Origin of the sequence: Nocardiopsis chromatogenes YIM 90109, assembly GCF_000341185.1 — a bacterium.
Classification (GTDB): Bacteria; Actinomycetota; Actinomycetes; order Streptosporangiales; family Streptosporangiaceae; genus Nocardiopsis_A; species Nocardiopsis_A chromatogenes.
On the sequence record NZ_ANBH01000290.1, the window covers coordinates 1 to 40,828 of the forward strand.

At 70.7% G+C, this 40,828-nt stretch carries 39 protein-coding genes, 2 tRNA genes and 1 pseudogene; 11 read left to right on the forward strand and 31 right to left on the reverse strand.

Annotation, left to right across the window (positions count from 1 at the left end):
• From D476_RS0126060 to D476_RS0126075, 4 genes and pseudogenes are all read right to left on the reverse strand, one after another.
• A pseudogene (locus D476_RS0126060) lies at positions 1-606 on the reverse strand (hypothetical protein); the annotation flags it as partial.
• A gap of 262 nt (positions 607-868) precedes the next feature.
• On the reverse strand, positions 869-1,744 hold the full coding sequence (locus D476_RS0126065; protein ID WP_017626850.1) for a chaplin family protein: 876 nt from the start codon (positions 1,742-1,744) through the stop codon (positions 869-871).
• A 136-nt stretch (positions 1,745-1,880) separates the two neighbouring features.
• Positions 1,881-2,975, reverse strand: a complete 1,095-nt coding sequence (locus D476_RS0126070) for a hypothetical protein (RefSeq protein ID WP_017626851.1) — start codon at positions 2,973-2,975, stop codon at positions 1,881-1,883.
• Positions 2,976-3,160: 185 nt separating this feature from the next.
• Complete coding sequence (locus D476_RS0126075) at positions 3,161-4,489, reverse strand: M20/M25/M40 family metallo-hydrolase (RefSeq protein ID WP_017626852.1); 1,329 nt, start codon at positions 4,487-4,489, stop codon at positions 3,161-3,163.
• A 130-nt stretch (positions 4,490-4,619) separates the two neighbouring features.
• Here D476_RS0126075 and D476_RS0126080 point away from each other — a divergent pair.
• Positions 4,620-4,704: transfer RNA gene (locus D476_RS0126080), tRNA-Leu, on the forward strand.
• Here D476_RS0126080 and D476_RS40180 read toward each other — a convergent pair.
• The 3 genes from D476_RS40180 to D476_RS0126105 all read right to left on the reverse strand — a co-directional run bounded on the left by D476_RS40180 (position 4,660) and on the right by D476_RS0126105 (position 8,067).
• Positions 4,660-6,528: a recombinase family protein gene (locus tag D476_RS40180; RefSeq protein ID WP_394296945.1), complete on the reverse strand. Its 1,869-nt coding sequence runs from the start codon at positions 6,526-6,528 to the stop codon at positions 4,660-4,662. The two genes, D476_RS0126080 and D476_RS40180, sit on opposite strands and share 45 nt — an antisense overlap.
• A 196-nt stretch (positions 6,529-6,724) precedes the next feature.
• Positions 6,725-7,222, reverse strand: coding sequence for an XF1762 family protein (locus D476_RS0126100; RefSeq protein ID WP_017626853.1), 498 nt, complete (start codon positions 7,220-7,222; stop codon positions 6,725-6,727).
• Entirely contained in the window at positions 7,219-8,067 is an 849-nt protein-coding gene (locus D476_RS0126105; RefSeq protein WP_152529435.1) for a hypothetical protein, read from the reverse strand. Before D476_RS0126105 ends, D476_RS0126100 begins: the two co-directional genes overlap by 4 nt.
• Positions 8,068-8,332: 265 nt before the next feature.
• Here D476_RS0126105 and D476_RS38295 point away from each other — a divergent pair, with 265 nt between their 5' ends.
• A complete protein-coding gene (locus D476_RS38295) occupies positions 8,333-9,055 on the forward strand; it encodes a hypothetical protein (protein WP_017626855.1) in 723 nt (240 codons plus the stop codon).
• Between the two features lie 194 nt (positions 9,056-9,249).
• On the opposite strand, the gene D476_RS0126115 is transcribed toward D476_RS38295, so the two are convergent.
• Complete coding sequence (locus D476_RS0126115) at positions 9,250-10,419, reverse strand: hypothetical protein (RefSeq protein ID WP_017626856.1); 1,170 nt, start codon at positions 10,417-10,419, stop codon at positions 9,250-9,252.
• Between the two features lie 1,069 nt (positions 10,420-11,488).
• Here D476_RS0126115 and D476_RS0126120 point away from each other — a divergent pair.
• The 7 genes from D476_RS0126120 to D476_RS0126150 all read left to right on the forward strand — a co-directional run bounded on the left by D476_RS0126120 (position 11,489) and on the right by D476_RS0126150 (position 20,541).
• Positions 11,489-11,839 (forward strand): pilin, encoded by a 351-nt coding sequence (locus D476_RS0126120; protein WP_017626857.1) that lies wholly within the window; start codon positions 11,489-11,491, stop codon positions 11,837-11,839.
• A gap of 215 nt (positions 11,840-12,054) precedes the next feature.
• Positions 12,055-13,557 carry a hypothetical protein gene (locus D476_RS0126125; RefSeq protein WP_152529436.1) on the forward strand — a complete coding sequence of 501 codons (1,503 nt, stop codon included), beginning with the start codon at positions 12,055-12,057 and terminating at the stop codon, positions 13,555-13,557.
• Entirely contained in the window at positions 13,558-14,484 is a 927-nt protein-coding gene (locus D476_RS0126130) for a PrgI family protein (RefSeq protein ID WP_017626858.1), read from the forward strand.
• A complete protein-coding gene (locus D476_RS0126135; protein ID WP_017626859.1) occupies positions 14,484-16,265 on the forward strand; it encodes a VirB4 family type IV secretion system protein in 1,782 nt (593 codons plus the stop codon). Before D476_RS0126130 ends, D476_RS0126135 begins: the two co-directional genes overlap by 1 nt.
• A complete protein-coding gene (locus D476_RS0126140) occupies positions 16,265-18,580 on the forward strand; it encodes a type IV secretory system conjugative DNA transfer family protein (protein WP_017626860.1) in 2,316 nt (771 codons plus the stop codon). Before D476_RS0126135 ends, D476_RS0126140 begins: the two co-directional genes overlap by 1 nt.
• A 13-nt stretch (positions 18,581-18,593) precedes the next feature.
• Positions 18,594-19,475, forward strand: coding sequence for a replication-relaxation family protein (locus D476_RS0126145; protein ID WP_017626861.1), 882 nt, complete (start codon positions 18,594-18,596; stop codon positions 19,473-19,475).
• Positions 19,468-20,541: a C40 family peptidase gene (locus D476_RS0126150; RefSeq protein WP_026123866.1), complete on the forward strand. Its 1,074-nt coding sequence runs from the start codon at positions 19,468-19,470 to the stop codon at positions 20,539-20,541. Before D476_RS0126145 ends, D476_RS0126150 begins: the two co-directional genes overlap by 8 nt.
• 665 nt (positions 20,542-21,206) lie before the next feature.
• On the opposite strand, the gene D476_RS36745 is transcribed toward D476_RS0126150, so the two are convergent.
• Both D476_RS36745 and D476_RS0126160 read right to left on the reverse strand, forming a co-directional pair.
• Complete coding sequence (locus tag D476_RS36745) at positions 21,207-21,989, reverse strand: DUF1963 domain-containing protein (RefSeq protein ID WP_083939652.1); 783 nt, start codon at positions 21,987-21,989, stop codon at positions 21,207-21,209.
• Positions 21,990-22,184: 195 nt separating this feature from the next.
• The gene (locus D476_RS0126160) at positions 22,185-22,418 is read right to left on the reverse strand and encodes a hypothetical protein (protein ID WP_152529437.1); all 234 of its coding nucleotides are present in this window, start codon (positions 22,416-22,418) and stop codon (positions 22,185-22,187) included.
• A 372-nt stretch (positions 22,419-22,790) separates the two neighbouring features.
• Here D476_RS0126160 and D476_RS37675 point away from each other — a divergent pair, with 372 nt between their 5' ends.
• A complete protein-coding gene (locus D476_RS37675; protein ID WP_152529438.1) occupies positions 22,791-23,087 on the forward strand; it encodes a hypothetical protein in 297 nt (98 codons plus the stop codon).
• 252 nt (positions 23,088-23,339) lie between these two features.
• Here the strand turns inward: D476_RS37675 and D476_RS34630 are convergent, their stop codons facing one another.
• From D476_RS34630 to D476_RS36750, 19 genes are all read right to left on the reverse strand, one after another.
• The gene (locus D476_RS34630) at positions 23,340-24,221 is read right to left on the reverse strand and encodes an N-6 DNA methylase (protein WP_017626865.1); all 882 of its coding nucleotides are present in this window, start codon (positions 24,219-24,221) and stop codon (positions 23,340-23,342) included.
• A gap of 82 nt (positions 24,222-24,303) precedes the next feature.
• Positions 24,304-25,497, reverse strand: a complete 1,194-nt coding sequence (locus tag D476_RS0126175; protein ID WP_083939648.1) for a DNA polymerase III subunit beta — start codon at positions 25,495-25,497, stop codon at positions 24,304-24,306.
• 18 nt (positions 25,498-25,515) lie between these two features.
• A complete protein-coding gene (locus tag D476_RS34635; protein ID WP_017626867.1) occupies positions 25,516-26,028 on the reverse strand; it encodes a hypothetical protein in 513 nt (170 codons plus the stop codon).
• Between the two features lie 47 nt (positions 26,029-26,075).
• A complete protein-coding gene (locus tag D476_RS0126185; protein ID WP_017626868.1) occupies positions 26,076-26,408 on the reverse strand; it encodes a hypothetical protein in 333 nt (110 codons plus the stop codon).
• A 229-nt stretch (positions 26,409-26,637) separates the two neighbouring features.
• Positions 26,638-27,051, reverse strand: a complete 414-nt coding sequence (locus tag D476_RS0126195) for a hypothetical protein (RefSeq protein ID WP_017626870.1) — start codon at positions 27,049-27,051, stop codon at positions 26,638-26,640.
• 275 nt (positions 27,052-27,326) lie between these two features.
• Positions 27,327-27,692, reverse strand: coding sequence for a hypothetical protein (locus tag D476_RS0126200; protein WP_017626871.1), 366 nt, complete (start codon positions 27,690-27,692; stop codon positions 27,327-27,329).
• Positions 27,693-27,726: 34 nt separating this feature from the next.
• Positions 27,727-27,966: a hypothetical protein gene (locus tag D476_RS0126205; protein WP_152529439.1), complete on the reverse strand. Its 240-nt coding sequence runs from the start codon at positions 27,964-27,966 to the stop codon at positions 27,727-27,729.
• A gap of 657 nt (positions 27,967-28,623) precedes the next feature.
• A complete protein-coding gene (locus tag D476_RS0126210; RefSeq protein ID WP_020380500.1) occupies positions 28,624-31,122 on the reverse strand; it encodes an OmpA family protein in 2,499 nt (832 codons plus the stop codon).
• Between the two features lie 14 nt (positions 31,123-31,136).
• Positions 31,137-31,535, reverse strand: coding sequence for a pilus assembly protein TadG-related protein (locus tag D476_RS0126215; protein ID WP_026123867.1), 399 nt, complete (start codon positions 31,533-31,535; stop codon positions 31,137-31,139).
• Complete coding sequence (locus tag D476_RS0126220; protein WP_017626874.1) at positions 31,532-31,963, reverse strand: TadE/TadG family type IV pilus assembly protein; 432 nt, start codon at positions 31,961-31,963, stop codon at positions 31,532-31,534. The genes D476_RS0126215 and D476_RS0126220 overlap by 4 nt, the downstream gene beginning before the upstream one ends.
• Entirely contained in the window at positions 31,960-32,343 is a 384-nt protein-coding gene (locus D476_RS0126225; protein ID WP_017626875.1) for a TadE/TadG family type IV pilus assembly protein, read from the reverse strand. The genes D476_RS0126220 and D476_RS0126225 overlap by 4 nt, the downstream gene beginning before the upstream one ends.
• Positions 32,340-32,516, reverse strand: a complete 177-nt coding sequence (locus D476_RS38300; RefSeq protein WP_017626876.1) for a hypothetical protein — start codon at positions 32,514-32,516, stop codon at positions 32,340-32,342. The genes D476_RS0126225 and D476_RS38300 overlap by 4 nt, the downstream gene beginning before the upstream one ends.
• 13 nt (positions 32,517-32,529) lie before the next feature.
• Positions 32,530-33,420, reverse strand: coding sequence for a type II secretion system F family protein (locus D476_RS34640; RefSeq protein WP_017626877.1), 891 nt, complete (start codon positions 33,418-33,420; stop codon positions 32,530-32,532).
• Positions 33,417-34,298 carry a type II secretion system F family protein gene (locus D476_RS0126240; RefSeq protein ID WP_017626878.1) on the reverse strand — a complete coding sequence of 294 codons (882 nt, stop codon included), beginning with the start codon at positions 34,296-34,298 and terminating at the stop codon, positions 33,417-33,419. Before D476_RS0126240 ends, D476_RS34640 begins: the two co-directional genes overlap by 4 nt.
• Positions 34,286-35,596 carry a CpaF family protein gene (locus tag D476_RS0126245; RefSeq protein WP_017626879.1) on the reverse strand — a complete coding sequence of 437 codons (1,311 nt, stop codon included), beginning with the start codon at positions 35,594-35,596 and terminating at the stop codon, positions 34,286-34,288. Before D476_RS0126245 ends, D476_RS0126240 begins: the two co-directional genes overlap by 13 nt.
• The gene (locus tag D476_RS0126250; RefSeq protein ID WP_017626880.1) at positions 35,593-36,327 is read right to left on the reverse strand and encodes a hypothetical protein; all 735 of its coding nucleotides are present in this window, start codon (positions 36,325-36,327) and stop codon (positions 35,593-35,595) included. Before D476_RS0126250 ends, D476_RS0126245 begins: the two co-directional genes overlap by 4 nt.
• Positions 36,324-36,965: a hypothetical protein gene (locus tag D476_RS0126255; protein WP_026123869.1), complete on the reverse strand. Its 642-nt coding sequence runs from the start codon at positions 36,963-36,965 to the stop codon at positions 36,324-36,326. Before D476_RS0126255 ends, D476_RS0126250 begins: the two co-directional genes overlap by 4 nt.
• A gap of 38 nt (positions 36,966-37,003) precedes the next feature.
• Positions 37,004-37,543 carry a hypothetical protein gene (locus tag D476_RS35780; protein ID WP_239648828.1) on the reverse strand — a complete coding sequence of 180 codons (540 nt, stop codon included), beginning with the start codon at positions 37,541-37,543 and terminating at the stop codon, positions 37,004-37,006.
• A gap of 302 nt (positions 37,544-37,845) precedes the next feature.
• A complete protein-coding gene (locus D476_RS36750) occupies positions 37,846-38,217 on the reverse strand; it encodes a hypothetical protein (protein WP_239648829.1) in 372 nt (123 codons plus the stop codon).
• Between the two features lie 596 nt (positions 38,218-38,813).
• Between D476_RS36750 and D476_RS35785 the strand changes: the two genes are divergently transcribed.
• A complete protein-coding gene (locus tag D476_RS35785; RefSeq protein WP_051061849.1) occupies positions 38,814-39,713 on the forward strand; it encodes a 1-aminocyclopropane-1-carboxylate deaminase/D-cysteine desulfhydrase in 900 nt (299 codons plus the stop codon).
• On the opposite strand, the gene D476_RS0126270 is transcribed toward D476_RS35785, so the two are convergent.
• Positions 39,695-39,768 (reverse strand) — tRNA-Ile (locus tag D476_RS0126270). The two genes, D476_RS35785 and D476_RS0126270, sit on opposite strands and share 19 nt — an antisense overlap.
• Before the next feature lie 27 nt (positions 39,769-39,795).
• Positions 39,796-40,701: a helix-turn-helix transcriptional regulator gene (locus D476_RS35790; protein WP_051061846.1), complete on the reverse strand. Its 906-nt coding sequence runs from the start codon at positions 40,699-40,701 to the stop codon at positions 39,796-39,798.
• Between the last annotated feature and the right edge of the window lie 127 nt (positions 40,702-40,828).

Here is a 40,828-nt window from a genome sequence, read left to right on the forward strand (position 1 = left end):
CTCGTCCTGGCCCGCACGGTCGTGCACCACGAACGCGCCGGTGTCCTTCGAGGCGGCGTTGGCCGCGCTCAGCCCGGCCGCGATGGCGTTGCCGGAGAAGTTCACGGGCACGTCGCCGTGGCCCACGATCTGGTTGCCGCCGCCGGCGGAGCCGTTGCCCGAGGTGACGGGCGCGCTCTGGCCGCTGCGGCCCCCCTCCAGCACCCAGGCGCCGGAGTCCTCGGAGGTCGCGGCGGCGGTGCTCAGCACCCCGGCGACCGCGTTGCCCGAGGCGTTGACCGGGACGTCCAGGTCGAGCACGCCCTGGTTGCCGCCCAGCACCGAGCCGTTGCCCGAGGTGACCGGGCCGTCGTCGCCGCGGTGGTCGATGACCCGGGCGCCGGTGTTCTTCGAGGTGGCGTTGGCGGTGCTGCCGCCCAGCGCGATCGCGTTGCCGGAGACGTTCACGGGAACGTCGGCGTTGCCCACGATCTGGTTGCCGCCGCCGATGGAGCCGTTGCCCGAGGTGACGGGCGCGGAGTCGGCGAAGGAGACACCGGCGCCCAGCGCGACGAACCCGGCGGTGAGCAGAGCCGTCTTGGCGGAGGTGCGAACCCACTTGCGCATGTGGGATTTCCTTTCAGAGTACAGCGTGGAATGAGATGGAACCGTGCGTGACCGCTCGCGCCCCGGCGCCCGTGGATCGGGCACCGGCACGTCCTGGGCCGGACGGGGGCGCGCTCCGGTCACACCCTGATGCGTGGGTGGTGCACGCCCTGTGTCAGCTCCGCTCTGGCCGAGCGGCGGCTGACGTGAACCCCGCGGGCGGGCCGTGCCCGCGGGACTCGCGTCAGCCCCCGGTCCGCGAAGGACCGGGAAGCCTGGTCCTTCACGCCCTCCTGCGGCGGCGCCCGGCGACCAGCGCCGCCAGGCCCGCCCCGAGGGCCACCGCCCCGGCGACGGCGACCGCCGCCACACCGGGGCCGGTGACCGGGAGGCCGCCCGCGGCCTCCTCGGCCGCCGCGGGCGGGGCCGCGGCGGAGGGGGACGCGGAGGGCGCGGCCGCCTCGGGGGCGGCCGCCTCCCGGTCCCGGCGGTCCTCGGGGGCCGCCTGCCCGCCCTCGCGCTCCTGGTCCTCCTCGGGCGCGTAGCCCTCGGGGGACTCCTCCGGCGCGTAGCCGTCGGGGCTCTCCTCCGGGAACGGCTCGTCGTAGCCGTCCCCGCCGTCCCCGCCGTCCTCGCCGTCGGACCCGTCGCAGGCCGCGGTGGCGCTCCCCCCGACCGCCACCGCGTTGCCACAGGCGTTGACCGGGGTGTCGGCGTCGGCGCCCGCCTGATTGCCGCCGAGCACCGACCCGTCGCCGGAGGTGGTGGAGGAGCCCGAGCCTCCGGAGGTCCCCGCACCGGAGTCCGAGCAGGTCGCCCCGGCGGTCCCGAGGACGGCCACCGCGTTGCCGCAGACGTTGACCGGGGCGTCGGCGTCGGCGCCCGCCTGATTGCCGCCGAGCACCGACCCGTCGCCGGAGGTGGTGGAGGAGCCCGAGCCTCCGGAGGTCCCCGCACCGGAGTCCGAGCAGGTCGCCCCGGCGGTCCCGAGGACGGCCACCGCGTTGCCGCAGACGTTGACCGGGGCGTCGGCGTCGGCGCCCGCCTGATTGCCGCCGAGCACCGACCCGTCGCCGGAGGTGGTGGAGGCGGCGGCCGGGGCGGCCGCTGCGGCGATGACGCCTGCGGCCGCGAGGGCGGCGAGTGTGGTCCTGGACATGGGTCGGATCCTTTTCCGTGGAGCGGACGTGTCGCGAGAGGTCACCGGAGCGGGGCACGGCGACGGGGCGGGGGCGCGGGGCGGCCGCGGCGCGCACGCCGGGGCCGGGCGGCGCCCGCCGCCGGGAAAGGGTGTACTAGTCGGGCGAGTACGACGGGTCGTCCGCGGCGTCGCGGACGACCAGGGTCGGGTCGCCGGGAAGAATCGCGCGCTGGGCGGCGGGGCGCAGGGCGCCGCCGCGCTGCTGCAGCCAGAATCCGGCCGCGGGCGCGGGGAAGGGAGAGGAGGACACACCGGTCGCGGCCGAGTCGGAACCGCTCCAGGCACCCTCGGTGTCGGGGGCGTGGCCGTGCTCGGCGGCGCGCTCGCCCTCGGTTCCGGTGACGGCGGTACCGCCGGTGGCCGCGGGGCGCTCGGCGCCCGCACGGTCGGCCAAGGCGGCCGCGGCGCGCTCCCGGGCGCCGCGTGCGTGCGCACCGGCGCGGTCGCGCTCGCGCGCGCCGTCCTCGCTGCGGGGCCGCTCGGGCGCGGTGTCCGGGCCGTTGCCGACGATCCGCCCGAGCCCGTCGCGGACCCGGTCGGTGGCGTCGGCGGCGTCGGCCCCGAGCCCCTTGGAGACGGCCGAGGCGAGCTCCCCTTCTGCGAGGGAGGTGCGCAGCGGCTCGCCGAGCGGTTCCCCGGCGATCTCGCGGACGCCTTCACGGACGCCCTCGCGGCCGGAGCGGACGGTGCCGGCGACCACGCGGTCCCCGACGGAGCCCTCCGCAGAGCCGACCGTGGCCCCGACCTCGGAACCGACGGACCGCACGGCCGCGTCGGCGCGCCGCACGGTGGAGCCGACGGCGTCTCCGCCGACACCGGCGGCGCCGTCGACCGTGGAGCCGACGGTGCCGTTCACCGCGTCCGAGACACCGCGGCCGCCGTCGTCGGCGGCCCTTCGCGCCTCCGCGGGCCGACCGGCCTGCTCCCCCGACGGCGCCGTGTTCGGCTCCGCCTCCTCCTGGTGCGCCTGCCGGGCCGTCCGCGCCTCCTCGACCGCCCCGTCCGCGGCCCCGCTCACGACGGGGACCTCGGCCAGGGCGTCGTCGGCGGCGTGCGCCGCGGAGGCGCCGACCAGCCAGCCGCCGGCCACGAGGCCGGTGACCACCGCGAGGCGGCGCAGGGCGCGGACGCCCGGCAGGCACACGGCGCCGACGGGGCGGACCCGCCTGCCGATGCCGACCTGCACCATGGAAAGCCACCTCGGGTGAATGAAGACGCACGGGTGCGCCGACCGGAGAACCCGGCCGACGGCGGGAACGTGTCCCGCAGACTGAGAGTCACGCTAGCACCACGATGCGCTATCGGCGCAGGGAAAACAGCGAAACGGGCCGGAAAAATTCTCCGGCCCGCCTCGACGCCCTCACCTGCCCCGGGTCAACTCATGTCGATGAACCGGTCCAGCACCCGCGCGCCGAACCGCAGGGCGTCCACGGGGACGCGCTCGTCGACGCCGTGGAACATGCCGGAGAAGTTCAGCTCCGGGGGCAGGCGCAGGGGGGCGAAGCCGTAGTTGCGGATGCCGAGCCGCTGGAAGCTCTTGGCGTCGGTGCCGCCCGACAGGCAGTACGGCACGGCGCGGGACCCGGGGTCCTCCTCCTCCAGGGCGCGCGCCATGGCCGAGACGAGGCCGCCCTCGAAGTCGGTCTCCACCGAGGGGAGGTGGTGGATGAACTCGCGCTCGACGTTGGGGCCGAGCAGCCGGTCCACCTCGGCGAAGAACTCCTCCTCCATCCCGGGCAGGAAGCGCCCGTCGACCTGGGCCCCGGCCGAGCCGGGGATGACGTTGGCCTTGTAGCCGCCCTCCAGGACGGTGGGGTTGAGCGTGTTGCGGAGGGTGGCGCCGATCATCCCGGCGATGGGGCCGAGGCGGGAGAGCACCGCCTCGGGGTCCTCCTCGTCGAAGGGGATGCCGAAGGCGTCGCACACCTCCTCCAGGAAGGTGCGCACGGTCTTGGTGAGCCGCACGGGGAACTCGTGGCGGCCGAGCCGGGCGACGGCCTCGGCGAGCTCGGTCACCGCGTTGTCGTCGTTGACCATCGACCCGTGCCCGGCGGTGCCGCGCGCCTTGAGGCGCATCCAGGCGATGCCCTTCTCGGCGGTCTCGATGAGGTAGAGGCGCCGGTTGTCCTCCACGGTGAGGCTGAAGCCGCCGACCTCGCTGATGGCCTCGGAGCAGTCGGCGAACAGCTCGGGGTGGTTGGCCACCAGCCACTGGGCGCCGTAGGTGCCCCCGGCCTCCTCGTCGGCGAGGAACGCGAGCACGACGTCGCGCGGCGGGCGGCGCCCGGAGCGCACCCGCTCGCGGAAGACGGCCAGGGCCATGGCGTCCATGTCCTTCATGTCGACGGCGCCGCGGCCCCACACGCACCCGTCGGCGATCTCGCCGGAGAAGGGGTCGTGGGTCCAGTCGGCGGCGTCGGCGGGCACCACGTCCAGGTGCCCGTGCACGAGCAGGGGCGCCCGCGAGGCGTCCTCGCCGGGGATGCGCGCGATGACACTGGTCCGCCCGGGGGCCGACTCGAGCACCCGCGGCTCGATCCCCACCTCGTCCAGCTTCCCGGCGACGTACTCGGCGGCCTCCCGCTCCCCCGGACCCGACATGTCCCCGTAGTTGGAGGTATCGATGGCGATGAGCTCCCGGCAGAGGTCGACGACCTCCGCCTCGGCCCCGCTGAGGGCACCGCTGCCTTCGGTCTCGGGCATGGTGTGCACCAGCTCCTCTCGGCGACGTATGGATCCGACCTTCCCATGCTCCACCCCGGCGGAAAACGATGTACGACCGGCCTCAGACCTTTGCTATGGTTAAGCGTGTCCGCGCAACGACGCGGACCGGGTCCGGGTGGCGGAATAGGTAGACGCGCTAGCTTGAGGTGCTAGTGCCCGTTAAGGGCATGGGGGTTCAAGTCCCCCCTCGGACACGCCAGTTCGTACATGTTGTGCGGGTCGAGGCTTCCCTCGGCCCGCACAATGCGTTCTACGGGGTGGTAGGTCAGCCGAAGGTCCAGCCCCCTGTAGAGGGCGGCCTTCGCCTCACGGTCGGCTCGCCTGATCATCTGGGAGACATCTCCTATCGCTTCGAGGCAGGCCACGATCTCTTCCTCCTCCAGCTGCCGGGGCCCAGTGCTCTGCTCAGTGAGCCGGGCATGCGCCAGCGCCCGGTCGGCCTGGACCTCCTTGATCCACGCTGAGACCACTTCGGGGTCGGTGCCCGCTTCCAGAGCTTGGCGGTAGCGGGCCAGCTTCTCCTCGCACTCGGCGACCTTCTGTTCAGCCTCCCGCCGCACCGCTCCGTCCGTTCCGCTCTCCTGCTGGGACTCGGCGATCACCCGCACGGTGTCACCACGCCGGACGGGGTCGAACAGCTTGGCCAGCCACGTGTCCAGCGTCGGCAGGACATCGGCTTCACGCAGATACACGGTGCGCGGGTGCTCAACATGGTTGGAAGTGGCGTACTCGTTCGGGAAGGTGCACCGGTAGTAGGCCTGGTCGTTGTTCCAGCTGCCCTGCATCCGGCGCGCACAGAGCCCGCAGTGCAGCCGACTCCTCAGCGGGTAGACGCGTCCCGTGCTGCGCGGGCGGCGCACCACGGGACGACGGCCCTTGACCTCCAGCAGGCGCTGGGCCAGCTCGAAGTCCTCATCGGAGACCAGCGGCTCGTGTACGACCTGCTCGGAGAAGACCCACTGGTCGGGGTCGTTCCAGCGCAGCCTGGTGGTGTAGCCCAAGGTGACGTCGCGGATGTCGATGAGCTCCTCGGACTTGCGCTGCTTGTTCCACACCTGCCTCCCGGTGTAGCGGGGGTTCTTCAGAATCGCCCGGATCGCGCTCTTGGCCCATGCCAGGCCGTTGCGGTGGGGATTTCGCCGGCGGTCGTGGGCGGAAGGAGAGGGGACACCTTCGCGGGTCAGCGTCTCGGCGATGGCGAAGATCCCCATCCCCTCCAGGAAGGCGGCGAAGATGCGCTGCACGATGTGGCAGGGGGCCCGGGCGGGGNTGCCGTCGGCGGCCTTGGCGGGATTCGGGTGCGGCCCCGCGTCAGCCAGCGTGTACCCGTAGGGAGGCCGCCCTCCCAGCCAGCGGCCTTCCAGTTGCGCCTGTGCCGACATGGCCGCTTGGACGCGGATCTGGATGCGTGTTCGCTCGCCCTTACTCGTGCCCCCGAACACGCTCATGATCATGGTGTGGGCTTCGTTGCGCGGGTCGATCGGTCCGCCGACCTCGGGCACCCACAGGGGAACGTCGAAGTGCTTGAACAGCGGGAAGGTCTCGTTGAACTGGCTGTCGTAGAAGACGCGCTGCGGTTCTCCGACCACGACGGCGTCGAAGCCGCGCTCGGGGTTCTCGAGTTGCCTGAGCAGACGTGAGGCCTCGGGCCGTCGCCGCAGGGGCACGGAGCGGGACTTGTCCACGTCGAAGAACTCGGTGGTGATCCGCCCCCGGCGTCCGATGAGGGCTTCGCTCCGGGTCCGTTGCCAGGCTCGTGAGGCTTGAGGGTCTTGCAGGTCGTCCGTGGACACCCGGGCCCACAGGGCGAAGCGGAGTTCTTCATCCTCGGTCCTGCTCACCGGGCTGTTGCTCATTCGCTGCGTTGCCTCCTTCCGGCTGCTGCGCACGCTGCTCGGATGCGGCCTGCTGTGCGTACGCATCGCGAATGATCTGCAGGAGCGCTCGCGCGGCTGACGGGGTGAGCATTGGAGGGGAGTCCGGAAGGACGGCGCGCACAGGAGGCGCCTCTCCCCCATCGCGTTCGGTATGGCCGCGAGGGTACCCCCCACCACCCCTCAGATTCTCGCGTTTTAGCTGGTCAGAAGCCTGATCTCGCTCGTCGGACACAGCACCCTCACCTCCGGGCAAGCACCCGGCCGGGCGGCACCAACGGCATGCCGCGGCAACCCCGACCGCCCACGCGACGCCAGCTCGTCCCTACCACCCTCCGCTTCACGGTGCCTCCCACCGCACCCGCGCCGGCCCCAGGCGCCCCGGCTGCCGGGGCGGATGCCAGTCCCCGCGCGGCGGCAGCTCCGCCGCCCGCCGCCACCCCGCCGCGCGCAGCGAGGTGCCGGGCTCATCGGCGCGGGTGTAGGTGACCAAGCGCCGATACCCCAGCGCCTTTGCCGCCCGCCATACCGCGCCGAGCAGCCGGGAGCAAGCGTTCGGCGTGCCGTCGGAGACCAGGCGGGTGACCTCGAGCGTGCGCCCATCGTCGAGCCCGCGGGCCACCGGACGTCCCACGATCGCCACCGCTACCAGCACCCCGTCGGCATGCCAGAGCCCGAGGCTGAACTTGTGCCCGCGCGGCGGCCCCAGGTGTCGGTGCCAGACCTCGACGAACGCCTTGGCCTCTGCCAACGGGACCGGCACCAGCTCCAGGTCCTGATGCCGGCGCCGGTTGGCGAACACCGCGGCGGCCGGAAGGGCGAACCCGCCCCCGCTCACCGCTCCTCCTCGTCTTCACCGGGGCAGGCCCACGGCGAGCACCCCCGCTCCGCCGGGTCCGCCTCCTCTCCCAGATCCACTTCGCCGAGCGGGATACGTGCCGGATGCAGGTAGAAGGTGCCGTCCAGCGGCATGCCGCGCGTTGCCGCGGCTGGGTGGCCGTGCCGGATCGCGGCATCGAAGTCGACCGCGTCGGCGAACGCCTCCGGCTCCTCAGCTCTCAGGAGGGCCCAGGAGGCGTTGGAGCGGTACGGGCAGCCGATGCACGCCGACTTCGGCGTGTCCCCGAGCCCGTGCACCGCCAGGTACGCGCGGCAGTCCTGCCGGGTCCACCCGATGTCCAGGAGCGGGAAGACGTTGCGCAGGTAGGCCACGTCCGCGTCCTTGGCGCGGTGGAACTCATCGGTGGAGATGCCGATGGCCTGCTCGGCATAGACGCCCCGCGGCACACGTGCCGGGTGCGGGTAGCCCAGCAGGCGCCGTGCTTCGCGCTTGAGCGGGCGGACCTTGTACTCGGAGGTGCACTGGCGCCGAGCCATGCCGCGGCTCCCGTCGGGCTTGGTGATGAACAGCGGCATGGAGGCGAAGCGGTGCCGCTCGTCCAGAGCATCGTGCCGGATGTTGCCGACGGACACTCTTCGGATCGTGATCCCGGCAGCGGCGGCAACGCCTTCGAGGCGCTCCAGGTGCCGGTAGACGGCGGCCGGCTCCCAGCCGGTGTCGGCGAACAGGGCGTAGTCGAACCTGGGGATCGCCCCTTGGGCGGAGAGCAGGAGAAGGGCGCTGGACTGCACCCCGGCTCCCAGGGAGAGCAGGCGCAGCTTCGGCGGAGCAGAACGTTTCACGGCAACGGCGTCGGACCACAGCGAGCCTCACCAAGGACTCAGGCCCACCCGGCCCACCGCGCTCACCCACCCGGCGACGACGCGTTCGCGTACGCAGAGCGTGCGCATCCCTCTCGCCTCCACCTCTGCGTCCGGTGAGGCCCCGCATCCGCGCACGCCGGGCGAACGCGCCACATCAGCCCAGCTCACACTCGACATGAGTGCGTTATTGCTGCTCAAGAGGCCAGTGCTTCATGGGGCTCCCGACACCCCAGGGAGGCTCGCGATGCCGACGACCCCGTTCTCCACCCTCCAGAACGCCCTCGCACTCCTCCTCGAAGGCACCGGCCCGCCCGGAAGCGAGCTGGCCGAACTGATCGGCATGCCGCCCCACGACCTGTCCGCCGCCGCGGCAACCCAGCAGCTCTTGAAGGCCGACCGCCCGACCGCCGACAAGGTGTGGCGCGGCATCGTCACCCGCGCCCGTGAGGGCGATCCGGCGTGGACGGTCATCGCCGTCGGGCTCGCACTGCCGGGCCTTGCCGCCGCCCGCCGGAGGCTCTGCCGTGACCTGCCGGAGGAAGCGGCCGACGTCGAGGCCGAGATGCTCACCGCGTTCCTGGCCGAGCTGAAGACCATCCCTCCGGCAACGCAGGCCCTGTGCCCGAAGCTGATCTACGCCGCCCGCAAGGCCGGCCAGCGACACCGCGACCGCGTCCTGCGCAACCGGCATCGGACCACGGACTTCGAGGAGGAGAACGTCCTCGCTCCCCTGCCCTCATCGGACGGGCCGGTCACCCTGCTCGGCGCCCACGTCCGCAACGGCATCCTCACTCACGCCGAAGCAGACCTCATCGCCCGCACCCGCCTGGAAAACACCTCCCTCACGCGCGCCGCTGACGACATGGGCCTGACCTACATCACAGCGCGCCGTTGCCGCCAGCGAGCCCAGGCCCGAATCGTCGAAGCTCTCCACGACGAGAAGGCACCAGAATCCATCGACGCCTGAGCCTGGAGAGACGAAGCGACACACTCAGGTGTAGGCGGCGTAGCAGCCCACCTGGCTGAATCCCCCGGTCCGCAGCGAACTCTCCGGGATCTCGGAAGGACCCCCGCAATTCGCGTACCGAGATGACCCGGTGCGCAGGATGTAACCCCGATGGCGACCATCCGCTGGCTGCAATGGATGGTCGCCAACGAGCATCAGGACTGGCCCAGTTTGGCGATCAGCTCGTTACACCAGACCAGAGCCGAACCCAGCGCCGACAGTACGCCTGCGGCCTTCCCGCTGGTGTCACCAGTCAGGAGGTCATGGGCGTTGCTCAGCCAGCGCTTCACGCCGCGCACCTGGCCCTGCGGATCCGCGGATGCACTCTCCAGGCGGTCAGTCTGTTCCAGCAGCTCTTCGCGCTCGGACGCGTCCAGGGACAGCTGCGGAGCCAGCTCTCGGATCTGCGCACACAGCTGCGCGAGGTCCGGAGTCGCGGAGATCTCGGTAGACGCCGACTGGCTGACCGTTCCCGAGGTTCGCGTCGCCAGCTGCACCCCGTTGCTGTCGCGAATGGTGATCTGGTCGCCCACGTGCGTGCCCCCCTGCGCCTTACTCTTTTCCCACATTGTGATGGAGCCGTTGAACGCCTCCAAAACGGTGACTCCGACTGAGGTCGGCCGGGCGAAACAGACGGTGCCCTGATCGAGTTCGGTGGCAGTGATCAGGCCGCGGCGGGTCAGGTCGCTGCCAGCCGCGTCGGCTTCGTCTTCCGTGACCTTGACACCCGCCACCCAGCCCAATGCGGTGTTGACCAGGTCGGCGGGATCTACCCGTTCCCACCCTTCGGCGTCGGCGTGCCCAACGAGACCGAGCACCCGCTCGCCGACCACTACCCGTCGGCCGCGGCCAGAGCGCTGCGCACGCAGGACAACGGCGTACCGGCGTCCCCGCTCACTCAGTTCGGAGCCCACTTGCCCGCCGAAGTTCTTGGACGTGTCCGCGAGGAGGTGGTCGCGAGTGAGGGCCTGGGTCAGCTCCCTCATGTTGGCCTGGGCCCACGTACACAACGGTTCGTCGAGCAGGTGCAGGTGCGCTTCTACGAACTGCATGGTGGGGTCGACGCCCCGCTCATCCGGCCCGCGTTCCTCTAGCTCCAGCAGCAGGAGCACGGTCGCCTCCACTGCGGCCAGGCGCAAGGTGGCCCCCTCAGGCACCTCGTCGAACCCCACCCCGCTGTACACGCCGAGGTACTCCGTCGTCAGCACTGCCTCCCCCAAGGAGCCCTCGATCGGCACCTGAACCGGGTTCCGAGCGAATTCCTTCTCGATCGCCCGGCTCATCTGCCGGATCCCCCGTTTGTTGATTTTAAACCCTTTGGCCATTTTTCTCCTGATTTGCCATGCTTCGCACCCCCACGGCGAAGCACCACTAGGGATACTACATCTAGTGAAGACATGTCGGTCATGCGCAACCGCTAGACACTAAGGGGGTAGGTTGATCCTCTGATTCCCTCGAGAGAATCTTGATGTCGAGGAGAACAAGCAGGGGGGACACCACCTATAAAGGCCCTGACCCTCGAAGGTACCCAAAGACTGGCACTCCCTGTTTTTCCTGACGAAGGAGTGCCCATACCCGAAAACACCGACGCCGCGGTGCATCTTTTCGCGCTCATGCTGTCCTACCCCGACCTGCTGTTCACCTCATCGAGGAGCCCATACCTCTCGCCGCCAACGCTATGAGCAGGCGCGGAACCATCACACCAGTGTGCACAAGGAAGGGGTGCTGCTGGTGGCCCCGGTGGTGCCACTGCCCCCGCGAGGCCCCTCACCCAGGGCGACATCGCCCAGGAGCCGCGCCTTCTGAAAACCGCTGCCGAGGCCGACCTCGCGCAGCCGGAACGCCTGGCCGACTGGCCGGTGATGCCGTGCAGCACGCGGGCCGACGAACAGGCAGTGCTGGTCAAGACCTTGGCGGAGGCGCCGTTGGCGGCCAGGCGACCCGGATCATGCGCGCCGCCGCCAGGAGCGGCAGACCCGTATAAGGCGACCGGGCGCCAGGCGAGGCAAGCGCCCGGACCCGCCCTCGGGCAAGACGCCAGCAGAAGGTATCCAGCATGTCAGCTGGTCCTCTTCGCGCCCGCCGTCAGGCGCTCCGGCGCTCGCTGCTCGGCCTCGTTCAGGGCGTGTCCCATACGGTGCCACAATCCACCCGCTTCCTCGAACCGCCCCACCCCACTTATCTCGACCGGGGCGCACACAGTAGGCGCAGAAGCAGCCCCGCTCGCCTGAGCGGATCCTCCTCCCCCGTTCTGCATTGGAGGTGAGGGCTCCTACGGGTGCCCCACTCCCCAGGGCGGGGAAGCAGCGAGCCTCCGGAGAACCCACCGTGCACAGGAAGGAGTAGTCGGCTTCCCCGCCTCCCCTGCTGGCCCCGCACCAGTGAGGAGAGCCAATGCCGACCACGCCGGGCGCCAGAGCCGTCTTCGTCCTGCTCCTCGCCGTCGTCGTGTTCATGCTGATCGCCGCCGCCCCCGCTCTGGCCGGGACCGGTGACACTGACCCCGGGGTCAGCGACCTCAACGAGGTCATCACCAACATCCGGAACTGGCTCGTCGGGCTGCTCGTCGCGCTGGCGACGCTGTTCCTGACCATCGGCGGACTGCGCTACCTCCTGGCCGGCGGCGATCCCGGGGAGGTGTCCAAGGCCAAGGACACTCTGAAGTTCGCCGCCTTGGGCTACGGGGTCGCGATTCTGGCCCCGCTCCTGGTGGAGATCCTGCGCGGCTTCCTGGGGCTGTCATGACCGGGCGGCGGTCGGTTCTCGTGCTGCTGGTGCTGACGGTCGCTGTCGCGTTTTCGGTCATGCCGAGCCAGGGGACCTATTCGGCCGCCGTGGTTGTGGCCGCTGAGGTGCCCGAGCCCTCTCCCGGTGCCCCGCCCGAGCCTCCGCCTGAGCAGCAGGAGCCCGAGCCCAGCCCGGAGCCCTCTCCCGAACCGGGGCCCGAACCCTCACCGCCCGTGGAAGACCCCGACGCCCCTGCCGAAGAGCCCTGTGGCCCCTTCGACTACGGGTGCATGGCCGAGGAGGCCTTCTACGGCTGGGTCCTCTCGCTGGTCACCAGCCTCATCGGGATGAAGTTGGTGGACACGGCTGTCGGCATGCTCTCCACCCCCATCCCGGCCGGCGGGATCGAGGAGGGCTGGCAGGTCTCGCTGGCGGTCACCAACACCGCCTACGTGCTGGTGGTGACCATCGCCGGGGTCCTGGTCATGACCAATCCGACCGTCCAGGCCTCCGCCTCCCTCAAGGAGGTGCTGCCGCGGCTGGTGCTGGGCTTCGTCGGCGCGAACGCCTCGTGGTTCCTGTGCCGGATGATGGCCGAGTTCACCAACGCCGTGGTGGCCGCCCTCCTCGGGGATGCGGCGAGCCCGGAAGGAGTGGCCAACGCCTTCGCCCGGCTGGTGACCGACCCGGCCTCCGAGCTGCTCGTGGTGGTCCTGCTCTTCCTGGTCGCCGGGGCGCTCCAGTTGTTCTTCCTGCTGGCAGCGCTGATCCGCGTCATGCTGTGGATGCTGCTGTGCGCGGTGGCGCCGATCGCGCTGGCCTTCCATGCGCTTCCGCAGACCGAGGCCATGGCGCGGCTGTGGTGGCGGGCCGTGGCGGCGGTGCTGGTCATCCCCGTCGCCCAGGCGTTGGTTCTGCGCATCGCGGTGGCGGTGTTCCTGTCCCGGGAGCAGATGCTCGGCGCGGTCGACTTCAGGGAGGCCGCGGGGTCCGTGGTCGACGTCTTCTTGTTGATCTCGTGCCTGTACGTGTTGGTGCGCATCCCGTTCTGGGCGTTCAAGCGGGTGTTCAACTACCAGGCCAGCCCGGTGGTGCGGGTGGCGAGGTTCGCGGTGAGCATGCTGGTCTTGCGCAGCATCGGAAAGGCGGTCGCCGCGGGCAGGGCCGCGAAGACGGCGAAGACCGCGGCTCCGCAGGCGGCTCGGCACTCCACCGCGGCCGCGGCCGCCTCCCAGCAGAAACCGGCCACCGGCAAGCCGCGCTGGCACCAGCCCGAGCTCCCCCTCGACCTGCGCAAGCCGAAACCCGCGCAGTCGCCGCTGCCCAGGATCGACAGCGACATCGGCGCAGACCAGCAGCGCCGAAGCGGCAAACGCAGCCGCTGGTACCAGTCCCCTCTCCCCGATGACGGCCAGCAGACCGCGCGCAGAAGGTGGCGTCAGGATCCGGTCCCCGGGATGCCGCGAGCGCGGTGGCGCCAAGGCCCGATACCGGGCATGGCCCGCCCACGGCGCTCCAAGCAGGAGCCGCTGTTCGAGACCACTGCCGAGATGCGGCGTCCGCCCCGTCGGCCACCGCCTGCAGGGCCGTCCAGCTCGTCGTCGCAGACGTCTTCGCAGGCGCCTCCCCCGCCACGCGAGCCGCCCAAGCGCTACAGCCGCGACCCCCGCAAGCGTCCCGTCCGGTCCAGGCCGCGCCGGGGGCGCTCCCGCAGGCCGAGGAGGGAGGAGGAGTAGATGCGTGTGCGCATGCCCGCCGACATCGAACGCGAGGACCGTATCCTGGCCGGGCTCACCGCCCGCCAGCTTGTGATCATCGGGGTCCCTGCACTGGCGACGTGGGCGCTGCTCGCGCCGTTGCTGGACACGGCTCCGCTTCCCGTGCTGGTCGGCGTCGCCGTCCCTGTGTTGGGCGCCTCGACGGCCGCGGCGCTGGTCAAGCGGGACGGGTTGAGCCTGGACCGGCTCGCGCTGGTGGCCTGGCGATTCCGGCGCTCTGCGCGCAGGCGCTCCACCAGCCGCGGCGCCGAACAGGGCATGCCGAGCTGGGTCACCGCCCAGGGTCCGCCTCTGCCTGTTCCGTTGGACCTGCCGGTTTCGGCCGTCGGTGAGGACGGGGTGATCGATCTGGCCGAGCACGGCTGCGCCGTTCTCCTTTCGTGCTCGACGGTCAATTTTCACCTGCGCACCGAGCAGGAGCAGGCCGCCCTGGTGGCCGGGTTCGGGGCCTTCTTGAACTCGCTGGCCTGCCCGGTGCAGTTCCTCGTCAGGGCTGAGGCGGTGCGGCTGGACCCGCTTGTCGCGGCGCTCGATGCGGCGGTGCCCTCGCTCCCGCATCCGGCGCTCCAGCGCGCCGCGCGCGACCACGCCGACTTCATCGACTCCCTGGCCGAGGGGCGGGACTTGCTCTACCGGCAGGTCCTGCTCGTCCTTCGTGAGCCGGCCGGGAAGGGGCGGCACGGCGCGGCGACGGTTCGGCGGCGGGCCGAGGACGCGGTCCGCGCCTTGGCGGCCGCCGGCAGCTCGGCTGTGTTCCTCGACGGCGCCCGGGCCGCCGCTGTGCTGGCCGCGGCGGCGAACCCGACCGACCCGAACGCCGCCCCTCCGGAGGGCCAGGCATCCCCGGAGGCCGTCATCACCGGGCCCGGCTGGAGGGAGGACTGATGCGCAGGAGGCGCAAGGCCCGCGGGGAGGGCCTCGGGGTCCCGGATGCCGATGTCGACATCGAGCCGCGCCGGATCCGTCTCGGGGACGGGGTGGCGGCGTCGTTCGTGGTCACCGGGTACCCGCCCGAGGTGGGCTATGCCTGGTTGGAGCCGCTGCTGACCTACCCGGGCCGGCTGGAGGTCTCGCTGCATGTGGAGCCGGTGCCGCCCGCGGTCGCCTCCGCCCGGCTCAAGCGCCAGATGGCCAGGTTCGAGTCCTCGTCGCGGGCCGATGCCGAGCAGGGGCGCCTGGAGGACTTCGAGACCGAGGCCGCGGCCGAGGACGCCCGACAGATGGCGGCCGCTCTGGCGCGCGGGGAGGGCAAGCTGTTCCGCGTCGGGGTCTACATCACCGTCCACGCCGCCGCCGAGCAGCAGCTCGACGACGAGGTGGGACACATCCAGTCGCTGCTGGCCTCGCTCCTGCTCGACGCGCGGCCCGCGACGTTCCGCCAGCTCCAGGGATGGGTTTCCGCGCTGCCTCTGGGGGTGGACCTGCTTGATCAGCGCCGGAGTATGGACACCGCCGCCTTGTCGGCCTCCTTCCCCTTTGCCAGCCCCGACCTGGCCGTGGAGGCCTCGCCGACCGCGGTCCTTTACGGGCTGAACGCCGCCTCCTCCGGGGTGGTCGTGTGGGACCGGTGGGCCCTGGACTCCTACAACTCCGTGGTCCTGGCCCGCTCGGGGGCCGGGAAGAGTTACTTCTGCAAGCTGGACCTGCTGCGCAACCTGTATGCCGGGGTGAGCGCGGCCGTAGTGGACCCGGAGGACGAGTACTCCCGACTGGCCGAGGCCGTGGGCGGGACCGTCATCCGGCTCGGCGCCCCCGGGGTGCACCTCAACCCCCTCGATCTGGCGCTGGACGAGGCGGCCAAGCGCGACGCGCTGACCCGCCGGGCGCTGTTCTTGCACACGCTGCTCGCGGTGATGCTGGGCCGGCCCTTGGAGCCGCGACGCCGCGCCGCATTGGACCGGGCGCTGGTGGCCGCCTACGCCAAGGCCGGGATCACCACCGACCGGCGCACCTGGAACCGGCCCGCCCCGCTGCTCGGCGACCTCTCCGAGGTGCTGCGCTCCGAGGGCGGGGACGGCCGGCAGGTCGCCGATGAACTCGAGCCGTTCGTGACGGGCTCGCACCGGGAGCTGTTCGCCGCGCCGACCACCAGCCGCCCGGCCGGGCACCTGGTGTCCTGGTCGCTGCGCGAGCTGCCCGACGAACTCAAGGCGGTCGGAACGCTGCTGGCGCTGGACTCGATCTGGCGCACCGTCGCCGAGGCCCGCGCCGACCATCCGCGCATGGTGCTGGTCGATGAGGGCTGGCAGCTCTTGCAGGCCGACGAAGGCGCCCGCTTCCTGTTCCGCTTGGCCAAGGCCGCACGCAAGAGGTGGGTCGGGCTGACGGTGGCCACGCAGGACGCCGGAGATGTGCTCGGCAGCGAGCTGGGGCGGGCCGTGGTGGCCAACGCCGCCACCCAGATCCTCATGCGCCAGGCGCCGCAGGCCATCGACCAGGTGGCCTCCGCCTTCGGCCTGTCCGAGGGCGAGCAGCAGCACCTGCTCACCGCCTCCCCCGGCCAGGCGCTGCTGTGCAGCGGGGACCGCCGGGTCGCCTTCCAGGTGGTGGCGAGCGAGGCCGAGCACCGGTTGGTAACCACCGACCCCACCGAGCTGCTGGACGCCGCGCACGGCGACGGGGGCCTTGCCGTGGATCTGGCTGCGGAGGAGGACGACCTGCTGTGATGGACATCTTCGTCGACTTGGGCCGCCTGCCGACGCTGCTCGCCGAGATCCTGCTCGGCGTCCTCGCCGCCATCGGCTGGTGGCTGCTGGTGCTCGTCCCCGCCGTCCTGGTCGCGGTTCACGTGGGGCGCATCGTGGTGGCCGTCGTGCGGAACGCGGCCTGGCAGCGCAACGCCCGGCTCGTGGAGATCCTGCCGCCCCCGACCTCGGACCTGTCGGGGGCCGAGGCGCTGTGGACCCGGATGCTCGGGCTGCTGCGGCCCGCGTGGAAGCGCCTGCTGTTCGGCCAGCCGCACGTGGTCTGGGAGTACCTCACCGACTCCGACGGCTTACGCATCCGGCTGTGGGTGCCCGGGCCGATCCCACCCGGGCTCGTCGAGCGCGCCGTCGAGGCAGCCTGGCCCGGTGCGTCGGCCACCGCCCGCCCGGTCCCCGTCCCCGATCCCGAGCGCGCCTGTCACGGCGGCCTGGTGCGCCTCTCCCGCCCGGACCACTTCCCTCTGGCCACGCGGCACGAGGACGACCCGCTACGCGCGGTGATCGGCGCGGCCGGCTCACCGGCCCCTGGCGAACAGGTGCTCGTGCAGGTCGCGGTGCGCCCGGTCACCGGAGGCCGCCTGCGCCAGGCCAACACCGCCGCCTCCCGGCTCCGCCAGGCCCACGGCACCTCCGGGCTGCTCGATGCCGTCACCCCGGGCAGGTCCTCCCGCGCCTCGCTGATGGCGCTGCGTCCCGAGGTCTCGGGAGAGGTCCGCGCCATCCTCACCAAGGCGACCGCCCCGCGCCTGGAGACGCTGGTGCGCTACTTGGTCACCAGCCCCGGCACCGCCCCCGAGGAGGCCGAGCGGCGGCGCGGCCGAGCGCACGCGGTCGCCGGGGCCTTCGCCGTGTTCACCCACTACAACCACTACGTGCGGGTGCGGCTGCCCGTCGTCGCCGGGCGCATGGCCGCCGCGCGCTGGTTCCACCGCGGCGACCTGCTCTCGGCCCGCGAGCTAGCCGCCGTGGCCCACCTCCCGGTCGACGACATGGTGCCCGGCCTGGAGCGCGCCCCTGCCCGGCCTGCTTCCCCTCCGCCGGGCATTGCCGGGGACGCCGCCGACAGCCGTCTGATCGGACGGGCTGAAGGGGCGCGCTCCCGGCCGATCGGCCTTCGCGTGGCGGACGCGCGCCACCACATGCACGTCATCGGCGGCACCGGGACCGGCAAGACCACCGCCCTGCTGAACATGATCCTCGACGACATCGGCAAGGGCCGCGGGTGCGTGTTCATCGAGCCCAAGGGCGAGTCCGACCTTCTGCTCTCCCGGCTCCCTGAAGAGGCCACAGAGCGCGTGGTGCTGATCGACCCCGACGACAACGCCCCTCCCCCACCGCTGTCCGTGCTCTCCGGGCTGCGCGGGGAACGCGAGCGCTCCGCCGACATGGTCACTGGGATCTTCCGGAGGATCTTCGCCGACTCCTGGGGGCCGCGCACCGAGGACATCCTGCGTTCAGCCTGCCTGACCCTGGCCGGGACCCCGCACGCCGGGCTGGCCAACATCCCGCGGCTGCTGGAGAACGCGAGCTTCCGGCGCCGCGCCACCGTCCGCATCGCCGACCCCGTCCTCAAGGGGTTCTGGTCCTGGTACGAAGACCTGTCCGAACAGGCCCGCGCGCACGCCACCGCCCCTCTGGCCAACAAGCTGCGCAGCGTGCTGCTGCGCGGATTCGCCCGCGACCTGCTGGCTAGCGGCAAGAACAGCCTGGACCTGCGCCGTCTCCTGGACGACGGCGCCATCGTCATCGCCCGGCTCCCCAAAGGCGTCCTCGGCGCCGACACCTCCAGCCTGCTCGGGTCGCTGCTGCTCGCCCAGACCTGGAACGCCGTCCTGGCCCGGGCCCGCCAGAGCGAGCCCGAGCGCCGCGACATCGGCATCTACCTGGACGAGTGCCAGAACTTCCTGACCCTGCCCTATGGCATCGACGAGATGCTCGCCGAAGCGCGCGCCTACCGCGCCGGGCTCGTCCTGGCCCACCAGGACCTCTCCCAGCTCCCGCGCGACCTTCAAGAGGCGGTCTCGGCCAACGCCCGCTCCAAGCTCTTCTTCGACGTCAGCCCCGAGGACGCCCGCGTGCTTGCGCGCCATGTGCGCCCCAACCTCTCCGAGCACGACCTGTCGCACCTGGACGCCTTCCAGGCCGCCGCCCGCCTGGTCTCCCACGGGGCTCTGACCCCGAGCTTCACCCTGCGCACCCGACCGCTCCCGCCCCCGGTCAAGGGACGGGCCACGCAGGTGCGCAAGGCCGCGCGTCGCCACAGCCCCACCCCGTGAAGGAGGTACCGCCGTGCGCCTTCCCCCTCGCCCCGACCACCGCGACGTCGTCCGCCCCCGCACCACCCCCGAGGCGATCCACCGGCTCATCAACCGCCTGACCCCGCGCGACCTGCGCATCATGCGCCTGGTCCACCGCCACCGGGTGCTGACCACCGACCAGATCGCCCGCCTGGAGTTCGCGTCCTACTCCTCGGCCAAGACCCGGCTGCTCACGCTGTACCGGCTGCGCGCCCTGGAGCGCTTCCGCCCCTGGACCCCGGTGGGGAGCGCCCCGTGGCACTACCTCCTCGACGCCCCGGGCGCGGAAATCCTCGCCGCCGAGCACGGCACCACGACCCGCGAGTGGGGGTACCGGCGCGACCGCGTCCTGGCCGTGGCCTACCGAAGCTCGCTCGACCACACCATCGGCACCAACGACTTCTTCATCGACCTGACCGGCCGCGCCCGTGTCCGCCGCGCGCGCTTGGCGTGGCGGACCGCCCGCGAGTGCGAGCAGCAGTTCGGCGACGTCGTCCGACCAGATGCCGCCGGCCACTGGAGCGAAGGCGAGCACACCACGCTCTTCTTCCTCGAGTACGACCGCGGCACCGAACCGCTGCGCCGCCTGGCGGCCAAGCTCGACGCCTACCACGAGCTGTCCCGGCTGACCGGCCACCAAGGCACCGTGCTGTTCTGGCTTCCCTCGGCCAAGCGAGCCGAGAATCTTCACCGCTACGTCGGCGACCCCCCGGTCCCCGCGGCGACCGGGGTGCACGGCGCACACCCCGCCGACCGCGTCTGGACGCCCTTCGGGCAGACGTGGCAACGCACACTCGCCGAACTGGGAGCGCCAGTCCCGCACCAGCTATTCCTGCCCGGCTGGGACGAAGCCGGGGAGGAACCCGATGGGTAGCCCCGGCTGCTTGCTGGCGCTCCTGCTCGCCCCCGTGCTGCTGGTCGGCATCGCGATCTCCACGCTCACCGCAGCGCTCAACGGCGGTGCCTCTTCCGCCTCCGCCCCGCAGAGCGTCGAAGGGGTGCCGGACACGCTTCTGGACGCCTACGTGCGCGCCCCGGCCGCTCTGGAGCAGGAGTTCCCCAGATGCACCGGGATGCGCTGGCAAGTCCTCGCCGGCATCGGCAAGATCGAATCCGACCTGCTCGCCGGGCACGACATCTCCCCCGAAGGCGACGTCTCCCCGCCGATGATCGGCCCCCGCCTCGACGGCTCCGGCAACGGCGGCAACCTCACCCCGCACTACGACACCGACGGCGGCCGCTGGGACGGCGACACCGAATACGACCGGGCCGTCGGCCCGAACCAGCACCTGCCCAACGGATGGTCCACCTACGGCGCCGACGGCAACGGAGACGGCACCGCCGACCCGCACAACGCCTACGACAGCGCCCTGGCCAGCGCCCGCGAGCTGTGCATGAGCGGCGGCGAAGAGGTCAACTTCAACGACCACGATCAACTCTCCCGGGCCCTGTTCCGCTACAACAACGCCGACTGGTACGTGGACCAGGTGCTCACCGAGATCGACCGCTTCGACGCGATCCCCGCTGCCGCTACCGCGGACGCTCCGGCGGGCCAAGGCGGGCGGACCGCGGTCGAGTGGGCACTTCAGCAGCTCGGCAAGCCCTACGTCTACGGCGCCAACGGCCCCGACGCCTTCGACTGCTCAAGCCTGGTCCAAGGGGCATGGGCCGCCGCCGGGGTCGACATCCCGCGGGTGACCACCGACCAGTACCAAGCAGGCGAACGGGTCTCCCTCGACGCCCTCCAGCCCGGCGATCTCCTCTTCTACGACACCACCGACGCCGGCGCCCCGGGCCCGGCCCCGTCCCACGTGACGATGTACATCGGTGAGGGGCAGATGGTGAACGCGCCGTCCTCCGGCAAGACCGTCCGAACCGAGCCAGTACAGGGCGACTTCTACAGCCCGAGGTTCATAGGAGCGGTCCGCCCCGGCCCGTAGCCGCAAGGCTTCCTGCTCGCTAGGCTCGTAGATGGCCGGCGTGATCGCTTTGCTTGGTCGCTTGGCACTCCTCACGGCCAGAGAGCCGGCGGGTTCCCCGTCGGCTCTCCGTCATGGGGCCACAGTTGTACCCGCTCTACCTACCACTGGCGAGCCAGCATCACGAACCGCAGAACCAGCTGCGGAAAGGCAGTCAGCTATTGCAGCTAGCACGTATCACAGGTTTCACTTCCAGCCTGAACGAGCTGCGGATACCTTCGGCGGTGGCCGGTCAGGGGCGAGCCGGCCTGGGGCAGCCCTCTTCGCCGTCGTCGTCAATCCATCCGGTGGTCGCCTGTGCGATCGGGTTGCCGCAGGCGGCGGGCGCGCCCCCCTCGGCAACGCACTAGCCCCGGGGGACAGGCGTTGACCGTGTACCTGGGGCGCGCCCCAAGGGCGTCGGACTCGGGCTTCGGCCTTAGCCGACCGGGGCGGCCCGGCCCCATGTGAGGATCCGCCCTGGTACGGGCGCCGGGACGGCGGGATTCATCACGCGCCCGTCTCCGACACGGGGCCGTCCGCGCCGCCCTCTCAGGGACGATGTCCGGGCGAGATGGCCGGTGAGGACACCTGAGGGCGGTACGCCTTGCAGACAAGACCCCCTCCAGCGCGACCCCGCGCGCAGATCAGCACGAGGCGGTGTAGCAGGCCACACGGCTGAAGTCGCCCTCCCGCAACGCTGCGGCGTCGATATCGAAGGTGATCATCCCGTTGTCGGCCCAACGGTAGCCATCCTTGGAGTCAAGCTGGAGCAGCAGGACTCGGTGCTCGCCGGGGAAGGGGCCGCCCTGCATCGGCCAGGGCCACCCGAAAGCCCGGTGCCCGTCCTCATCGTCGTCCTCGGTGAAGTCTTCGGGGACGTTGAGGAACGGCCACTCGTTTGGGTCCGCGCCCGCGATCTCCGGTATTCGGGCGGTGACTTGCGCGAACGCCTCCCACAACTGCGGGTCCTCCTCCCGGTCCTCCTTAGGTCCGGAGTAGGCCCTGCCCGGGTCGGGCAGCGCGGGCACAGGCTCGGCGCGGACCAGGCGCGCAGGCGGCGCCAGAGCTGTCGGGGGAGGCGGGACCTCGGCAGCGGTCTCCGGGTCCGCGGGCACCACCTTCCAGTCGAACTCGGACTCGAAGACGAAGTCACCGGAGAAGGTGTCGTAGCGGTCGCCGTTGCCCGCGAAGAAGATATTGAGCACTCCGGCCCCCTGGGGCAGGACCACGTCGAGCCCAGGGGCCAGGGCGTCAATGTCCATCACCGCGAGCAGGGTCATCGGGCCGTCCTCGGATTCGGGCCAGTCGTCCTTCGGGCCGAGGAGTGCCGGTCCGCCCAGGCGGAACCGGCCGGTGGGCGCCTGCTCCGGACCTGCGGTGTGCAGGGTGAAACCATCGCGGACCAGCGCAGCGACCCGAGAGCCCATGCCGGGGCCGAGCTGGTCGAGACACAACTGAGTGAAACGTTCCCTGAAGTCGTTTTTTAGCACGGTGGGTAGTGGAGCACACACCAGCGACAAACCGCCACTGTTCCCCCCTTGCCCACGGTATGGCCTCACCGGCTCCGCGTCATGGCGCCGTGTCCAACCGGTTCTCATCACCGCCGGGAGACTACTGTCCGCCTACACCAGGACACCGATCGTGATACAGGCACCCAGGCAGGCGGCAGTGGGAACGGCGACGAGCAGGGCCAGCGCCAAGTGCCGGAAGCGGCGGGCGTCGCAGGAGTTATGCACGTTCTGTCGGTCGGCGTTCCACAGCTCCGGGAGGTGCCGTTCCCCGTCCTCATCCACGGTGAAGGCCCACCAGATGTCCTCCAGGGAGACGGGGTAGCGGTACGAAGGGCCTCCAGCCACCGAGCCGCACTTGGTCGTGTGCCCAGATCCGGGGACCATCTTCCTGTAGGGAGGGCTGATGAGCAGGGGGGCAGGACGGCGAGGTAGCCGACGACCGCTGATGCGCGCACCAGCATCGGCGTCTCCGTGGAGGCCGACCGCCACCGTTCGCCATGGGGCGGCACCGGACTCTCCTGGCCGGGGCCGCGGACCCCAAGGGCCAGGTCGACACATGGCCCTGCCACGGTTCGGCCTTCGCGCGGTACGGTCTGGGCTCATGCCCACCGAGTCCACCGAATCCCACGATCCCGAAGAGCTCCGCACCGAGTTCCGGCGCCGCCTGCGGCTGCGGACGCGGGCGCTCGTGCTGATGCTCCTGGCCGGTGCCCCCTGGTGATCCTTCTTCTGTGGTCACCGGGCCGAGACCTGGCATCGCAGTTCGAGGAGGACCCGCCCTGCGACTCGCCCGCGGTGTCGCTGTTCAGCGGTCATCCCTGGGACGACTGGCGCGATTGGCGCTCGGAGCCCGAGTGGTGCCCAGCGGCACGGGCCCAGACCACCGCCTGGGCCGCGTTCCTCGCCGTCCCTGCGCTCTGGGCAGCGCGCCGCTGGGCGCGGATCTACCGGCAGAACCCGCCCCCGACCTCTGCCGAGTACGTCCGGCTCCACGGCGGTCGACCTCCGGCCTGACGCCGGGCGCTCCCGTCGGCCCAGCCTCAGTTGGTGCGGGTGTCGGTCAGGTGCCGGGCGATCAGCCCGACCACGACATAACCCGTCTCCGGGGCCTCGGATTAGTGGATGCACGGGGAGACGCCCCCACGCGAGTCCAGCCGGACGGGTCGACCGCTCCGGACACCGACAGCATCCGCTCGGCGCGCCACCTACAGGGCTGGAGAGATCGCCCGGGCGGTGCTGGTCCTGCAGAATCGCGAATCACGATGATCAGAGCTCAGTGTTCCGATTGAGCAGGTCGTGAGCCGCCTGGAAGGCTTCGGCCACCTCTCCGTACTTCCGGAGGCGCTCCGCGATCGCCAAGGTCTCGTTGCGCTGGCCGATCGCCCGCTCCAGAGCCGTGTCCAGGTCTTCGGCAAGGGAGTCGGAAACGGTGAGCAGAACGTTGGGGCCGAGCTCCCACAGGACGCTGTTCACGGCCGCGCACGCCACGGCGAGCGGATCGATGTCGGTCGCCAGCCACACAGCCGAAGCCGGGTCCCTGCCGCGGTTGCGCATGGTCTGAGCGGCGGCACGCAGCATGCCGCCCGTGCCCGCGGTGGGTTCGTAGACCCACGGCGCCTTGTCCAGGTCCTCCATGAGCAGGCTCGCCGCAGCGTCCGCGACGGGCGCAGGAGTGTAGTACTGGCCCCGTGCCGCGGCGCTTTTGGTTCCCCGCATCGTGGTGAGCAGGACGCCGAACAGGTCCACCTCCCAGCGGGTCTCCCGGATCCCGGTGAGTTCGAGCTGGCCGGCCGCGATCGCCGCACGGCCGGCGGCCCGTGCGGCTTCGCGCACGGCGTCCGTGGCCTGGTGTTGGCCGTGCCAGACCTCCAGCAGCGGCCACGCGGGGGTGGTCAGGTCAGGGCGGGTGCAGACGAAGTCCTCCCACTGCTGTCGGATGAGTTCGGTGAACTGTTCGGTGTCCAGCGCCGTAATGCGGTCGGCCACCTCGGCGCGACGGTCAGGCGGCGGGGCGAGGAACGAGAGCGCGGCGACCACCGAGGCGGGAACTTCGAGTCGGCCGTGGCCGTGGGCACTGTGCCATGCACTCTCCACCGCGTCGGCGATCGCCTTCGCGCGGTGCTCAGGTGCGTGCCGTGAATCGGACATGATCCTGCTCCTTCCGAACAGGTGTCCTACAGAAGTGCGTAGAGCCCGGGGCCCTTGCCGCGGTCCCCGGGCTCTGGCGTGCTCAGTCCGTGCGAACCGGCATGAGCAGGTGTTGGTAGGCCAGGTGCTCACCGGGGGCGCCGTCTTCGTCGGTGAGCAGCACGGGCTTGACCGGTGAGGTGATGTGGAGGGCGACGTGCTCACCGTGGAAGCAGGACAGGGCGTCCCGGAGGAAGTCCGCGCGGAACTGCAGCTCGAAGGGGGTAGCGAGCTTGCCTGCCATCCGCACGACAACCGGCGGGGCGGTGACGCGCACGGCGTCGTCGAGGACGGGGGTCACCGCGCATGAGCTCGGTTCGATGCTCAAGGTGAGGTGGCGGTACCGCTCCTTTTTCGCCGCGCAGATCGCGGCGGCTCGTTCCACAGCGGCGTTCAGGCCCTTTCGAGGGACGACGACCCCCTGTGCTCCCGGAAGACGGAGAAGGCGGCGGTAGTTGGGCATGTCGAGCCCCGAGAGCCCGACCAAGGCGGTGACGTCCCCGCTGGTGATGGAAGCGATGTTCGCTTCCAGCCCGATGGTGACGGTGGGACCGGTCAGGTGCTTGATGAGGTGCTCCAGGAACGAGCCGGGAAGCAGCGCTTCGATGTTCGGCCCCTCCGTGTCGACCGCGGGGATGCGGGCGACGGCGAGACGGTACCGGTCGGTGGCCGCCAGCTCGACACCGTCAGGCGTTCCGGCGAGGTGGAATCCCACCGTGGCCGGTACTTCCGTGTCCGTGCCGCGGGCGCACTTCACGCGGCACAGCTCGGAGGCGAACCGCTCCCGGTCTACCGTGATCCGGCTCCCGCGGGGGATGTCCGGCAGCGGCGGGTATTCGTCGACGTCGTAGGTGGTCAGCGGCACGGTGCAGCCGTCGGCCCGCATGACCGCGGTCGACGATTCGACCGCGAGCGTGATCGGCGTTGCGTCGGGCACGCGCCCCTTTCCCTTGACCAGTGCCTTCAGCACACGAACGGCTTCGGAGTGGTCAACGACCATTCGGCCCGGAGCCTGCGCGACGCCGGGCAGTGCGACCGTCACGGCGCACTCGTACTGGCAGCCCGTCAGGTGCACGTCGCCGTGCGCGTCGGCTTCCACCAGAACACCGCCCATCAGCGGGATGCTCGGACGAGAGTGGACGCCGAGGCCGGCGGTGGACAGGGCGGCGGCCAGCTCACCACGGGTGGTGGCGGCCGCCGGCCCGCCCATGAGGGCGGGCGCAGCGGTCGGGTTCATCGGATCCCCCTTTTCTGGTCAGGTGTTGCTGTGGGCGAGGTGTCGGGGAAGCGGCGAAGCCGCGGAGCCGACGCGGTAGGTCCCCGGGCGGATCTCCTGCAAAGGGGCGTGCTCGAAGGGCTCCTTCGGGTACGGCATGTGCAGCAGGAGGCACCCGGCCAGCTCGGTATCGGCGTCTTCGGGGACGCGGGTCACGGTGAAGGTGAAGGCGCCGCGCGGGTCCCCGACGGAGATCGAGACGGTGACGGCGTCCTGCTCCTCTTCGAGCTGGATTGCGGCGGAGTTGCACCAGCTCAGCGGGAGCGGATGGGCCTGGTGACCGGTCGGGGGCGAATCGGCCGACGCGGGGCAGTCCTGTTCGCCGTCGTCATCGATCCATCCGGTCGTGGTCTGTGCGATCGGGTTACCGCAGGCGGTACAGGCGTGGGTGTTGCCGCTCTCGTGGTCGAACTCGACGGCGATGGACTCGACGTCGAAGACATCATCCTCTGTGCTGACCGCGGCTCCGTTGACGGTGAGAAGGGGGAACATCGATCCTCCCGGGCGGTCGCCTGGGGCGCCGTCGGCGCCCCGGGGCTTCAGTTGTCGGCGCAGTACCAGTTGGTCTGGCCTGCATGCAGGTGCCAGCCCTCAACGCAGGCGACGTCGAAGAGGGCGGCCTCAAGGCGGGCCGCAAGCGTGTCCATCGCCTCGACACCGTCCGCGGCTAGGCAGGTGGCCCGGATCTGTGCGCCGTCGCCGTCGGGGAAGGCGTCGACTGTCGCGCCGATGACCGGCATTACTGATCCGGGGGCGGTCAGTGGGGTGATGGCTTCGGCGAGTGTCCGGGTGAGCCATTCGGGTGTGGGGTGGGACGCGGGGTCGGTGGTCTCAGGGGCGCGAAGAAAGATCTCGATGCTGAGCACGGCCATCCGAGCTCCTTGGAGGAACCGGGGGCGGAGTCATGGGAGGGTTCCGCTTTCCCACGCACCGACGCCCCTCACGGGGAGGTGGCGGGGCCGGTCATCGTCGGAACCGGCCCCGTCGCCGGTCAGTCGGTGCGGCGGTAGAACTCGATCCAGGCGCGGGACTTGGCGTCCCACAGTTCGGCGCGGATCACGCCGGGGTGGCTCGCGGCGCATTCGGTGGCGAGTGCGCGCGTCATCTCGGGGCGGTCGGGTCCGCCGTGGACTCCCAGAAGCCCGGGATGTCGAAGTCGTCGTAGTGCCGGATGAGGGTCCGGCCGCGGCGCTGTGCCGCGGCGATGGCCTTGGACGTCTCGTGTTCGTCCGTGAGCGCCTCGCCAACGGCTTCTTCGTCGGCAGGGTCGCCATCGGCTGTGCGACAGGCCGCGATGAATTCGCGCATGCGCCGCGCGCCGGCGTCATCGGCCGCTTGGAACTGCGTAGGGCCACCGCGGCCACCGTTGGTGAAGGCTCCCAGCAGGGTCCGACCGTCGCGGACCGTTCCGGACCAGGCGATTCCGGTTCCGATGTCCGTGCTGGACACCTGCGTTACGCGCACTTGCTCGGTAGGGACGACCAGGCCGCTGTGCGGCAATCTGATCAGGGCCACGTCTCCTCCCTTGTCGCTTTCAGCGGTGATTGCGCAGTGGACGCACGTTCCTTCGCCGTCACAGTGGCATTCGGCTTCGCACGCGCGGCAGTCGTACAGGGTTCCGGGTTCGTGCGGGTAGTCCGCGTGGTTGAGCGTGGGATGCTGTCTGCACATCGGCATTCACCGCCTTGAATCGGTGTCCGATCAGGGGCCGCGATACTCGCGGCCCCTGAACCGATACCGGGAAGGCGGATTCGGGGTGCCGACCGTGGCGCGGTCGGCACCCCTTTTGCTTATCCCGCGCGATAGCAGGACAGGTCGTCCGTTTCGGTGCCGCCTTCACCGATCAGGCACAGCCCGAGCATGTCCGCGTTCTCCTCGCACCACGCGAACTGGTCTTGGCTGTAATCGGCGAAGTACTCATCTTCCGTGTCCCCGGGGCGCAGGGTGAGGAAGCCCAGCGCACGCGCGGCGACCTGGTCTTCCGAAACTCCCACAGGGGTCCGCAAGTCCTTCCCTTCGAAGATGAGGGAGTCACCGCAGTAGAGGCCGTAGGACCAGCACTCCCGGGCGACCACGCCGCAGGTTTCGAAGCCGGCGGGTTCGATTATCAGCGTGTGAGGGAGGATAGTGAAACCGTCGATGACGAATTCCGACATGGCACACCTCACCTAGGGTGCGAACTACTGGGGTTCAGCAGGGTTCGATTCGGATTCCGCCGCGCAGACCGAAGAGGATGCGACGCTCGATCAGGGACAGATCAGCATCGGGCGACCGGTAGAGGTCGATGTAGCTTCCTTCGGTGACCGCAGGCGTCAGAACGCGTTCCGGCCGACGGAAGACGTAGTCGAAGTGCTGGCGCTGCGAGTAGCCCATATAGGTCCGACTCCACAGCGCATCCTTCGCTGCTTGCAGTGAGGGGAAGCGTTCCATGTCCTCTTGGGACGACGGAGTGAATCCGGGTCCGCCGTACCACACCCCGTACCAGGCCATAGCATTCTCCGGGGGAGTGTTCTTTGCTTGGTCACCCTTATTAATACCCACACGGAAGATCAATTAACGAGACAGAAGAAAATATTCCGGCCGGCACATTGAAATCATGGCGACAGTTCGACATGCACTCTCGCACGTCAATCCATGATTCGAAGTGTAGAGCGAGGGTTACAATAGACCATAAGACAACACACCAAGAAAGCGCCTGTAAATAGAGGAAGGGAATACGGCATTCGAATTGATATCCGTCAATCCGATCGCACCAGGGGACGAATCCGACCAAACCCCGCACCATCCCGATAGAGTTTGCGGACCATGCTCCGCACCTGTCGGGCGACACACAGGCACCCCCCACACGCCACCTGACCAGCTATTTCTTGACAGCGACGCCTTGGCCGCCATACCGCCTCAGGGAGAGCCGCCCCCGCGGACGCCCCGTTCGACATCCCCGTGGACACCCATTAGCAAAGGCATTCGCCCAGCAATTACCCTTAAAAGGAAACCCTGACAGAACGACCCGGCAGGGCAACACGCACCGCACAAGCCAAGGAAAGGAGAAAGGGGGTTGCCCCTGCCGCGCCTCGCACTATCACTTTTCTAGGATAGTTGTGCGCGTAATTCAGGTGCGACCTCCGCTCCGATTTCTCGCATGGCCTGTTCGTAGGCGGCAAAGGCCGTAGCAGCTGCCCTGGTGTCCCCTTGTTCGAGTAGGCAGGTGACGAGCTTGCGGTGGGGTTGCTCGGTGAGCGGCGCGATCTGCACCGCCCGCCGCAGGAGCCGGACAGCTGTGTTCGGCTCGGAGTCGTCGACCGCTGCGAGGAGGGCCTCGATCAGCCGTTGCCGCAGCCGCTCGCGGTGGAGCTCTGCCCAGCGGAAGTCGGAGTCGGCAGCAAAGTCCTCATAGTCAACCGTCGCCTGGAGCAAGTCGTCTGCCGTCCCGTCCGACCCCATGGCCTTGTGCAGGTCCCACAGGTCCGTGCTCACCGCCTCGGGATCGAGGCGGTAGTGGTCGTCGTGCAGGACGACCGTGGCGGTGGCGCTTGCGGCGGCGGTCTGGCGCACGGCTCCGCGAAGCGCGCTGACGGCGTCGTGGAAGCGCCGGGTGGAGCGCGTCGCGATGTCGTCGGGCCACATGTCCTCTACCGCGCGGTCGAGACGGACACCGTCGGGGTGCAGCGCGAGGTAGGCGGCGACTTCGTAGGCGGAGCGCCGCCGCGGAACGGCCGCCTTGCCGCCTACGGTCATGCCGACTCGTCCAAGAACACGTAGGCGGACGGGGCGTTCAGGTGCTTCGGCTTCTGGCCCCTCGTCCTGTGTTCCTGCGGCCACCTGGCCGTCGTCAGAACCGTTCTCGCTGTCCGAGTCAATGGGGCGGTTTCGTTGCGCGTCGATGAGTGCGTCGATGACCTGTCCCCGTGTGGTGAGCGGCCAGGCCGTACCCGCCAGACCTCCGATGTCTCCATCGCCCTTGTGAACGTGGCCTGCGTGGTCGATTACCGCGACGCGCCCTGACCAGCGGCTGAGGACGAGGGCCGCCACTGGTGCTCCCCCGGCGTCCAGCAGGTCGTCGACCTGTTGGGCCTCCTCCCGGTCTGCAGCGGCGATGAGCACATTCACCTCGCCCTCGTCGTCGGCTTCACGGTTCGGCGGCTCGACGGGCTCTTGGTCGTCGTCTTCGTCCTCCCCCAGGTTGGTGAGCATCTCCGCATGCAGGTGGGCGATGGCCTCGCTCAAGGTCGTCGTGATGCGGATCCCTGGAGGTGCGCCGTCCCGGACGCGCTCCGCGGCGGCATCTCCCAGAAGCGTGACGAGGCAGTCCTCCGGGAGCACGACTCGCAGCCCTTCGCGCTGCAGGGCCATGGCCAGGACCGTTCGTACGGCACCGTGTGCTCCGACTCCTGTGATCCCCAAGGCGCCGCGGAGTCGTCGAAGGGCGAGGGCCTCCCCCTGCTGCTGTGGTGTGGGCGAATCGGCCTCGACCGGATGGGGTGGTGACCACAGGGAGGTCGACGCGTGGGCGGGATCCTGGGCTGCGCCTGCAAGAGCCTCATCCTCGCTCTCGTCCCAGTCGTCCTCATCGCCCTCCCCTGGGCCTCGGTCCCGGTCAGGGCGTGGGCGGCGGCCGAGGAGGTACCCGGTCGCGCCGGCGACGACGCCCGAGGCAGCGGCGGCCCCTGCTGCTGTCGCGGCCGAGGGGATCTCGACCACGACGACGGGGCGCTCGTCCGGTGCTTGTTCGGGAGGCGGCTCCGGCGCGGGTGATTCAGGGGTCCGTGCGGCCGGTGGAGGGCCGGAGGCGACGGTGTAGGTGATCTCGACCCGGCGCTGCCCGGAGTCGGTGGCGTCGTCCAGGAGCTCGTCCGCTCCGACGCCCTGGACCACGACCTCGGGAGCATCCGGCCCCAGCTCGGCGGTGAGGTGCTCGGCGACGGATTCGGCCCGCCGCTGGGAAAGCTGCTGGTTGTACTCGGGATCCCCGCTGGCATCGGTGTGTCCGGTGACGACGATGGGGACTCCGGCGGCGCCGTGGTCGCGGATCATTGCGATGACCGAGGCGAGGCCGGCTTCCATCTCGGGCGTCAGTTCGGCGGAGTCGAGGGCGATGCCGCTGAGGACTCTGTTCCGCTCGATATGGACCCGGCCCTCGGGGCCCGCTTCCTCGTGGGCGCCGCCTTCCGGGGCGGGCGGCGGTGCCCCTTCCTCGACCGGAACCTCCCCCTCAGCAGCGTCGGCTGTCGCTGCGGGCTCAACGGCGGCGTGGGCGACCGGTGTGCTGACTGTGGCCCCTGCAGCGGTGGCCGCCAGGAGTTGAAGGGGGCCGAACAGGCGCCGCGCCGGGCGGCTCCGCATGCGCTGCCAGAGTTCGGTGGCGGCCGCAGCGAGGTACAGCCCCCAGAGCACCCACAACAGGCCGACGCCGAACGCCGTTGCCACACCTGGAGGAAGCGAGCCTCCGCGCAGGTAGGCCATCGCGCTGTCGGCGTCCCAGTCGAGGCGGGGCCAGGCGAGCACGGTGGTCGCCACGTAGGGGACTCCGGCGAGGACGGCGATGCTGAAGAGAAGTGCGCCGGTCTGCAGGACGATGCGTCGAGCCATGGGGGTTCCTCGGTTCAGGGGCCGGTGTGCGGTGCGGCGCTCGCGCTGGCCGCGAGGGTGCGGCTCCCCAGGGGCATCAGCGTGAAGTCGTAGTCGAGTTGGGCGGTCACCGTGACGGCGTCCTCTCCGGCGGAGACGGTGCCTGTGGCTCCGGCCCGGTCGAGAAAGTTCCGGGCCGCGCGCTCGGCGGCCTCAGGGTCGAGCAGGATCTCCTCCCCTGTCCGGTAGGTGGCCAGGTCGATCTGCTGTGCCCCGGCTCGGGCCGCCTCCTGCGCCAAGGAGAGGGCCCGGCTCCGCTCGGCCAGGGCCGATCCGCCTTCCCACACCAGGGCGAAGACGAAGACGAGGGTGAGGGCGGTGGTGGTGACGAAGGCGGTCACCTGCCCGGCGTCGGATCTGGAGCGTCCGCTCATGGACGCCCCCGGTACACGTCGACCACGGCGTCGGCCTCGCCCTCGACGTCTCGGTGGAGGGGCACCCCGAGGCCGGTGAGGCCACTGAGGTCGGCCCGGCAGGTCAGCTCGGCTCTCACGGTGCCGCCGGGCTCCAGAGCGCCCGTCTCCAGGGTCAGGGTGTGGCTGCTGCAGCTCAGCTCGTGCGTACGCAGAGCGTCCGCAACGGCCCTTTCGGCGGCGGCGCGTGCCTGCTCGGGGCTGCGTTCCAATGTGGCGGCGCGCGCTCCCGCGTGGGCGGCGGCGTCGGCCGCCTGTGTCGCCGTCGTGAGGCGGTGGGCCAGCACGATCAGCAGGACGAGCAGGATCAGCAGCGGGGTGAGGACCGCCAGCTCCACGGCCGCGCTCCCCCGCTGTTCTCCCTGGAGTCGGAGTTCGCGGCCGGTCATGGCGGGCTGGTGAACCTCTCCACAGGTGCCGAGCTCTCGTGTCGGATCGGCCAGGTCAGTCCGGGTAGGACGGACGGGACCTGCGCGGTGACGACGACGCGGGCCGCCTCGTCGTCGCGGTGCACCTCAACGTTGAGCCCGCGCAGGAGGCGCCCGCCGAGCTGTTCTCCTGCGTGTTCTCCGGCGGCCTGGCCGTCGGCGTCGGTGGCGTCGACGGCTCGGGCCTCGGCCAGGGCCGTGGTCGCGATGGACTGGGCCACCTGTGAGGCGTGGGCGACCAGTCCGGCCTGGATCACCAGGAGCAGCAGAAGCAGCAGGAGGGGCGTGGCGACCGCGAGTTCCGCGCTGCCCCGGTCGCTGCGGGTGCGTGCGGCCCTCATTCGGAGAGCATGCTGACGATCTCGTCAGCCTTGTCGGTGACGGCGGGGGTGAGTACGGCGAAGACCGCGATGGCCAGGCCGACGAGCAGGGCGATGACGACGACGGATTCGGTGGAGTAGCCGGAGTCGGGGCGGCGGGGCCGGAGCGGGAACACGGTGTGGGAGCGGTGCATGGGGATGTCTCCCTCAGAGGCTGGTGAGGATGAGGCTGAGCGCCGGGTAGCCGACGAGGACGAGGAACCCGGCGAACAGGAGGACGACCGGCAGGCTCATGCGTTCGGTGGCGGCTTGGGCCTGGGCGTCGAGGGCCGCCAGGTGGCGGGTGCGCAGGGAGCGCGCTTTGGCGGCCAGGGAGGCTCGGACGCGGGCGCCGTCGGTTCCGGCGAGTTGGAGGCTGGCGGCGAGCTCGTTGAACTCGTCCAGGTCGTAGCGGTCTCCGAGTTCTCGGAGGGCGGACCATGGCGGGTCGCGGCGCAGGGCGGCGGCGCGCAGGGCGATCCGGATGCGCGCCATGGCCGTGCCCCCGGTGCGGGACGCCTCGTCCAGGGCCCCGCTGACTCCGGCGCCGCCGGCGAGGGCGACGACGACCAGGTCGGCGAATGCGGCGACGGTCTGGCGCATCTCCGTGCGCCGCTTGGCGGCTTCGTCGCGCAAGGACAGGTCCGGGGCCAGCCAGAGTACGCCTGCGGCCAGGGCCCACAGCAGGAAGCCGGGCAGCGGCGCGATGGGCACGCCGGCCACCGTTGCAACTGCCCCGACCAGGGGCGGGAGCGCCACTCCGACCAGGGCGGTGGTGGTCTTCTCCGCCAGGTAGGAGGGGATGTCGCGCTCGCAGAGGAGGAGTCGGGCGCGCGTCCGCTTGGTGGGTAGCCCCATGGCCGCGAGCACGGGGATCCCTCGGCTTCCGAGGCGGGCCGCCCAACTGCCCGCCGACACCGTGGAGGGCGCGGGGCGCGGTGGTGGGGGCTCGGTCAGGAGGTCGGCCAGGCTCGGGCGCGCCCACCGCAGGGCGATGAGCACCCAGGCTCCGGCGCCGATGAGAGTGCCGCCGATCCCGGCGAGGAGGAGGGGGCTCATGTGCTCACCTGCGCATGGGGCTCGGCGCGCAGCACGCGTGGTCCGAGGTCGGTTCGCGACAGCCGGGCGAGCCAGGTCAGGGCGAGTGCCCAGAGCGCGCCGATGCCGGCCAGCACGAGCTGTCCGAGCGCGCCGTCGTAGGGGGCCAGGTAGGTCGGGTTGAAGACCAGGAGGAGGACCGCCAGGGCCAGGGTGGTGGCGGTTATGATGCGCATCGCGGTGTGCACCCGGGCCCGGGTGGCGGCCACGCGTACGAGCATCGCGGCCTGCTCCCGGGTCGCCTCGGCCAGCCCGGACAGCAGCGCCCCGAGGTCGGCCGCGTGCCGGGTGGCCGCGTTGCTCAGGGCGGCGGCCACCAGGTCCGCGGTCGGGGTGTCGACGGCTTCGGCGAACTCGGTCAGCGTCTTGTGCGGGTGGTCGGTGCGGATCCGCTCGGCCAGGCGCACCACGTGCTCCCGGATGGAAGCCGGGGCGATGGGAGCGGTGGCGGTGATGGCGCTCTGCAGGCCCGATGCCGCCGACATCAGGTCGCGCACCTGTTCGGTCCAGGCCGCCACGGCCTCGATGCGCTCCAGCCGCTCGTGGTGCTCGCGGTCGGGGCCCAGCAGTCCGGGCAGCCACCAGGCCGCGGCGGCCGCGAGCAGAGCAGCGACGGGCCAGCCGGTCACTGCCCAGGCCGCCGCTGCGGCACCGAGGACGCCGACGGCGCGCAGGGCGCGGCGGCGGTCGGTGAGCAGGGTCCTAACGTCCAGGGCCTTGCGCGCAGGAGCGTTGCCTTCGACGGCGGCAAAGGCGCCGTTGAGCGTGAGCCATAGGCCGCCGCCGAGGGCCGCTCCCCCGGCGATGCCGATCAGGGTTGCGGCGTTCACCCGGACCACCCCTGCATGTCGGGTTCGACCAGGCGGGCGATGTCGAAGCCCGCCGCAGTGAGCACATCGATGGTGGGCGGGCTCGGCGGGGCGGCCGGTAGCCGTCCCGCCTCCCGGGAGCGGCGGTAGATCTCGTTGGAGGCCACGCGCGGCCCTTCGGCGCCCACGACCTCGCGGATGCTGGTGACCACGCGTTCCCCGGTAGGGGTGGCAGAGATGTGCACGACCAGGTGCACGGCGGTGGCGATGAGCAGGCAGGTGGCGTCGAGCGGGAGGCGCTCGGCGGACTGGGCCGCATAGGCGCCGAGCTTGGCGAACGCACCGTCCGATGAGGCGGCGTGCAGGGTGGTCAGGCTGCCGTCGTTGCCCTGGCTCATCGCGTTGAGCAGCGGGACCGTCTCGTGGCCGCGGGTCTCGCCCACGATCACCCGGTCCGGGCTCATGCGCAGGGCCGCCCGGACGAGTTCGGCGACGGTGACCTCGCCGGCGCCTTCGACGTTGGGCGGACGGGCGTGCAGGGCGACGGCGTCCGGGTGGGCATGGGGGTCGCGCTCCAGCCCGAGTTCGGGGACGTCTTCGATGGTCACGATGCGCTCGTCCGGCGGGATGTGGGATGCCAGGGCCCGCAGCAGGGTGGTCTTTCCGGCTCCGGTGCCGCCGGTGATGACGATGTTGCGGCGGGAGCGCACCGCCGCGCCGAGCAGTCCGGCGGCCGCGTCGTCGAGCGTGCCCAGCTTGCGGAGTTCGCGCAGGGTGGTGGTCCGGTGGCGGTGGCGGCGGATCGACACCGAGGGGGTGTGGACCACGTCCATCACGGCGTTCATCCGGGAGCCGTCACGCAGGGGCATGTCGAGGATCGGGGCAGCCGGGTCGAAGCGGCGCTCCCCGGCGGGGGATTCGGAGGCGATCCGGCGCACCAAAGCGACCAGCTCGTCGGGTGTGGCCACGATCGGCGGGCGCCTTTCGCGGCGCCCGTCGGCGTAGCGGACCCACACCTGCGTTCCCGTCAGGTTGATGTTCTCGATGTCGGGGTCGTCCAGGAGGTCCTGGAGGGGGCCGGTGCCGCATACCTGGGCCAGGGCCGCTTGCAGGACCCGCTGCTCGACCTCGCGGCTGAGCACCCGGTCACCGCGGGCCAGCGCCCGTTGGGCGGCCTGGTCGAGGACCTCGCGGATGACGCGCTCGGCCCGGGCCGCGAAGTCCTCGGGGGTTTCCGCGTCGTCGAGGTTGACGGTCGCGCTGAGGCGGCGCAGGGCTTCACCGCTGGTGTAGCGGACCCATCGGGCCACCAGTTCCTCGGTGCTCATGGGGCGCTCACCGGCCTGGAGTTCATCTGCGAGTCGAGCTCGCCCGCGAGCCGCCGGGCCGTGGCGAGCAGGGGCCGCCTGCTCCATCGACGCGGGGGTACCGAGTCGCCTCGCAGCAGGCTCGCGGAGGGGCGATCGGCGGGGATGCGCGCTCGTACTGGCGCGCCTATGGCTTCTTGCAGGGCCGCGTCGTCGTGCGGGCCGGTCGTGACAGCCAACTCGAGATTCGAGATCCCGGCCTTCAGGGCGGGAAGAGCGTCTCGGACCCGTTTGAGGTGTGCGACGTCGTCGTTGGCGACCAGGAGAGTTGCGTGGGCAGCGGCGGCCAGGCGCACGGCCGGCGACCGCGGGGCCATCCGCCCCAGGTCCACGACCACGATCCCGTTCCCCGAGGTCAACGCCTCTGTGTTCTCGGCCAGGAGGGCGACGGCGTTGGCGGCGCGGTCGGCGGCCGATGGTGCCGTGCAGGCGCGCAGGCCGCCGGGAAGGACCTGGGTGAAGTCCTCGGGCCGGGCGCGGCGTTGAGGGCCGTCGAGGCGGGAGGCGGCGGCGAGCTCGACCAGTCCGGGGGAGGCAGGAAGGTGGCGCCAGGCCGCGATGTCTCCTCCGGAGGCGTCGGCCTCGATCACGGTCGCGGTCTCGGGTTCGGGCCAGGCGGCGGCCAGGGCCAGGGCGAGTGTGGTGGCCCCGGGCGCGCCGCTGAGCGAGCACACCGCGGCCAGGCGGGTCACGGGACGCCTCCGCCGACTTCAACGACCGACAGGGCCTCGGCTGCGGCGGCCTGGGCGACGCGAGCAGCATCGGCGGCGTCGACGACGAGCTCGACGCGGGTGGACTCCGAGGTGTCGCCGGTCGGGGCGTGGATGGCCTGGACCCTTGCGGGAACGCCAGTGGTCTCGGCGTCGCCTTCACCGTCGCCGAGTTCGGAGATGATCGCCGAGACCTGTGCGCCTTCCTGGAGGGAGGCGGGGAACTGCGCGGGCGACAGAACTGCGCCGATGACGGCCTCCCCGTCTTCCAGGTGCGCGGGTTCGGCGGTGACGGCTTTGGAGGGGATCAGCGACCGTTCGGGCACCGCGGTGGACAGGCGTTGGCCGACAAGGCCGTCGCGCTCTTCGACAGGGACGGCGGACAGCGCGTCGGCACCGGCGATGTGAACCACCTGCAGGTCGCCGGATTCCAGGAGGCGTCCGGCGGGAAGGTCGCGTGCGGCGGCCACGTATCCGCTTCGGTCATCGCTCCGGTCGAGTGCGGCGCCGGCTGCGACGGCGCCGAGTGCCATCAGCACCAGCCCTGCGGCCAGTCGGCGCCATCGGCGCGCCCCGGCCTTAAGCCGGAGCTTTGAGCCACGGCCGTCTGGTTGCGTCATTGCCGTACTCCTTCGACAGCTCTCGTGGGCGCGGGGTCTCAGAGGGCGGCGGCTCGCGTCTGCACGAGGCCTTGGGACTCCACGACGTCCACCTCGGTGTCGGCTTCGGTGAACAGCGGGGCGAGTTCACCGCCGGTACCGTCGGTCGCCTCCCAGCTCACCGACCAGGTCACTTCCACCGCGACCGTGTAGTCACCGGTGGAGGCGCGAGTGTAGGTGTGGCCGCAGTCGGGAGAGGCGGAGGCGGGATCGTCGCGCCCGGGGGCATAGGGGCGACCGGGCCCAGAGCAGGTGACGACCTCGCCGTCGCCCATGGACCAGTCCGCCGACGTCGGGGTCGCGGTCACCGAGACGGCTCCGCCAGGGACTTCGGCTTCGGCCGTCACGGGCTCCCACACCTCTTCGTCGACCCACAGCCAGACCGGGACCTGCACCAGCACCGGCGCGTCCGCGCCGGGAGAGGTGTTCAGACCGGGGCCGGGAAGATGCATCGCGTCGCGAGCGGCATCGGCGAGGGCGACGGGGTCGAAGGCCGGTCCGCCGTCATCACCGCCGCCACCGGCCCCTCCACCAGGCACCGCGAGAGTGGTGGTGCAGTCCTGAACGGCAGCGCCTGGTTCCGTGCACACCGTCCCGGCGTAGGCTCCGCCCGTGCTCGAGGATCCGCTGCCGCCGCCGTTCTCGCTGGAGGCGCCACCACCAGCTCCCCCACCAGGCCGCCCCGGCGTGCCTTCCCCTGATTCAGCGCTGACGTCGCAGCCGGGACCGCCTTGGGTACCGCACTCGGCCCGCCCCAAGAAGGATGGATCGTCGGCGAATGCCGGGGCAGCTTGGACCAGAACCAGTGAACAGACTGCGGTGCTTCCGACCACACATCGCCTCAGCACGACCCCTGCTCCCAGATACGTAACTCGGAGACACGCCAAACCAAGCCGTCATTGGAAACGGTCGCATCCACCTTGCGCGGCCCTGGTTCAGCTTCTGCTGACGAACTCGCCTCCCCCTGTTCCACCCACTCTGAGTCGTCAACGCAATCGAGGATCGTCACTTCACGCTCAGATGATTCGGTGACTTCCGGGGAGAGCAACGGCTCCCCGACCACGGTGACTCCATCGTCACTCGCCCCTTGAAGGGTTTGCCGCATCAGTTCCAAAGCATCCCCTGAAGCATGATCCGCTAATTCCTCTGGATCCGGATCTCCCGAGTGCGAAGCTTCGACCACCACATTCCACATATCTGTGTAGGCCCCCACCGCCGCCTCCTCATCCGACTCAGGAGTCGGCGACTCGGAGGGAGGATCCGGCTGGTCCGACTCCTCAGCGGGCACACATGCCGCTACACCCCCGACGAACAGAACGGCGAGCGCAACACGAGGCAGGGTCATTAGCTTCCTCATCAGCAATTACCACATCAGCCAAGGAAGACTGACGGTAACGCGCACACCACCAGCGGTCAAAGACAGAAACCCGCAGAAGGGGGCCCATTACAGCGATCTTACCCATAGGTAAGCCTGACCCAAGAGACAACCGAAGGTCCCACTCAGACACAAAGAGTAATCTCTAGAGAGCCGAACACCACACGAAGCAAAGCTGACTCTCCGTCACGTAAGAATGACCACAAGGCAAGAAGGCGACCAACTCAGCCACGAACACACGGTTCCCCACCTAGGACCCAACCGAGAAACAAATGGATGAATCGCCAGCAATTACTCAACCACCCTCTTATCGACACACATCGAAGGTGGAGACTCCAGGTAAACCAGCGCTCTCATTCCCCTTCGAAGCCGTGGGATGGCGCCACCGCCCAGCCCAGCCTCATCTCGATCGATGCAGTAGTTACGCTGGCGGCATGCCGCTTGAGCCCCTGCGCCTCCAGCTCCCCTCCCCGCTGGTCGAGATGGACGACGAACGGCTGGGCAACGTACGCCTGCTTCTGAAGCGGGACGACCTCATCAGCCCCGAGGTCCCGGGGAACAAGTGGCGCAAGCTCCGGCTGAACCTCGAACAGGCGGGCGAGCTCGGCCACCACACCCTGCTGACCTTCGGCGGCGCCTACTCCAACCACCTGCGCGCGGTCGCTGCGGCAGGCGCCCACTACAAGCTGGACACCATCGGCGTGGTGCGCGGCGACGAGCTCGTGGCCAAGCCGAGGAACTGGTCGCTGGCCTACTGCGAGCAGCGCGGCATGCGGCTTGTGTTCATGGACCGCCAGACCTACCGCGAGAAGCACAGCACCGAGGTCGTCGACCGCCTCCGCAGCGAGCACGGGGACTTCTTCCTCATCCCCGAGGGCGGCTCCAACGCCCTGGCGGTGCGCGGCGCAATGGACGTCCCCGGAGAGACCACCGCCCCCTACGACGTGATCTGCTGCCCAGCCGGGACCGGAGGAACCCTCGCCGGGATCGCAGCCGGTGCCCCGCCCGGAGTGCACGCCATCGGGTTCTCAGCCCTCAAAGGCGATTTCCTCACTGACGAGGTGCAGCGACTCCAGGCCGAGGCCGGGCTCACCACTGCGAACTGGCGGGTGGAGACCCGCTTCCACTTCGGAGGGTTCGCCAAGCACCCGCCGCAGCTGCACGCGTTCGCCACCGATTTCGAGAATCGGCACGGCATCCGCCTTGAGCTGACCTACGTCGCGAAAATGCTGGCCGGCATCTACGAGATGGCCGCCAAAGGCGAGCTCTCACCTGGTACCACAGTCGTCGCCGTCATCACCGGGCCAGCGGAAAGTGGGGCGGGCGGGACTTGAACCCGCGACCCACGGATTATGAGTCCGCTGCTCTAACCGGCTGAGCTACCGCCCCGGGGCTGATCCTAACGATCCGAGCCCCTCACAGGCGCATGTGATACTCGCGCACGACCCGCTGCGACACCGCGTGATCAACCCAGGTCAGGTCCCACTCCCCCGTGTTCACCTTGAAGTTCTTCCCGAACCCCACCCACCGGCCGGCCATCTCGCGCCCGGAGGGGTTCACGAGCAGCTGCAAGGTGCCGTGGTACTCCGCTCCGCGGTAGTGCCCGGTCGGCGAGGTCTTCTCCGACCACGTGCCGGAGGCGACCATCCCGGAGATGGTCAGCGTGAGCTCGAGTCGGGAGCCGGTGGTGTGCGGCAGCGACTGCCCCAGCAGGCGGGGCCCGTCCTGGCGCAACACCACGTAGTGCTCGCCCTGTTGCGGGCCACGGCTGCTGCTGGTGTAGAGGTAGCGCGACCGCCACACCCCGGTGTAGTCCGGCCCCGGCGAGGCAGGCTCCGGTTCCGGTTCGGCATCGTCCGGCAGGGTCGCCGCCAGCGACAGGGCAGCTGACAGCTTCAAGATAGGGCCGCGCCGCCCTTCCCCGAGCCGGGCGGTCCACCGGGTGACGGCGGCCGCGATCTCGTGTACCTCCAGAGCGGCGACCTGCTCGGCGGCCTTCTCGACCGCTCCCTCGTCCGACTCGCCTGCCAGCGGGGCAAGAGCCGCGTGCGCGCGGTGCGCACCGTCACCGCTGCGGTGGTCGGGACCGTCAGCGAGGAGGTCGACGATGTGGCACTCGTACAGCTCGGCCAGCCGCCCCAGGACCGTCAGGGACGGCTCGTAGCCCGTGGGCCCGGGCCAGAGCTCCCAGTAGCTGATCGCCTTGTCGCTCTTGGGATCGGCCGGCCACCTCTCGGACCACATCTCGGCGACCTGGCGCTGGGACCACCCGCGCGCCAGGCGCATGCCCACGCGCGCGTTCACCCGGTAGCGCTCTCGCATGACATGGGCGACCTCGCCCCATGAACGGCCTTCGGCACGTAGGCGCTCAGCCAGCTGCGCCTGCTGCTTGCGTCGGCTGCGGGCTCGGGCGGGGGGCATTGGTAGTCAGAGGCGCGGTGCCCAAAGA

What these genes read in the sequence shown, in the direction of transcription:
- D476_RS0126205 (WP_152529439.1), bottom strand. Translation starts at nt 27,966, where the DNA reads ATGGAACGCTTCCCCTCACTGCAAGCAGCGAAGGATGCGCTGTGGAGT.
- D476_RS0126115 (WP_017626856.1), bottom strand. Translation starts at nt 10,419, where the DNA reads ATGGCCAAAGGGTTTAAAATCAACAAACGGGGGATCCGGCAGATGAGC.
- D476_RS0126210 (WP_020380500.1), bottom strand. Translation starts at nt 31,122, where the DNA reads ATGGCTCGACGCATCGTCCTGCAGACCGGCGCACTTCTCTTCAGCATC.
- D476_RS0126065 (WP_017626850.1), bottom strand. Translation starts at nt 1,744, where the DNA reads ATGTCCAGGACCACACTCGCCGCCCTCGCGGCCGCAGGCGTCATCGCC.
- D476_RS36745 (WP_083939652.1), bottom strand. Translation starts at nt 21,989, where the DNA reads ATGGGCTCTCGGGTCGCTGCGCTGGTCCGCGATGGTTTCACCCTGCAC.
- D476_RS0126135 (WP_017626859.1), top strand. Translation starts at nt 14,484, where the DNA reads ATGCGCAGGAGGCGCAAGGCCCGCGGGGAGGGCCTCGGGGTCCCGGAT.
- D476_RS0126150 (WP_026123866.1), top strand. Translation starts at nt 19,468, where the DNA reads ATGGGTAGCCCCGGCTGCTTGCTGGCGCTCCTGCTCGCCCCCGTGCTG.
- D476_RS0126130 (WP_017626858.1), top strand. Translation starts at nt 13,558, where the DNA reads ATGCGTGTGCGCATGCCCGCCGACATCGAACGCGAGGACCGTATCCTG.
- D476_RS34630 (WP_017626865.1), bottom strand. Translation starts at nt 24,221, where the DNA reads ATGTCCGATTCACGGCACGCACCTGAGCACCGCGCGAAGGCGATCGCC.
- D476_RS0126215 (WP_026123867.1), bottom strand. Translation starts at nt 31,535, where the DNA reads ATGAGCGGACGCTCCAGATCCGACGCCGGGCAGGTGACCGCCTTCGTC.
- D476_RS0126245 (WP_017626879.1), bottom strand. Translation starts at nt 35,596, where the DNA reads ATGAGCACCGAGGAACTGGTGGCCCGATGGGTCCGCTACACCAGCGGT.
- D476_RS0126070 (WP_017626851.1), bottom strand. Translation starts at nt 2,975, where the DNA reads ATGGTGCAGGTCGGCATCGGCAGGCGGGTCCGCCCCGTCGGCGCCGTG.
- D476_RS38295 (WP_017626855.1), top strand. Translation starts at nt 8,333, where the DNA reads ATGCCGACGACCCCGTTCTCCACCCTCCAGAACGCCCTCGCACTCCTC.
- D476_RS0126185 (WP_017626868.1), bottom strand. Translation starts at nt 26,408, where the DNA reads ATGGCCGTGCTCAGCATCGAGATCTTTCTTCGCGCCCCTGAGACCACC.
- D476_RS0126175 (WP_083939648.1), bottom strand. Translation starts at nt 25,497, where the DNA reads ATGAACCCGACCGCTGCGCCCGCCCTCATGGGCGGGCCGGCGGCCGCC.
- D476_RS35785 (WP_051061849.1), top strand. Translation starts at nt 38,814, where the DNA reads ATGCCGCTTGAGCCCCTGCGCCTCCAGCTCCCCTCCCCGCTGGTCGAG.
- D476_RS0126140 (WP_017626860.1), top strand. Translation starts at nt 16,265, where the DNA reads ATGGACATCTTCGTCGACTTGGGCCGCCTGCCGACGCTGCTCGCCGAG.
- D476_RS0126225 (WP_017626875.1), bottom strand. Translation starts at nt 32,343, where the DNA reads ATGAGGGCCGCACGCACCCGCAGCGACCGGGGCAGCGCGGAACTCGCG.
- D476_RS0126220 (WP_017626874.1), bottom strand. Translation starts at nt 31,963, where the DNA reads ATGACCGGCCGCGAACTCCGACTCCAGGGAGAACAGCGGGGGAGCGCG.
- D476_RS35790 (WP_051061846.1), bottom strand. Translation starts at nt 40,701, where the DNA reads ATGCGAGAGCGCTACCGGGTGAACGCGCGCGTGGGCATGCGCCTGGCG.
- D476_RS0126200 (WP_017626871.1), bottom strand. Translation starts at nt 27,692, where the DNA reads ATGTCGGAATTCGTCATCGACGGTTTCACTATCCTCCCTCACACGCTG.
- D476_RS38300 (WP_017626876.1), bottom strand. Translation starts at nt 32,516, where the DNA reads ATGCACCGCTCCCACACCGTGTTCCCGCTCCGGCCCCGCCGCCCCGAC.
- D476_RS34640 (WP_017626877.1), bottom strand. Translation starts at nt 33,420, where the DNA reads ATGAGCCCCCTCCTCCTCGCCGGGATCGGCGGCACTCTCATCGGCGCC.
- D476_RS34635 (WP_017626867.1), bottom strand. Translation starts at nt 26,028, where the DNA reads ATGTTCCCCCTTCTCACCGTCAACGGAGCCGCGGTCAGCACAGAGGAT.
- D476_RS0126255 (WP_026123869.1), bottom strand. Translation starts at nt 36,965, where the DNA reads ATGACGCAACCAGACGGCCGTGGCTCAAAGCTCCGGCTTAAGGCCGGG.
- D476_RS0126120 (WP_017626857.1), top strand. Translation starts at nt 11,489, where the DNA reads ATGCCGACCACGCCGGGCGCCAGAGCCGTCTTCGTCCTGCTCCTCGCC.
- D476_RS0126075 (WP_017626852.1), bottom strand. Translation starts at nt 4,489, where the DNA reads ATGCCCGAGACCGAAGGCAGCGGTGCCCTCAGCGGGGCCGAGGCGGAG.